This is a genomic window from Mesorhizobium sp. B2-3-5 (assembly GCF_006442395.1).
Classification (GTDB): Bacteria; Pseudomonadota; Alphaproteobacteria; order Rhizobiales; family Rhizobiaceae; genus Mesorhizobium.
Genome location: NZ_VFVX01000025.1, coordinates 1 through 55164 on the forward strand (window position 1 = coordinate 1; position 55164 = coordinate 55164).

Consider the following 55164-nt stretch of genomic DNA (forward strand, 5'->3'; position numbering starts at 1 on the left):
CAGCGCCAGCAGGCCGCGTGTGACGTAGAGATAGCCGCCCGGCAGCGCGAAGGCGTTGACGTTGGGCGAATTGAGGATGGTGATCCGATAGGTCTGGGTCGGGTTCGCCGACACCACGGTCAGATTGCCGACGACCTTGGCAACCATGCGCTCGAGCTTGGGATCGGAATATTCGCCGCCATAGGTCGCCAGGATGCGCGGATGCTGTGCCTTGGCCAGTTCGGCAAGCCTGTTGTTGGCGGCGACATTGTCGACCGTGATCGGCTTGTCGGACGGTTGGAACCCGGATTCCTGGACTTCCGGAGGCGTGAACATCTGGCAGCTTGCCAGGGCCACGGCAAAGCCGACCAGCGCCAGAAAGCGCGCCAGCGGATTCCTTCTTGGTCTGTCAACGCCGATCGCCAGAACAGCTTCCTTTCAGGTCCCGGCGCATGACCACGAAAATCGGCGGCGATCTTCGGAACGTGTCATGCGCAAAAAAACTGCTACAGCATCCGTCACGCGTCCCTCGAGGCGCGCGGCGGATGCTGTAGGCAAATCACGGCGTGTGCCGGACCAGTAGGGCGGACCTAGCCACACTACTTTGACCATGGCAAGCAAGCGCCCCATCGCCTGAAGCCGGTTTGACCGTAAATTATGTCCGCTTCCGGGCAATATCTCGTGATACGGCATCCCCAGCCCCCGAACCGATATAGCGTCGGAATGCGTCCGGACCAGCCCCGGCAAAGAAATCGTCCGCCTTGCCGGTCGCCGCAACGGCGCCATTGTCCAGAAACACCACATTCTGGCCGATGCGCCGGGCATCCTGCGGCTGGTGCGTCACGAACAGCACCGTCATCCCACGTTCAGCATGAACCCCGGCAACCAGGTCGAGCATGTCGTCGCGCAAGGCCGGCCCGAGCGAAGCGAACGGTTCGTCGAGCAGCAGCACCGGGCGATCGCGCACCAGCACGCGCGCCAACGCAACGCGCTGCCGTTCGCCACCGGAAAGTTCGCGCGGCAACCGCTTCTCCTTGCCGGCAAGGCCGGTGCGCAGAAGCGCCTCCGCGATATCAGTGCGGTCGGCCTCGGTCAGGCGCAGCGACGGCGAGCGGCCGAGCCCGACATTCTGCTCGACCGGGAGATGAGCAAAGAGATTGTTCTCCTGGAACACCATCGACACCGGCCGGGCCGAAGGCGGCTGGACGCTGACATCCGCCCCGCCGATCAGCACCCGGCCGGACCGCGGTGTCTCGAACCCGGCGATCAGGTTGAGCAGCGTCGACTTTCCCGAGCCGCTCGGTCCCATGATGGCGGTGATCTTTGTCGCGGCGAAATCAACATCGAAGACGAGCGGCGCTTCGCCATAGCTGAACGATACGTTGTCCAGCCGCACCGAAGCGCCTCGTTCAAGCCTGCTGGCCGCTCCGTCAGGCATCCCGGTTCTTCTCCCTGCCCATCCAGTGGGCCGCCATGACCAGAGTCAGGCAGACGAGGCCGAGCAGCAGCGCCAAGCCTGCGGCATCCTCGGTACGATAGCTGCCCATGCGCGCCAGGAGAAGGTAGGGCAAGGTCTGCACGGAATCACTGCCGAACAGCGCGATGACCCCGAGATCGCCGAGCGACAGCGCCATGGCGAAGGCAAAGGCGGTGGCGAGCGGACGCCGCAGCGATGGCCAGTCGATCAGCCTTAGCCTGGTCCAGCCGGAAATCCCGAGTTGCGCGCAGAGCCGTTCGTGACGTTCGCTCCCCGCATCATAGGCAGGGCGGACGGCGCGCAGCGCGAAAGGCATCGCCATCACCGCATTGACGGTGACCACCATGACCGGGGCGATGGCAAAGACATCGCCGGCATGGCGCAGCAGCAGGAACCAGCCAGCGCCGATGACGATCGGCGGCACGACGAGGACAAACCCGGCGCCGGTATCGGTGGCATGCTCGAGCACTGTTCTTGGACCGGCGCGGCGGTTCAGCGCCAGCGCCCGGCGCGCCATGGTCAGGGCCAGCGACAGCACCACCGAAAGCAACGCCGACAGGCAGGCCAGCACGGCGCTGGTCAGCGTCGCCTGCCGGACAGTGGCCTCGCCGGCCAGCCGGCCGAGATCGGCACCCAGCCCGGCTGCGACGGTCGCGGCCATCGGTCCGACGACGAACACCAGCGCCAGCACGATGAGCGCCGCATTAAGCCAGGCCTCGGTGGCCTTGACGGAGAAATAGCGGCGCGGCGCGACCGGCAGGTTGGTGTCGCCGACGACATTGGCACCAAGGCGCGTGAGTGCCAGCACGACGATGAAAGTCAAGGCAATCTGCAGCAATGTCAGCGCGACGGCTCGCGCGGGATCGAAGTCGAAGCGCAGCGCCTGATAGATGCCGACCTCCAGCGTCGTCGCGGCCGGTCCGCCGCCGAGCGTCAGCACGATGGTGAAGGATGTGATGCAGAGCATGAAGACCAGCCCGGCGACGCCGGGCAAGGCGGCGCGCAGCGCCGGCCATTCGATCAGCCGGAACGCTGGCCGCGCACCCATGCCGAGCTGGCTCGCCAGCCGCCACTGGTCGGCCTGTATGGTCTGCAGCGCCTCGAGGAACAGCCGCACGCCGAGCGGCAGATTGAAGAAGACATGGGCGACCAGAATGCCTGATAGCCCGTAGATGCCCGGCCAGCCCTGGCCGCCGATCGCGCTGAACAGACCGGCGAAATAGCCGGCGCGGCCGTAGAGCGCCAGGATGCCGAGTGCCGCGACAATCGCCGGCAGCGCCAACGGCACGGCGAAGAGCTGCAGGATGAAGGCGCGGCCGAAAAAGCGTGGATGCCGCGACAGGGCACGCGCCACGAACAGTGCCGGGACAACAGAAAGCAGCGTCGACAGGGCCGCCTGCCACAGGGTGAAGCGCACGACGCGCAGCAGATAGGGATCGAAGGCTGCCCAGGCGCCTGAAAGGTCGCCGGCGCCTTCGACGAGCAGCCCGGCAAACGCGCCCCCGATCAAAAGGGCGATTGCCGTAAGCGCGATGACGCCGGCGGTGACGCGGGGATCAGTGGGATGACGCGCATGCATGTCGCGCTACCCGAAACTGAGACGGACATTGAGCGAAGCAAATGCCTGGCTAAGGCGGAGTTCCCGCCCACCCCCCTCAGGCGGGGGAGATGGCCGGCAGGCCAGAGGGGGGCGGCTTGGCACAGACATCCACGAAGCTTGAGTCTTACTTGCTCATCACCGCCAGCCATTCATCCACCCAGGCCTTGCGGTTGGCCGCAACCTCTTCGGGGCTGAACAGCAAGGTCTTGGTCGGCTTGACCAGCTTGTCGAAAGCCGGGTTGAGCGGCTTGTCGGTCTTGCCGGCCGGGAACATCCAGTTGGTCTCCGGGATGGCGTCCTGGAATTTGGGGCCGGTCATGAAGGCCATGAACTTTTGCGCCAGCGGGTTCTTGGCTCCCGTCGTGGTGATGCCGGCGACCTCGATCTGCAGATATTCACCCTCCTCGAAGGAGGCCGCCTGGTAGCGCTCGGTATTCTCGGCGACCATGTGGTAGGCCGGCGAGGTGGTGTAGGACAGCACCATCGGCGCCTCGCCCTTGGTGAACAGGCCATAGGCCTCGCTCCAGCCCGGCGTCACGGTCAGCACCTTCGCCTTGAGCTTGGCCCAGGCTTCCGGCGCCTTGTCGCCATAGACCGACTTCACCCACAACAGCAGGCCGAGACCGGGCGTCGAGGTGCGCGGATCCTGGATGACGATCTTGTCGTCGGCACTGCCTTCGACCAATTCCTTCAGGCTCTTGGGCGGCGTCTTGAGCTTCTGCGTGTCGTAGACGACGGCGAAATAGCCGTAGTCGAACGGGACAAAAGTATCGTCGCTCCAGCCGCCAGGCACATTGATACCGGTCACCGCGCCATGCGGCGCGAACAGACCCGAAGCCTTGGCATCGGCGGTGAGATTGGTGTCGAGGCCGAGCACGATATCGGCCTTGGTCGATGCTCCTTCGAGCTTGACGCGGTTGAGCAGGGCGACGCCGTCGGCGACCGAGACGAATTCGACATCGCAGCCGCATTCGGCCTCGAATTCCTTCTTCACCACCGGGCCAGGGCCCCAGTCGGCGGTGAAACTTTCATAGGTGTAGACGGTGAGCTTGTCCTTGGCCAAGGCCGGGCCGGACAGCACCACGACCATTGCTGAGACAAGAGCATATAAAAGCGTGCGCATCGGCGCCTCCTTCGTTTGAATTGAAAGGAATTGAGGCGTCGGACTGTCCGAAACGTCTAATCCCTCCGCCGGTACAAACCGGATCAGGTTCAGCGGGTTGGCGAGACTGCCTCTCAGCCGGTCCGCGAACATCGCAGCCGGCACCCCGTTAGAGCGTTTCGACACATAGGCCCGGCCGGCGAACCGCGCAAGTGGGAGTTTGCCGCCTTCCGTTTCCCGTGCCGGGCTGGTAAGGGCGACAGGATATGAGCACATTCACCATCCTGCTTGGCGGCGATCTCATCCGCACGCCCCGGCTCGACCGCCAGGTCGAAGGTTCGCGCGTCATCGCCGCCGACGCCGGCATCGGCCATGCACGGATGCTGGGCCTTGTGCCGGAACTGTGGGTGGGTGATTTCGATTCGGTTCCGGCCGACCTGCCCGCCGACCTCGCCGCGGTCCGCCGCCAGACCTTCCCGGCGGAAAAGGACAAGACCGACGGCGAACTGGCGATCGCGGCGGCACTGGAGCGCGGGGCAACCCGGCTTGTGCTGGCCGGCGCCTTCGGCGGCAAACGCGCCGATCACGCCTTCCTGCATCTGGCGCTGGGCCTGCGCCTGGCCGAGACGGGAACGGATGTGCTTTTGACCAGCGGCGCCCAGGAAGGCATTCCCTTGCTGAACGCAACGGCTGGTTTCGACTATGCCGACGGCACGCTGTTTTCGATCCTTGGCTTTTCCGAACTGGCCGGCCTGACCGTGACCGGCGCCAAATGGCCGCTCGACGAGGTCGAAGTGGCCTTCGGTTCGTCACTGACCATCTCCAACGAGGTCAAGCTCAACAAGACCGGGGGCCACCTCGAAATCGCGCTCGGCCATGGCCGAGCGCTGCTGCTCGCCCATCCCTATCCCTTGCCCGAAAGCTGACATGGCCCCGCCTCTTCTCAATCTCGACGGGATAAAACTGACCTTCGGCGGCACGCCGCTGCTCGACGGCGCCGCCTTGACCGCTTCGGCCGGCGACAAGATCGCGCTGGTCGGCCGCAACGGGTCCGGCAAGTCGACGCTGCTCAAGATCGCCGCCGGCCTCATCGAGCCGCAGGACGGCGAGGTGTTCCGCCAGCCTTCGGCGACCATCCGCTATCTGCCGCAGATGCCCGACATGGAGGGTTTTGCCACCGTGCGGGCCTATGTCGAGGCCGGGCTCGGGCCCGCCGACGATCCCTACCGCGCCAGCTATCTGATGGAACATCTCGGCCTGTCGGGCGAGGAGCGGCCGGGCGACCTGTCCGGCGGCGAGGCCAGACGCGCCGCCCTTGCCCGCGTCATGGCGCCAGAACCCGACATTCTGCTGCTTGATGAGCCGACCAACCATCTCGATTTGTCTGTCATCGAATGGCTGGAAGAGGAACTCGTCCGCACCTCTTCGGCGCTCATCGTCATTTCGCACGACCGCCGCTTTCTCGAACGCGTGTCGCGCGCCACCGTCTGGCTCGACCGTGGCCAGACCCGCCGGCTGGACAAGGGCTTTGGCCATTTCGAGGAATGGCGCGACCTGGTGCTGGAAGAGGAAGAGCGCGAGCAGCACAAGCTCGGCCGCCAGATCGTGCGCGAGGAACACTGGCTGCGCTATGGCGTGACGGCGCGGCGCAAGCGCAACATGCGCCGGCTGGGCGAGTTGCAGACCATGCGCCAGCGTTTTCGCGGCCATCGCGGCGCCGAAGGCACCGCGACCATGGTGGCGAGCGACGCCGCCGAATCCGGCAAGCTGGTGATCGAGGCTAAGAACATCGAGAAGAGTTTCGGCGATCTCACCGTGGTCAAGGGGTTCTCCACCCGCATCCAGCGCGGCGACCGCGTCGGTCTTGTCGGACCGAATGGCGCCGGCAAGACGACGCTTCTGAAGATGCTGACCGGCGAATTGGCGCCGGATGCGGGCTCGGTACGGCTCGGCACCAATCTGGAAATCGCCACGCTCGACCAGAAGCGCGAGGCGGTCGACCCGCAGGAGACGCTGGCGCAATATCTCACCGACGGACGCGGCGAAAACCTGGTCATCAACGGCGAACAGCGCCATGTCGTCTCCTACATGAAGGATTTCCTGTTCAAGCCGGAGCAGGCGCGCACCCCGGTGCGCGAGCTTTCCGGCGGCGAACGCGCGCGGCTGATCCTGGCGCGTGTGCTGGCCCGGCCGGCGAACCTGCTGGTGCTCGATGAGCCGACCAACGATCTCGACATGGAAACGCTGGAACTGCTGCAGGAACTGGTCGCCGGTTTTGCCGGCACCGTCATCCTCGTCAGCCACGACCGCGATTTCCTCGACCGCACCGTCACCAGCATCATCGCGCCGGATAGCGGCGGCCGCTGGGTCGAATATGCCGGCGGTTATTCCGACATGCTGGCGCAGCGCGGCGGCACCAGGCTCGACGACCGCAAGGCGAGGGCTAAGGCCGAGCCCGGCGATGCGCCGGCACCGGGCAAGAGCGAGCCGGCAACGCCAAAGGGACCGGCGAAGAAACTGTCGTTCAAACAGAAATTCGCGCTCGACTCCTTGCCCAAGAAGATCGAGGCCGTGACCGCATCGATCTCGCGGCTGGAGAACAACATCGCCGATCCGGCCTATTACGAACGCGATCCGGCCTCGTTCCAGAAGACCATCGCCGCCCTCGACAAGGAGCGTGCGACGCTCGCCGCGCTCGAGGAAGAATGGCTGGAACTGGAGATGCTGCGCGAGGAGATGGAGGGCTAGGCCACCTGCGACCTGGCCCTTGATTATTGCTTCCGCACGAGAGTGCGCATACATTATGCGCATGTTGCGGAGGTTATTATGCGCAAGATTGCTTTGAATGCTATCCGTCAGCCAGCAAACCTGTCGATCGACTCCAACCTCATGAGGGAAGCCAAGGGGCTTGACGTGAATGTCTCGCGCGCCGCGGAAGCTGGCATCGCGGAAGCGGTGGCGGCCGAAAAAACGCGGCTGTGGAAGCTCGAGAACCGCGCCACGATTGATGCGTGGAACGATTACGTCGAAAAGAACGGCATTCCGTTGGAAGAATATCGGCAGTTCTGATGGCGCGCCATGATGTCTTTGCCGGTCGCATCGAAGGCAGCTATTTGCTGGACGTCCAATCCGATCTGCTCGACAACTTCAAGACGCGGGCGGTCGTCCCGCTTCTCCCGGTCGCGACGGTGCCGCCACCGATGCGAAAACTTCATCCGATTTTCGAGATCAATGGCCGAAAGCTGGTAATGGCGACTCACCTGATCGCCACCGTTCCAGCGAGCGAACTGGGTGAAAGTCGGATGAACCTGGCAAAGCACCACGACGACATCATCGCCGCGCTCGACATGCTATTTCAGGGTTTCTGAACGAAGGCGACTATTACGGATCCCGGCCCTCTCAACCCGCCGTCTTGGCCTGCCAGGCCTTGATCGCCTCGTCGAACACCTTCTCGCCGGGAATGCCCTTTTCCATGGTCAGCAGCGCCCGCCGTCCGGTCTTGTAGACCACCGGCACGTCGATCCAGTCCTGGCCGCGCAGCAAGGTCATGTTGGCGTCCTCGTCGGCCTTGGTGTCGTTGAGCGCGACGAGGAAGAAGCCGTCGGCGATCTTGGCCGGGATTCCGATCAGCGGACTGCCGGCATCCTGCTCCGAACTCTTCATGGCGACGCGCAATATGTTGTCGACGCCACCGCCTTCGAAGCCGTCGGGCGTCAGGAAGATCATCTCGATGATGTGACTGGCCGGCAGCGTCCGGTCGGTGTTGCGGCGGATGGTCATACGCAACTGGATATCCTTGCCCGGGATGGTCGCCTCGGCGCGGATCGCCGGCTCGGGCGGCAGGTCGCCGCCGGGCGATTCCTGCACCAGCGACCAGACGATGCTGCCGGGTTCGGCCGAACCCTGCGCGGTGCTGGTGCGCTCCTCATAGAAGATCGCCTTCTGGCCCACCGGCACCGAGGCTTGCGTCGGAGCGGGAGCGGCAGCAGGCGCCGCTGGTGTCGCGCCCGCCGGTGCCGGCGGCGTGGCGGCGGCATTGGCCGGGGCCGCGGGTGCGGTTCCGTTGGCAGGAGGTGTTGCGGGCGCCGTGCCGCCGGCGGGTGGAGTGGCGGCAGGTGCCGCCGCCGCGGGCGCGCTGGCGGCCGGCGGCGGACTGGCCGGTGGCGGTGTTGCCGGCGGCGGTGTTGCCGGCGCGGTCGTCGCCAGGGGCGGCGTCGTCAGCGCGGCGACGGATTCACCCTCGCCTACGCCGCTTTGTCCTCCGGCCGGGCCGGGGTCGGTTTCGCCGCCTCCAGGCGTCAATCGTTGCGTGAATTTCGTCCCTTCGGCGCCTGTCGCGGGCGCCGGTGGCGGCGCGACGTCGGTCGCCGGCTTGGCCGGCGCCGGTTTGGCCGGCGCCGGTTTCACCGGTTCGACCTTGGCAACAACCTTGCTGCCGCCCAGGCCCAGCATCTTGCCGAAGGCGTCCTTGTTCAGCCAGATGCCATAGCCACCGCCGGCAATGACCAGCAACGCGACGACGGCGGCGATCAGCCCGCCATAGCTGCGCTTGCGCTCGGCCGGGCGCGGACGCTGGAAGGTGTCAGCCTCCGCCGGTTCCTCGTCGTTTGGGAAGACATCGGCGTGCTCGTCGTCCTGGTCCGCGTCCATGCCAGACAGGGCATGGTCGGCAAGGTGGTTCGGGTCGGCAAGGTTCGGGGCTGCTGGCTGCGCCGGTAGGGGCTTTTGCCAGCTTGGCTCGGCCTGGGCGGCGGGCGGTGGCGCGGGCCGCTCGGGCGGTGGCGCGGGGCGATAAGGCTCCGGCCTGGCGGCGGGCGGCGCCGGCCGGGCGGGCTCCGCCTTCACCGGCTGGCGCGTGTGACTCGACTGGTTCTTGTTGCGGTCGATGGACGAGAAGATGTTTTCCAGCTCGGCCAGCGGGTCCGTTTCCGGCACGCTTTTGGCATAGTCGCGCTCTACGCTCGCAATGGCGTCTTCCAGGGAGCGTTTCTGCCTGGCTATCGCCTCGGCGGCCAGCGGCGGCGAATATTCCGCAAGCTTCTTCACCAGCATGGCACGCACGCTTTCGTAAATGCGCGTACGCTTTTCAGGCGTCTCGTCGCCGTGCTTGTCGAGCGCCTTTTTCAGAACAGCAACGAAATCTGCCATGCTTCAGTCGACCTGTATTTTTGCTTCCGCGCCGACCCCCGCAAATCAGCCGCGATGCCCGGAAAGGCTTCAGAAACTAGTCTTGAAACGGGTCGGTCACAAGTATCGTGTCGTCCCGTTCCGGGCTGGTGGAGAGGAGCGCGACCGGCGCGCCGATCAACTCCTCGATATAACGGACATACTTGACGGCCTGGGCCGGCAGATCGTTCCAGCTGCGCGCGCCGGCGGTGGTGCCTTTCCACCCCTCCAGCGTCTCGTAGACCGGTTCGACGCGGGCCTGCGCGCCCTGGCTGGCCGGCAGGTAGTCGATCATCTCGCCATCGAGCCTGTAGCCGGTGCAGACCTTGATCTCGTCCAGCCCGTCGAGCACGTCGAGCTTGGTCAGCGCAATGCCTTTGATGCCGTTGACGGCGACGGCCTGGCGCACCAGCACCGCGTCGAACCAGCCGCAACGGCGCTTGCGCCCGGTGACGACGCCGAATTCGTGACCGCGCGTGCCGAGGAACTCGCCGATCTCGTTCTTCTGTTCGGTTGGGAACGGACCTTCGCCAACGCGCGTCGTGTAGGCCTTGGTGATGCCGAGCACATAGCCGATGGCGCTAGGCCCGACGCCGGAGCCGGCGGCCGCCTGCCCGGCCACCGTGTTGGACGAGGTGACGAAGGGATAGGTGCCGTGGTCGATATCGAGCAGCGTGCCTTGCGCACCCTCGAACAGGATGCGCTCGCCGGCGCGGCGCTTGTCATCCAGCACTTTCCAGACACGGTCCATATAGGGCAGGATCTCGTCGGCGACCGACGTCAATTCACTCATGATCGCCTCATGCGTGACTTCGGCATGGCCAAGCCCGCGGCGCAGCGCATTGTGGTGCGTCAGCAACCTGTCGACCTTCAGGGGCAGTGTTTCCAAATCCGCCAGATCCATCACCCGAACCGCGCGCCGGCCCACCTTGTCTTCATAGGCGGGCCCGATACCGCGGCGGGTCGTGCCAATCTTCGTCCCGGAATTTGAGGCGGCGTCCTCGCGGAATCCATCCAGCTCCCGGTGCAGCGACAGGATAAGCGCTGTGTTTTCGGCTATTTTCAGGCGATCGGGCGTCACTTCGACGCCCTGTGCCTTGAGCTTGGCGACTTCGGCCACGAAAGCGTGCGGATCGAAGACCACGCCATTGCCGATGATGGACAGCTTGCCCTGCCGCACGACACCGGACGGCAACAGTGACAGCTTGTAGACCTTGCCGTCGACGACCAACGTGTGGCCGGCATTGTGGCCGCCCTGGAAACGCACCACGACGTCGGCACGCTCCGACAGCCAGTCGACGATCTTGCCCTTGCCTTCGTCGCCCCATTGCGAGCCGACGACCACCACATTGGCCATGTTTCTTTTCCCTTGAGACGCCGCCGAGCGGCTTGGATATGGTTCGAAACGACAGGCCTCTATAGCGTCAAGACCTCGCGAGCGCGACCTTTCTTTGCCGCCGAAAATGCCCTGAGGCACAACAATTTTCGGCTTTGACATCATTTACTTGGGCTGAAGGGGGCAATAGGCCGGCAAACACCGCGGCGCATTCGCAGCGGCCGGAATCCCGCCATGCATCGAAGCGCCTATATATTCCTGCTGCTCACCACCTTGCTGTGGGGCGGCAATTCGGTGGCCGGCAAGCTGGCGGTCGATCATGTCTCGCCGATGACGCTGGTCTTCCTGCGCTGGGTGCTGGCGGTCGCGATCCTGCTGCCGATCGGCTGGCGCACGATCCAGGAGGACTGGCCGGTGGTGTGCCGGCACTGGTTCGTCCTGGCGGCACTGGGCGCCAGCGGCTTCACTCTGTTCAACACCATCTTCTACACGGCGCTCAATTACACGACGGCGATCAATGTCTCGATCGAACAGGCGGCGATGCCGATCCTGATCATGACGGCCAATTTCATCTTCTTCCGCCTGCGCGTAAGCTGGGCGCAGATTGCCGGCGTCGTGGTGACCATCGCCGGCGTGATCCTGACCGCCTGCCACGGCGACCCGCGTCGGCTGCTGACGCTGGAGCTCAATTTCGGCGATGCGATCATGCTGATCGCGGTTATCCTTTACAGCGGCTATTCGGTGGGGCTGCGGCTGAAGCCGGTGATGCGTTGGCAGAGCCTGATGCTGTCCCTGTCGGCCGCGGCGCTGATCACCTCGCTGCCCTTCTTCCTGTGGGAAATAGCCGCCGGCAGGGTCATCGTGCCCGACGCGCGCGGCTGGACAGTCATCGTCTACACCGCGATCGGCGCCTCGGTCGTCTCGCAGATCCTCTACATCAGGGGCAACGAGCTGATCGGCGCCAACCGCGCCGGCCTGTTCATCAACCTGGTGCCGATCTTCGGCACGCTGCTTTCGGTGCTGATCGTAGGGGAGACGTTCCAGCTCTATCAGGCACTGGCGCTCGTGCTCGTGCTGGGCGGCATCGCGCTTGCCGAATATAGCGGGCGAAGGACGGCGATGCCGGCCCGCCGGTGAGGTGCTACCGCAGCAATTCCTTGCGCACCGCCGCAATATCGTCGGATGAGACCGCCGGAGCGGAATTGCCCCAGCTGCCGCGCACGTAGGTCAGCACGTCGGCGATTTCCTGGTCCTTCAGGCGCCATGCGAGCGAAGGCATGGCAGGTGTCGTCGGCGCGCCGGCCGTATAGACAGCCTGGCTGCCGGCGAGAACCACCCGGGCAAGCGTTTCGGCATTGCCTTGCGCCACGATCGAGTTGCCGATGAGCGGCGGGAACAGAGCTCCGGCCCCGGCACCATCGCCACCATGGCAGGCCGAACAATTGTCATGGTAGATCGCTTCGCCCGCGGCCATCCGTGCCTCGTCCGGCTTTGGCGCTTGCGCATTGCCGGTATCCGAGCCCAGGCTCTTGAGATAGACGGCAACAGCCTTGAGGTCCGGATCCGTCATTTTCGAGGTCGAGTTTTCGACGGCCTCGGCCATCGGACCGGACGCGATCGAACGCGCGTTGACGCCGGTCTTGAGGTAGGCAACCACATCCTCCTGCGACCATTTTCCAAGGCCGGATTGAGCATTGTTGGTGATGTCGGGCGCGAACCAGCCCTGCAGCGACGCTCCTTGCAGGAAAACACTGTCCTGGTCCGCTCCGAGGAAGGATTTGGGCGTATGGCAGGTGCCGCAGTGTCCTGCCCCCTGCACGATATAGGCGCCGCGATTCCATTCCGCCGACTTGGAGGGATCCGGCGTGAAAGTGCTTTCGGTGAAGTTGAGGAGATTCCAGCCCCACATCGCCAGCCGGATATTGAGGGGGAACGGCAGCTGATTGGCTTCGACCTTGTTCGGCACCGGGTCGACCGTGGTGAGGTAGGCCCAGAGGTCGGAAATGTCCTGCTCGTTCATCTTGGTATAGGCGGGGTATGGCATGGCGGGATAGAGCCGCACGCCATTGTGGCCGATGCCGGTCTTCATCATATTGCGGAAATCGCTCTCCGACCAATTGCCGATGCCCGTCTCGTGGTGGGGCGTGATGTTGGGCGGCACGAGAGCACCAAACGGCGTTTCGAGCGGCAGGCCGCCGGCCAGGGGCTTTCCGCCCGGCCTTGTATGACAGCCGGCGCAATCGCCGAGCACGGCCTGGTACTGGCCACGTATGATCTGGTCCGCCTGGTCGGCGGCGATTGCCGGAGCGATCGCCAGGAGCGCTGCACCGGCGGCGAGGATGGCGGTGAGCGTTCTCATGCCCGCACCAGCGGTGCGCCGGGATTGCGCAGATACTGGTTGCGGATGGCGTCTGCGGCACGGAAGGCAAGCGCGCCGACCGTTCCCGTCGGGTTCTTGCCGGCGTTCTGCGGGAAGGCCGACGCGCCGATGACGAAGACGTTCGGCACATCCCAGCTTTGCAGGAAGGTGTTGACCGCGCTTCTCTTCGGGTCGGTTCCCATGATGGCGCCGCCGGTATTGTGGGTGCTCTGATAGGGGACGCTGTCCCAGCCCTTCTTGCGGCGGCCGACGCTGTATTGCTTGCCGCCGAATGCCTTGGCGATGTCCTCCATCCGGTCGCATACGTAATTCGACATCCGGATGTCGTTGTCGGGGAAATCGAACGTCATGCGCATCAGCGGCCGGCCGAAGCGATCCTTGTAGGTCGGGTCGAGATCGAGATAGTTGGTGCGCGTGGCGTAGCTGCTGCCCTGCGAGGAATAGCCGAGCGTGCTCTTATAGCCCTCGACGGTCGCCTTCTTCCAGGCACTGCCCCATTTCGGCGTGCCGGGCAGCGTCGGCCTGGTGCCGATCGGGCGCCCGTTGGTGGGGATGCAGTTGATTCCCGCGCCGCCGACGAAATCCAGCGCACCGTGATCGAAAGCGTCGCCGTTGAAGTCGTCGATCGTCTGGCCGAGCGCGCCGGCAGCGATGAACGGATTGAAGTTCTTGTCGTCGAAGAACACCTGCACGCCGGCATTGGTCTGGTAGCAGTAATTGCGGCCGACCGTCCCCTCGCCGGTATTGGGATCATAGATCCTGCCGATGCCGGAGAGCATCATCAGGCGGGCATTGTGCAGCCCATAGGCGCACAGAAGCACGAGATCGGCCGGCTGGAAGAATTCCTGCCCCGACGTGTCGACATAGGTCACGCCACGCGCCGACTTGCCGCCGGCGGCGAGATCGACATGCAGCACTTCGCTGTCGGTCCGGACCTCGAAATTGGCCTTCTTCATCAGGACGGGGAGGATGGTGGTCTGGGCGCTCGATTTGGAATAGTTGGCACAGCCGAAACGCTCGCAGAAACCGCAATAGGTGCACTGCCCCATGGTGATGCCGAGCGGATTGACATAAGCGCGCGACATGTTGGCGGACGGCGTCGGGAACGGGTGCAGCCCCATCGACCGGCCGACATTGGCGAACAGGGTCGGCGCGTAGGTCATCTCCATCGGTGGGTTCGGATAGTCCCGCGCCCTTGGATCCTCGAACGGATTACCGCCCTCCTGCAGTTTGCCCTTGATGTTGCCGGCCTTGCCCGAAATCCCCGCCAGATATTCGAACTGGTCGTAGTAGGGCTCCATCTCGGCACCGGTCACGCCCCAGTCCTCGACCTGGAGATCCGCGATCCTGGCCGCGCCATACTGTTTGGTCAGATTGGTTTTCGTCTGGAAGTCCGAATCCCAGAACCGCCAGGTGTGCCCGTTCCAGTGCACGCCGGCGCCGCCGACCCCGTTGCCGGGCAGGAAGGAGCCGAAATCGCGCATTGGCAGCGCCGTCTGCGAAGGGTCGTTGCGCATGGTCATGGTTTCGACGGCGGGCTGCAGGAACAGGTCGCGCCGGATGCTGTAGCGCAATTCGTCCTGCGCATAGCCGATGTTGAAATCGGTTGCCGTGTCGCGCCACGGACCGCGCTCTATGGCCAGCACGTCGAGGCCCTGGTCCGTCAATTCGTGCGCGAGGATGGCTCCGGTCCAGCCGAGGCCGACGATCACGACATCCTTACGGGGCAGTATCGTCGTCATGGTCAGCTCCTCTTGCCCAGCCATTCCGGGCTGCCTTCGATGGAAACGGGCGGCCGCGGATAGGGCTGATTGTGCTTGCTGATATGGTCCCGGTAATCATAGCGCGCGCCGGGGAAGCCGAGCATGCGCCACGACACCATGTCCTTGTTGCCGCCATAGACCGGATCGGCAAAGAACCCTTCCATCGTGTTCTGCAGAAGAAGTCCGAAGAAACCGGGCCCCTTGACGCCATTGGGCAGTTCGACCTTACCCGCCTCCATGGCCGTCAGGAACGCATCCTGATCGGCCGGCTGCAGTTCGGCGAATGTCTTGCCGTCGCGTTGCTTCAGGAAGGCATCGATGGCGGCGAGGCCGACGCGGTAGCGCTGGGCGGGATTGGCCTCACCCTGATATCCCTGCGTGGGCAATGCGGGCAGGAATGGCCCTTGCGTATAAAGCCGGCTCGAGGTTCCGAACGCGCCCATCAACTGCCTGTCGATATAGACGGCGCAGCCCGCCTCCTTGCCGCCCTTGCTGAGATCGTCGGCGGGGATGATGCGGTCGACGATGGTTTCGACAAGAGCCGCTTCCTGCGGTGTGAAAAATTGCCAGCCGCCAGCGACCACCTGCATCGGCGGATCCGACGACAGGGGTGCCCAAGGCAGGGAGCCGGAGAAAGAGCGGGCAAGGCTTGCCGAAGTCGCCGTGACCGTAAACATCGCGACTGATGACAGGAAAAGGCGCCGATTCAGCCTGACAGTATTGCGATGATCCATCCAAGGCACCTTGACAGCAACGAGCGCGCGCCGGAGGTTGCGCGTCAAATCATGACCAAAACCGTTAAGTTCAAGCCATACGGGTCGATTGATGACAGCCTGCGGAAAGAAATCCGCATCGTCAAGCAGATCACAAAATCGTTAGATTAGGCCAGGCCTTATGCTTATCGGCGCCGGCTAATGTATCAGCAAGTTGAAAAGTAATCCTTGGACCAAGCGCCAAGCTCGCACGGTCAATCACGGTCCGGGAAGGGCCGAACTGTGCAGGAATCGGGTAAGGCAGCGTCCGCCGCGGGATGCGGTCCGCCGGCTGAATCGAGGCCAAACGAAACGTCCCGCGTGCTGCCGGCACGCGGGACGTTTCGTGCGCCTGGTTGCGACGGTACGGGGCCTAAACCGCGCTCACGTCGAACTGCAGCCGTTTGGCCGAGTCGATCGACTTGTGCGCCCGCACCTGCTCCAGCACTTTTTCCGGGAACGGCGCGTCGAGATAGAGCAGCGCGATGGCGTCGCCGCCCGGGCGGTTGCGGCCAAGCTGGAAGTTGGCGATGTTGACGCCGTTCTCACCGCACACCGTGCCAAGCAGGCCGATGATGCCGGGCGCATCGGCATTGGTCGTGTAGAGCATATGCTGGCCGACCTCGGCGTCGAGGTTGATGCCCTTGATCTGGATGAAGCGCGGCTTGCCGTCCGAGAAGCAGGTGCCGGCGATCGAGCGCGTCATGTGCTCGGTCTTGACGGTGAGCTTGATGTAGCCGTCGAAGACGCCCGACTTGTCGCGCTTGACCTCGGCGACGATGATGCCGCGCTCCTTCACCATGATCGGCGCCGACACCATGTTGACGTCGGCGACCTGCGGCCGGATCAGGCCGGCGAGTGCGGCACTGATCAGGGCGCGTGTGTTCATCGTCGCGGTCGAGCCGTCGAACAGGATCTCAACCTCCTTGATCGGATCTTCCGTGACCTGGCCAACAAAGGCGCCGAGCACTTCGGCCAGCTTGACGAACGGCTTCAGCCGCGGCGCTTCTTCCGCCGTGATCGACGGCATGTTGATGGCATTGGAGACCGCGCCCTTGATCAGGTAGTCGGCCATCTGTTCGGCAACCTGCAGCGCGACATTTTCCTGCGCTTCCGCCGTCGAGGCACCGAGATGCGGTGTCGCCACCACATTGTCCATGCCGAACAGGGCGTTCTGCTCTGCCGGTTCGACCTCGAACACGTCGATGCCGGCGCCCGCCACCTTGCCGCTCTTCAGCGCCGCGACAAGGTCGGCCTCGACGACCAGCCCGCCGCGTGCGCAGTTGATGATGCGCACGCCGTTCTTCATCTTGGCGATGGCGGCGGCATCGATGATGTTGCGCGTCTTGTCGGTCAGCGGCGTGTGCAGAGTGATGAAATCGGCGCGGGCGAAGAGCTCGTCGAGCTCGACCTTCTCGACGCCGAGCTCCTCGGCGCGGCTGTCCGACAGGAACGGATCGAAGGCGACGACGTGCATCTTCAGTCCGACACCGCGCGTCGCGACGATCGAGCCGATATTGCCGCAGCCGATGACGCCCAGCGTCTTGCCGGTGATCTCGACGCCCATGAAGCGGTTCTTCTCCCATTTGCCGGCATGGGTCGAGGCGTTGGCCTCCGGAATCTGGCGCGCCAGCGCGAAGATCATCGCGACCGCATGCTCGGCCGTCGTGATCGAATTGCCGAAGGGCGTGTTCATCACGATGATACCCTTGCGGCTCGCCGCCGGGATATCGACATTGTCGACGCCGATGCCGGCGCGGCCGATGACCTTGAGGTTGGGCGCGGCATTGATCAGCTTTTCCGTGACCTTGGTCGCCGAGCGGATGGCGAGGCCGTCATACCGGCCGATCACTTCGAGCAGCTTTTCCTTGTCTTTGCCGAGATCGGGCAGATAGTCGACCTCGACGCCGCGATCCTTGAAGATCTGCACGGCGGTGGGAGAAAGTTTGTCGGAAACGAGAACACGGGGCGCCATGGCGGCCTCCTTGAAAATGGGATTGATCCGAGGAATGGGCGGCCCGCGGGCCGCCACGGAAATCTCAGGCAGCCGCTTTCAGCGACGCCTTCTGCGCGGCAAAGGCCCAGTCGAGCCAGGGCAGCAACGCTTCGAGATCGGCAGTCTCGATCGTCGCGCCACACCAGATGCGAAGGCCGGGAGGCGCGTCGCGATAGGAGCCGATGTCGTAGGCAACGCCTTCCTTGTCGAGCACCGAGGCGAGAGCCTTGGCGAACGCCGCCTGCCCGTCCGCGTCAAGTGCTGCGACTTGCCGGTCGGTGAAGGACAGGCATACGGACGTGTTCGATCGCGTCGCGGGCTCGACGGCGAGATGGCCGAGCCATGCGGATTTATCGACGAAACCGTCGAGAACCGCGGCATTGGCGTCCGCCCTGGCGATCAGCGCATCCAGACCGCCGATCGACTTCGCCCAGCTCAGTGCATCGAGATAGTCCTCGACGCACAGCATTGACGGCGTGTTGATGGTCTCGCCCTTGAAGATACCTTCGATCAGCTTCCCGCCCGAGGTCAGGCGGAAGATTTTCGGCAGCGGCCAAGCCGGCTTGTAGGTTTCCAGCCGCGCGACTGCGCGCGGACTGAGGATCAGCATGCCATGCGCGCCCTCGCCGCCCAGCACCTTCTGCCAGGAGAAGGTGACGACATCGAGCTTCTCGAAATCGAGCCTCTGCGCGAAAGCCGCCGAGGTGGCGTCGCAGATGGTCAGCCCCTTGCGATCGGCCGGAATGAAATCACCGTTCGGCACGCGCACGCCCGATGTGGTGCCGTTCCAGGTGAAGACCACGTCGCGGTCGAAATCGATCTTGGACAGGTCCGGCAATTCGCCGTAGCCAGCTTCGATCCTGCGCACATCGGCGAGTTTCAGCTGCTTGACCACGTCGGTGACCCAGCCGGAGCCAAAACTCTCCCAGGCGACCATGTCGACGCCGCGCTCGCCGAGCAGCGACCACAGCGCCATCTCGACCGCGCCGGTGTCCGACGCCGGCACGATGCCGATGCGGTAGCCGGCAGGAACCTGGAGGATTTCCCGTGTCAGCTCGATCGCTTGTTCGAGCTTGGTCTTGCCGATCCTGGCACGGTGGGAACGCCCGAGCGCGGCGTTTTCAAGTGCCTCGACCGACCAGCCGGGGCGTTTTGCGCAAGGACCTGAGGAAAAATTGGGATTTGCCGGACGGAGTCCGGGCTTCGTGGGAGTCGTCATCGTGGTCTATCCTTCCAGATAGTGGCCCCTCGTTGGGGAGGGGTGGCCCACTCGCCGCATTACCGGAAGGCCGGGAAAAGCGCAAGCCCTGCCGCATCTTGCCATGCAGGTTCGTGCTCCATCTTGCAGAACGAAGTCGGAACCGGCGCCGAGAAGTGGCACAAATCTGACACAGGCAGTTCGGCGTTTGTTCGTGCGGACAGTGACATCGCGATAGGCGGCACAACGGCCTGTTGCCACCAGTCGAGCGCGGCGATCGAGATCGCGACGGTCTGGTATCGGGCTAACAACAGCATCAGCGCGCCCCAGTTGACGTAGTGACAGCCTCGCGGGCCACCAGCACCACCATTGCTCTCAACGACATCGAAACCAAGGTGAGCGGCTGCGTGATGCTATCGGCGTTTGCGAGCCGACAATCACCGGCTGGACCGAAAACTACACTGGCGCCGACACCGTCATTGAAGACGCCGGTACGAACGGTTCACCGGCAATCACCGCATCGTGGCCTGCCACTTCGAGACGGCAGGAGCAACTACTACCGACGACCTCACTCTCAGCCCCATATCGGCGGGGCTTTGAGCTTCGACCGGGCCAACGCCGCGCCCCAGGCGCAAGTCCAGATATTTGTGTGCGCACATAAGGCGGCGGGAGCCGCGACGTTCGGCGCTCCAACTGCTTGGGCTTTAGAGGAGCACACCCAGCGCCGGTTGCAGGAAGATGTGACAGCCGACGGAGGCGACCTCTGCGGCCATAAATCCGAACCGCCAGAAAAGCCAGGCCCAGATCACGCCTGGCACGATATACCGCAGAGCTTCGTAGGAGAGCGTCACCGGTGTTATCGGGTCTGGCGAGAGCGCCGTGACGTTCAAGCCGATATTGAGCGCTTGGGTGGCGACCATGACGGCCAGGATCACGGTCGGCGCCAGACCTTGCGGCCTGGCCATCAACAGCAGGCAAAGGGCCATCGAGAAGACGAACAATCGGTAGATCACATTCTCATTGAACGCCCGAAGCATGAAGTAGGCGAGGCGAGCGGCAAGCGGTGTCTGTTCAAAGAACTGAACGTATGAGGCCGGAAGCGAGCTCCGAAACAGGTAGCAATCGATGGCAACCACATAGCCGGCGACGAGAACAGCCGCGATTGCTCCAATCAACACCGAGCCGATCTGCCCCGTCAGCAGCCTGAGGCCGGCGCTGTTTGCAGCCCACGCTCCAGCCAGCACCAGCACCGCGATAAGGATTGCTCGTAGGACAGGCGATCCGAACGTCGCCGCGGTGAACATCACGTCGAACGGCGCGATGATTGCAATGACCGCGCTGACAAACAGGATGATGGCAAGGGGGGTGATCCACATCAGCGGCGCGATCAATTTCTGAGACCGATCAAACCACGCCTGGATGAAGGATCTGGCCGATATCGACGGTTGGCAGTTGATCGTGGTGACCCGGGCTCTTGATAGCTAAGCCGACGCCGACACAGGCAGCGAGGATGGCAAAGGTCGCCAGCGCAATGCCGAGCCTGGGGCTCCTTTGTGATGCCTTCACGGCCTCGGTGAGATCGTCAAAAATGGTTTCCATAAGCGAATGCTAATCGAGGACCGGCCAATAACCAGTTAACGTTTCCAACGGCCATGGCTCATGGGACGTGAAGTTCTCTAGCGACGGCATCACCTACGGGTCAACGGTCGCCTCGATCACGCTCGGCGCTGCCGCGGACCGCGGCGGGGATCCGCCGTCAAAGTCCTGGTGCGCCCGGAGCCTACCAGAGGTCGTAGCGCAGCCCAAGCTTGACCTGGTGATTGCTGATCCCCTTGTGAACGGGAAAGGAGGTCAGGCTTGCTGCCGTCACATATTCGGCGCTGGGGGCGGAGAAGTACTGATAGCCCAGGTCGACGGAAACGTTCTTGGTCACCTGATAGGCAAGGCCGGCATTCAGCGTATAGGCGAAGGAGTATTGGGTCTTGTCGTCGCGTTGGACGAAATCGTCGGTGGGGTCGCCATTGTTGGTGAAATAGCTCGCCGAGAGCTTGCGCGTGCTGCGCACGACGCCGACACCGGCGCCGAGGTAAGGAGTTATCCCGACATAGGTGCCAAGATCGACATAGCCGTTGAGCATGCCCGTGAAGGCGTAATTCTTCAGGGACGCCGAAGCGACGGTCGAAGTTGCCGGCGGCGTTACGATCGCGGTATCGTCATAGCCGACGCCGATCTTGTTGCCGGGCAGGTAGCCGAAATTGAGATCGGCGCGCAGATAATCGGTGAAGTGATAGCCGAAGCCGATGCTGGCAAAGACCGGATCTTCCTTGTCGTCGAAGCTGGCAGGCGTAAAGGCGAAATCCTCGTTCTTGAAGCTCTTCTGCGCCAGATACGAAACATCGCCGCGCAGATACCAGCCCGAGCCGACTTCGACAGGCACGTAATCAGGCGCCTGGTCGACATAGATGGGCGGATCGTAGTCGGCGGCGAGTGCCGGTGTCAGTGGCAAAAGGCCGAGTCCGGCAAACGCCAGCACGATACGCGATGTGAGTGTCATGGTCCCGACTCCCGGATTTGGCGCCTGCGATCACGGCGGCCGCCATCGTTTCAGGGAGCATTGTTAACCATAGTGGTTAAGTCACGGTTAAGGCTAACAGAGCGTTAGCGATTTGATTTCGAACGGAAACTCATCTTCAAGCCACCTGGCGAAAGACCGCCCGAACGAAAACCGCCCGGCTGAGCCGGGCGGTTCGTAACCATCAGAGCTGGAAAGTCTTACTTGGTGTAGACCGGCTCGGGTTCGGGCTGGTAGGCCACAACAGGTGCGGCGCACCCATTGTTGCCGCCGAACTGATAGCGCAAGCCACCGCGCACTTCATGTGTGTTGATGCCCCGGTCAAAGCCAGGGCCCGAGCTGGTCACGTCCCACTCGAACATGCGGCCCCCCTGGATATGCGAGAAGCGATAGCCCGCATCGAGGATGATTTTATCGGTCAGGCAGTAGGAAGCGCCGGCCATCAGCGCATAGGCGAAGCGCCAGTTCGATGCTCCGGGATTATGCTCGGTGGTGTTCGGGTCGTAGACATCATCCCACTTGACGCGCGCGCCGCCGATGCCGGCGCCGACATAGGGCGTGATGCCGTGCCAGGTGCCGATATCGACATAGGCGTTGGCAAGCAGCAGCAAGGCGCTCATCTTCGACACTTCGGTTGAAGTCCCGTTGATATCCGAGGTACCGCCGTTGAAGTTCGACTTGAACCAGTAGTCGGCGGTCAGGTCCGTGCGGAAATGATCGTTGATCTTGTAGCCGACGCCGCCGCCGAGCGAGAAACCGCCCTTGAGCCTGCCATAGTCGAAACTCTTGCTGCCCGGCGTGACCGAACAGTTACAGGGGTCGACGGTGTAAGTCATGTAGTCGATGCCGCGCACATCGGACTTGTGATAATCGAGGTCGCCACGGATATACCAGCCGCCGACATCGACCGGCTGCTCGTAGACCGGCGGCGGGGCCTCTTCGACCACCGGTTCTGGAAGGTCGGCCGCGAACACCGGCCAGGCCAGGCCCGCGAACAGCGCGGCAAACAAGGCCTTTCTTGCTGTATTGAACATGCTTGTCACCCCTGGGAACCTCGGAGCGCGATCGCGCCCGAATAAGATTGGCTTTCAGGCGTGGATAATGAATTGCAAAGGTTAAAAGCCGTTTAACCCTGTCGATTAACCACGAATCTCTACAACCCGTGGATCCGATGACCATTTCGGGAACTGGATGCAGCCATCGAAAAAGCCCGCCGGGAGGGCGGGCTTAGATGCAAACCAGGGGGGGCTTGACGTCCTGCCGGGGTCCGGGGATCAGGCGGCGCTGCGGGTCTCGGAGATGACCTCGACGATGTCGTTGACGACGGCTTCGACCAGTTGCGGATCGTCTCCCTCAGCCATGACACGGATCAGCGGCTCGGTGCCGGACGGGCGGATGACCAGCCGCCCGGCCTTGCCGAGACGGTGGCGTGCATCCTCGATGACGGCCTTGACCGGGGCTTCCTCGAGTGGCTTGCCGCCGGCGATGCGGACATTCTTCAGGATCTGCGGCACCGGCTCGAACTTCTTCGACAGTTCGCTGACGGGCCGGCCCTGCCGCTTGATGCAGGCCAGCACCTGCAACGCCGACACCAGGCCGTCACCTGTGGTGGAGAAATCCGACAGCACGATGTGGCCCGACTGTTCGCCCCCGACATTGAGCCCATGCGCGCGCATATGCTCCACCACATAGCGGTCGCCGACCTTGGTTCGATGCAATTGCAGCTTCATGTCGCCGAGGAAGCGTTCGAGGCCGAGATTGGACATGACGGTCGAGACAACGCCGCCGCCGGCAAGCCGCCCGCTCTGGTGCCAGGACTCCGCGATCAGCGCCATGATCTGGTCGCCATCGACGATGACGCCATTTTCATCGACGATGACGACCCGGTCGGCATCGCCGTCGAGCGCAATGCCGATGTCGGCGCGCACTTCATGCACTTTCTTCTGCAAGCCGGCCGGATGGGTCGAACCGCATTCCTTGTTGATGTTGAAGCCGTTGGGCTCGACATTGATGGCCACGACCTCGGCGCCGAGTTCCCACAGTGCCTCGGGCGCGACTTTGTAAGCCGCTCCATTGGCGCAATCGACGACGATCCTGAGGCCAGAAAGCGACATCGAGCGCGGCAAGGTGCGCTTGGCGAATTCGATATAGCGGTCATGCACGCCGTCGACGCGCTTGGCGCGGCCAAGCCCGTCCGAATCGGCGAGTGCCAGTTCGATATCCTTGTCGAGCATGCTCTCGATGCGTTCTTCGATCTCGTCTGAGAGCTTGTAGCCATCGGGGCCGAACAGCTTGATGCCATTGTCGTAATAGGGATTGTGCGAAGCCGATATCATGACGCCGATGTCGGCGCGCAGCGACCGCACCAGCATGGCGACGGCGGGCGTCGGAATCGGGCCGAGCAGGAACACATCCATGCCGGCGGCGCAAAGCCCGGCCACCATTGCATTCTCGATCATGTAGCCGGAAAGCCTGGTGTCCTTACCCAGAACGACACGATGGCGATGGCTGCCGCGCTGGAATGAAAGGCCGGCGGCCATGCCGACCCGCATGGCGACTTCCGCGGTCATCGGAAACTTGTTGGCGCGCCCGCGAATGCCGTCCGTGCCGAAGTAATTTCCTGCCATGCTAGTCGGTATCCCCGATTGTTCTTATCCGGCACGTCATGCCACAATTGGCTCCCGCGCCATGATCACATTGTGTGATTATATGTTACGAATCCTTAGAAAATCATTGTTGTGCACCGCACACAACATGGCTGCAACGTAGCATGACGGCTCTCAGACACCGCAATGTACCAGTTTTGCGAGCCATCCGGCGCATATGCACGCGGAAAACCTTGTTTCGGACCGGTAAGGAACAATGATTTCATCACCTTATCGGGAAAACCGGCTTCCGCCGATATATACCTCACTTGGCATCTGGCGCAACCGACCGTTGAGCGCTATTGATTTGCTGGGACGTATTAATGGGCTGCAGCAACGGAGAAACGCTATGCTCATCCACCGACTTGCCACTCTGACCGGCCTTGCCGTTGTGACGTTGTTTCTGGCCGCGCCAGCCAACGCGCTGACGATGGCCGAGTGCAGCACTAAGTATAACGCCGCCAAGGATGCGGGGACACTTGCCGGACAGACATGGAACCAGTTCCGCAAGGCACAATGCGGCACCGATGCCGCGGCGACGGCGACCACCAAGCCGGCTGACACCAAGGCAGCAGACACGAAGACCACTAAGGCTGCCGCCGCAGCTGCCGACAGCACGGCCAAGGGCCTGACCGCCAAGGAATGCAGCACCAAGTACCAGGCGGCCAAGGCGGCCGGCACGCTGAACGGCATGAAGTGGAACGACTTCCGCAAGGCCGAATGCGGCGCCGGCGCATCCGCCGCCGCTGACACCACCAAACCGGCGACCACCAAGGCCGCGACCACCACCACACCGGCCGCCACAGGCAAGGGTCTGAGCATGGCCGAGTGCAGCACCAAGTACCAGGCGGCCAAGACGGCGAACACGCTGAAGGGCATGAAGTGGAACGACTTCCGCAAGAGCGAATGCGGCGCCAGCGCTTCCGAAGACGATACCGCGCCGGCTCCGAGCGAGGCGACCTACACCAACGAACCGGCAAAGCCGACTGTCGCAGCGCCGAAAGGCGTGACTTTCCCGACCGCCATCTCGCCGAAATTCGCCACCGAGACGCCGGCCAAGGGACGCATGCACACTTGCCTTGAGCAGTACTATGCCAACAAGGACGCCAAGACACTTGGCGGCCTGAAGTGGATCCAGAAGGGCGGTGGCTTCTACAGCCTGTGCAATGCCAAGCTGAAGAGCTGATCGCCTAATTGTTCGAAGAGGGAAGGCCCGTGCACCGTGACGTGCGCGGGCCTTTTTTGTTGCTCGCGAAGATGCCGCAGCCCCTGCTCGCATCGGCATCTGGCGGGAGGGACCGGCATCATCAACGCACTTCCCTCCGCCAGAGTAACTCGCAAAGATTCCGATTGAACATATAAGGAACAAACAGTATACAAAAAGACATCGGACTCGTTAGCAACCGGGAGGGTTTATGTCCAGTTTGAAGTTGGCGATATTGGGTGTGACGGCGTTGATCGCGTGGGGCGCCGCCCCTGCAAGCGCACTGACTATGAAGGAATGCGGAGAAACCTATAGAGCAGCGAAGGAAGGCGGCACTCTGGACGGCATGGACTGGGCCGCTTTCCGCAAGGAGAAATGTGCGACGCCCGCTGCGGACAGTGTCAGCGCGGATATGGTCAAGACCGAGCCGCAGCCGAAAAAGGAAACCAGCGCGGCGGTCGCCCCCACGGTAGCGCCGGCGGGCGTGACATTCCCGACCACCCTCGCCGCGGAGTTCAAGACCGAAAAACCCGCGAAGGCACGGATGAAGACCTGCCTGCAGGGTTACCACGGCAACAAGGACGCAGGTACGCTGAACGGCCTTCGCTGGATCCAGAAGGGTGGCGGCTATTACAGCCTCTGCAATGCGCGGCTGAAAGCTGAGTCATAAAGATCGAACACGGCGGATATGGCTATTCACCATTCGCCCGCAGACAACGAGTAGTCATCCTCGGGCTTATTCCACTGCTGTCCAGCTAAGCGGATTGGACAGCAGTGGGTCAAGTCCGAGGATGATGCTCCTACGTACGTCCGGTACCTAGCCTTGCGGCTGCGGCTCCATGCCGCCTTCGGGCTCGGGACCCTTCTTGCGGCGGCCACCGGATTTCGGCACGGCCGAACCACGGCTGGGCGGCGTGTCGTCGCCAAGGTCGCGCGCGGGCTTCTGGCCGGCGATCAGCTGCTTGATCTCGTCGCCCGACAGGGTCTCGTGTTCGAGCAGGCCTTGCGCCAGCGCGATCCATTCCTTCTTCTTCCTGGTCAGCACCGCCTTGGCCGTCGAATAGGCATCGTCGATCAGCCGGCGCACTTCGGCGTCGATGATCTGCGCGGTCTCTTCCGAGATGTTCTGCGTGCGCGCCACCGAATGGCCGAGGAACACCTCCTCCTGGTTGTCGCCATAGGCGACATGGCCGAGCTTGTCGGAGAAGCCCCAGCGCGTGACCATGGCGCGCGCCAGCTTGGTCGCCTGCTCGATGTCGGAGGAAGCGCCGGACGTGATGTTCTCCTTGCCGAACTTGAACTCCTCCGCCACCCGGCCACCCATCATGATGGCGAGACGCGAGATCATGTACTTGTAGCTCATCGAATAGCGGTCGCCTTCCGGCAACTGCATGACCATGCCGAGAGCGCGGCCGCGCGGAATGATGGTCGCCTTGTGCAGCGGATCGGCCGACGGCACGTTGAGCGCCAGGATGGCGTGGCCGGCCTCGTGATAGGCGGTCAGCTCCTTCTCGGCCTGGGTCATGGCCGAAGAGCGGCGCTCGGCGCCCATCATGATCTTGTCCTTGGCGTCCTCGAACTCGGCCATGGTGACGAGGCGCTTGTTGCGCCGCGCCGCCATCAGCGCCGATTCGTTGACGAGGTTCATCAGATCGGCGCCGGAGAAGCCGGGCGTACCGCGGGCAACGACCTTGAGGTCGACATTGGGCGCCAGCGGCACGTTGCGCACGTGAACCTTGAGGATCTTCTCGCGGCCGACGATATCGGGGTTCGGCACCACGACCTGGCGATCGAAACGGCCCGGACGCAGCAGCGCCGGATCGAGCACGTCGGGACGGTTGGTGGCGGCGATCAGGATGATGCTTTCGTTGGATTCGAAGCCGTCCATCTCGACGAGCAGTTGGTTCAGCGTCTGCTCGCGCTCGTCATTGCCGCCGCCGAGACCGGCGCCACGATGGCGTCCGACCGCGTCGATCTCGTCGATGAAGATGATGCAGGGCGCATTCTTCTTGGCCTGGTCGAACATGTCGCGCACGCGGCTCGCGCCGACGCCGACGAACATCTCGACGAAATCCGAACCCGAAATGGTGAAGAACGGCACGTTGGCTTCGCCGGCGACAGAGCGGGCGAGCAGCGTCTTGCCGGTGCCGGGAGGGCCGACCAGCAGCACGCCGCGCGGAATCTTGCCGCCGAGGCGCTGGAACTTCTGCGGATCGCGCAGGAACTCGACGATCTCTTCCAGGTCTTCCTTGGCCTCATCGACGCCGGCGACGTCCTGGAAGGTGACTCGGCCATGCGCCTCGGTCAGAAGCTTGGCCTTCGACTTGCCAAAACCCATGGCGCGGCCGGATCCGGACTGCATCTGGCGCATGAAGAATATCCAGACGCCGAGGATGAGGATCATCGGCAGCCAGGAGATCAGATAGCCGAACAGCGAATTGGAGCCGTCGGCTTCAGGGCGCGCATTGATGGTGACGTTCTTGTCCTGCAGCCGCGAGACCAGGGAGGGATCGCCGGGCGAATAGGTCTGGAAGCCGCTGGAATTGTCGGTGTAGGTGCCGGTGATGCGGGCGCCCGCAATGGTCACCGTCTTGACCCGGCCTGCCGCGACATCCTGCAGGAACTGCGAATAAGGCACATCGCTCGAAGCCCCGCGCGTCTGCGGCGTCTGGAACAGATTGAACAGGGCGATGAGCAGGACCGCTATGATCGCCCAGAGCGCGAGGTTGCGATAATTCGGATTCATCAATTGTCCCGTTGGCGTCCGCGGGCGGACACGCGTCATGAGAGGAAACTTGGGCTTAACATAGGGAGAGCACTTCCCCTTGCCAAGCATAACAGCACGTGTGGGTTAAGCTTTCGCCCATGATCGGCCGGCAGTATGGCCGGCGAATGGCGGCGCTGGAACCGGTGGCGCGCCGACCAACAAGGCCGCGGCCCGCGCCGGCGCCAGATCGAAAGACGGCAGGAAGCGCGCAAAGGGAGCAACGACCGGCCGCGCCTCAAACCCCGGCGATACCGACCAGTCCGGCGCCGAATCAGGATTCTCAAGGGCTTGCCGCGTTGCGGGCTCGGCCGCCAACGCCGCGCGTATCAGGCTTTGCGGCGTCTCGCCTTCGCCGGTCGCCAGCCGCTTCGCCGCCGCTGCCCCAAGCGGCGCGATCAACAATGCGCCGTTGCCGTCGTTCAATGTGATCTGGCGACGCCCATCCCAGACGGCGGCGTCGAGGACGGCGGCCGCCGGCGGCAAGCCGCGCATCTCACGGCGCAGGAAGATGCCGGCACGCCCGAAATCGACCACCGTCCGCGACAATGTGGCGCAAAGAAATCCGGCCTTTAGCCGGCCGAACAACGCCTCGCCGCGGGCCTTGTCCGGCAGATAGGCAACCCCGCCCGACGTCGCCAGGAGAATGCGCAAGGCGTAGACGGCCGCGCGGTCCTCGTCGGCGCGCAGCAGAGCCGGATCGAGTCTGATGAGCCCCGTTGCTGGCTGGCGGGCAAAGCGAAGGATGACTTCGGCAGCGGCCAGGCCAAGCTGCGTGCGGTCCAAGGCCGCCCGTGCCGCCAGTGCCAGGGCGCCATCCACGCGCTGCGCGCCGGCATCCCCCTCAAGTGCCGCGCGCAGACGCGGCCGCTCGTAGGTCTTGTCGGCATTGGTCGGATCGTCGGCCCAGCCGACATTCTGGCGCCTGAGGAAGTCGCGAAGCGCCGCGCGCCGCGTGCCTAGAAGCGGTCGCACGATCCATTCGCGCCAGTCGTGAAGGGTGGCCGGCGCCATGCCGGCAAGGCCACGGCCCTCCTCGCGGCCCGCTCCCTTGTCACGGCCCACGCCCTCTTCGCGGGTTTCCCGCATCAGCACTGTCTCGGCCTGGTCGTCAGCGGTATGGCCAGTCACGATCAGGCCCATGCCTTCCCCTCGCGCCGCCCCCGCCAGCAGCCGGTAACGCGCTTCCCGCGCCGCGGCGGGCAGACCGGTGGATGGCTTGCGCCCGGACCAGACCAGGGTGCGGTGGGCGATGCCGCGTTCCGCGCAAAGCTTGGCCACGGCTTGCGCCTCGGCTGCCGAACCCTGCCGCAGGCCATGGTCGACCGTCACCGCAAGCAGCCTGGCGGACGGCGCGGTTCGGTCGAGATACTGTTTGAGGAGGAGGAGCAGGGCGGTCGAGTCGCTGCCGCCGGATACGGCCGCAACGGCGCCGCTGGTAAAATCGATATGCGAAAGAAGTCTTGTCGAAAGATCAGGCTCGGGATCGAGCATCAGCAGGCAGCCAGGGCCTTTTCCTGCTTGACGCGTTCCTTGAGCGCATTCGAGATATCGGGGTAGCGCTTGCCGACTTCGCTGAAGGTGGCGCAGGCAACATCGTGCTGCTTGAGGCCGACCAGCGACACGCCGAGCTTCAACAGCATGTCGGGAGCCTTCTTGGCCTTGGGATAGTCCTTGCTGGCGGCGAGGAAGACCTCGGCGGCGTCACGGTATTTCTGCTGGCCGAGCAGGGATTCACCCAGCCAGTAATGCGCGTCCGCCGTCTTGGCGTCCTTGGGGAAGCGAGAGATATGGTCGCGGAACCCCTGTTCGGCGGTGCTGTAGTCGCCTGACAGGATGAACTGGTAGGAATTGCGGTAAAGCTCTTCCGGGTCTTTTGTCGAAGGCAGCGCGGCGACCACCGTGCCGTTGGGCTTTCCGGCCTTGGCCGGAGCGTTGGTGGCCGGAGCACTGGTGGCCGCAGCGGTATCCTGCGCCGGCACGGTCGCCTGGGTGCTGCCGCCGGCATCGACCACATTGCCGTTCTTGTCGACCGTGATGGTGCCGAAATTCTTTTCCGGCGCGCCCTTTCCGGGGATCACCTTGCCGGGGTCGCCATCGGAGGATTCGACGATGACGTCTTCGACGCTTTGGCCGCCGGACGACGGACTGGCGGCCCGGTTGCCGGTATCGGCCGGCGCCTGCGTGGCCGGTGCCTCGGCCACCCTGTTGTCGCCGCCGGCGGGTGCCGCCTGCGACTTCTTCTGTCCGGCCGGTTGCCCGCCTTGCGCGCCGCCTTCGAGCTGCTGGAAGCGGAACTCGTTGTCTTCCTGCTGCTTGCGGATCTGCTCCTGCATCTGCAGAATCTGGAAATTGAGCTCTTCGATCTTGCCGTTCATCTGGCGCAGTTGGTCCTCGAGCCCGGTCGCGCTCGCGCCGTTCGACTGTTGCGCGAGCTGAACCTGGTCCTGCTGCTTCTTCTCGCCGAAGAGGCTGGGCAGTTCGATGCTGGGCAGATGGAAGGAAAAGCCGCTGTCGGTCGATTGCGCTTTGCCATCAGCCCCCAGGCCGCTAGCCAGGGCGGTGACGCCTGATAGGAGTAGCGCCGCAAGCGTGCCGCTCAGAACCGATCTCAAATGCATGTGCCTCTCGCGTATGTCGTTAGTCTGTTCGCGCCTTCCAATCAGGGTGGGACCAGCCAAGCGCCCTCGGCTCATAGCAGGGCGCGAGACTTCGGCCAAATTTTGTTTCCGCTGCCCATATGTGAAAAAGGCGGCCTCACGGCCGCCTTTCCCAAACCGGTGTTGTATTTTTGCCGATCAGGAGCCGGCGCCGCTGAGCGTGGTGACCGCGCGGCGGTTCTGCGACCAGCAGGAGATGTCGTCGCACACCGCGACCGGGCGTTCCTTGCCGTAGGAAATCGTCTTCAGGCGGCTGGCGGAAACGCCCTTGGAAACCAGGAAGTCGCGGGCGGCGGCGGCGCGGCGGGCACCGAGCGCCAGATTGTATTCGCGCGTGCCGCGTTCGTCGGCGTGGCCTTCGACGACGATGGCATACTGCTTGTACTTGTTCAGCCACTGCGCCTGGCGGGCGAGCGTCGTCTGCGCGTCGGCGCGGATCGAGGACGAGTCCGTATCGAAGAAGATGCGGTCGCCGATGTTGACGGTGAAGTCCTGCGCCGAACCTGGCGTTGCCGCGCCGGCGCCGTTGAGGCCGAGATCAGCCGCGCTGTTGGGCGTCTTCTTCGAGGCGCAACCGGCGATGGCAAGCATGGCCACGAGCGCGATCATGACGGGATTTCTGGTCAGTGCTGCGATACGGCCCATGCCGCCTCTCCTTCGCATTCGAGTGATTTCGTTGATCACCCAGTAACCACGTTTGGGTTAACCGGCATTCAAGAAACACGGTTAAAATTTGGTTTAGGCCGCCGTCCGCGACCGTTACGCCCAACGCTGAACCAGGGGCGACATTGCGCGCGGACCCTAGGCGGAAATGCGGCCAAAACGCGACCAAGACGTGAAAAAGGGGAATTGAGGAGTTGGGGAATTGGAGAAATGAAGGGGCAGGCGAGAGAATTCACTTCAGTCTCTCTTTCAAGTTGACCAGCATTCCATAATATGGGCGTGGGATCGCAGCCATTTGTCGAACTGCTCTTGCATGATGTACTCAAGGTCGAGCGCGTAGGCGATCCACGTCTCTACTTCGCTGCACGAACCCATGGCCACCGAGATAACCCGCGCGAATTCAGCCTTAGAATGGCTCTGTCGGCGAATCCCTCGGCCAGATTAGCGCAAATGGCCTTGCTCGAGCGTCGCATCTGATCGGCCAGTGCGCATTGCTGCATTTTCGGGAAAGCGAGCGTGGCTTTGTGCAGCTCAAGAGAAACCGCATAAGCTCGTTTGCAGACCTCTAAATCCTTTGCTCGCTTAACGTAGTCCCCTGCCTTCTCCATCTCTTCAATTCTTCAATTCTGTATTTCCTCAATTCCCCAGTTCCTCATTTCCCCTCTTATTCCAGCAGCGGCGACCAGGCCGGATCGGACGCGAAGTTCGAGGTCGGGATCGGCTGCTCGTTGCGGCCGGTGAGATCGACCGAAACCAGCTTCGGGCCGCCATTGGAGTCGCGGAAGAACATCAGCACGCGCCCGTTCGGCGCCCAGGTCGGCCCTTCCTGTTGGAAGCCGGAGGACAGGATGCGTTCGCCCGAACCGTCGGTCTTCATGACGCCGATCTGGAATTCGCCGCCGGTCTGCTTGGTGAAGGCGATGAGGTCGCCGCGCGGCGACCACACCGGCGTCGAATAGACGCCGTCGCCGAAGGAGATGCGGGTCTGGCCCGAGCCGTCGGCGCCCATCACATAGATCTGTGCGCGGCCGCCACGGTCGGAGGTGAACACCACCTTGCTGCCATCAGGCGAATAGGACGGCGAGGTGTCGATGGCCGTCGAATTGGTCAGCCTTGTCGTCGAGCGGCTGCGCAGATCCATGGCGAAGATGTTGGAATTGCCGTCGTCGCGCAGCAGGCTCATGATCACCTTCTGGCCGTCGGGCGAGAAGCGCGGCGCGAACGTCATGCCGGGGAAGTTGCCGACCAGTTCGCGCTGCCCGGTCTCGATCTGCAGGAGATAGACCCGTGGCTGGCCGCTTTCATAGGACATGTAGGTGATTTCCTGCCGGTTCGGCGAGAAGCGCGGCGTCAGCACGATCGACCGGCCGTCCGAGAGGTAGCGCACATTGGCGCCGTCCTGATCCATGATGGCAAGACGCTTCTTGCGTGCGTTCTTGGCGCCGGACTCGTCGATGAAGACGACACGGGTATCGAAATAGCCCTTCTCGCCGGTCAGCCGCTCATAGATGGCGTCGGCGATGATGTGGGCGACGCGCCGCTGATTGGCATCATTGGCGAAGAACTGCTCGCCGGCCATCTGCTGGCCGGCGAAAGTGTCCCATAGCCGATACTGGGCGCGGATGCGGCCATCGGCCTCCTTGCTGACGCTGCCGGTGACCAGCGCCTGCGCGTTGATCACCTTCCAGTCGTCGAAGCGGGGCGCCGCGTCCGGGTTGGAAATCTTTTCGATGAAGGCGCTCTTGTCGATCGGTGCGAACAGGCCCGAGCGCTTCAGGTCAGCGGTGACGATCTGGGAAATCTGGGCGCCAAGCGCATCGCCGCCCTGGAAATCCGTGACGGCGATCGGCAGCGGCTCGACATTGCCCTTGTTGACATTAAGCTCGACGAGCGCCCATGCCGGCATGGGAACGACAGCCGTCATGCCCAGCGCCATCGCTGCAATCGTCAGGAGCGGCTTGAGGAAAGATCTCATATCTTCTCGCTTCTCTTCTTTGACTGTGTGGACGCCGGGCCTAGAGGCCGAGCATTTCCCTTGGGTCGAAGGTGACCCTGATGTCTGACCAGATGTCTTGTTTGCCCGCGGGCACCTGCAGGCCGGCCATGTCGCATTTCTGAACCGCGCGTACCGCGCTTTCGTCGAACTGCCGGTTGCCGCTCGATTTCTCGACGGCAGGACGGCCGTTGAGCTTGCCGGAGGTGTCCAGATTGAAACGGACGATCACGACGAAATTCTCCGAACCTTCCAGCCCGGCCGGCAAAGTCCAGCAGCCACCCAGCTGACTTTCCAAAGCGCCCTGCTCCGACTTCGACAGCTTCTGACCCTGATCCTTGTCGCCGCCGAGCGAGGCCTGCTGGGTCGAGCGCTTGGCGCCGCCGCCGGAGGGCTTCTGCTTGTCCAGCAGTGCCGAGATTTCATTGGCGTTGAACTGCTTGTCGTCGGACTTCGGCTTGGATGACGCTTCCTTGACCGGCTTTTCGGCATCCTTGCGTTCTGGCGCCTTGGCGCTTTCGGCCTGGGCCGGCTGCGGTTGCGGCTTTGGCCGCGCCTGCGGCGCGGGCGCGGAGTCCGGAAGCTGGGCGTCGTCGGGCTGGTCCTTGGCGATCGCCTGGGCGACGGCATCGGGCTTGACCGCGGGCGTCGGCTCGATGGCCGCGGTCTTGTCCGGCGGCGGCGTCGGGGTCGGCTCCTTGGCCGGCGTCGGCTTGGGCTCCGTCTGCTTGACGGGCTCGGGCTTCACCTCTTCCTTGGGCTGCGGCGCCGGCGCCACTTCCGTAGCCGGTATCGGCTTGGGCTTCTCCTGTGGCTTCGGCACGTCCTCCGGCTTCGGCTTTTCGGTCGGAGTCGGGGCGGGCGGCGGAGCCGAGGTCATGTCGACGGGCTTCGGCTTGGCTTCGGGCGTTATCGGCTTGTCGGTATCGACGCTGTTTTCGCCGACCTTCTGCGCATTCGGCACGATGTCCGGACGCTGCGTCGGCAGCGGCGCCGGCTTTTCATGCATCACGGCCTTCTTGTCGCCCTGCAAGGTCTGCGCGATGGCCTCCATCGGCACGATATCGACCGCGACGGACTCGACGTCCGCCGACGGAAGTGCCGCTGGTGCCGACAGCGTGAACAGGCCGAAGGCCAGCACCGCGGCATGCAAGATTACCGATGTGGTGAGGCCGGTCCTCATCGCGCGTCTATTGGTCCTGTTCCTGCAATGAAACCAGGCCCATGTTCTTGTAGCCGGCCGCATTGATGCGGGCCATGACCTTCATGGCGGTGCCATAGTCCGTCGACTTGTCGCCGCGGATGAATATGCGCTCATCATAGCCGGTCTTGGAGATCGCCTGCAGCTTGGCCACCAGGTCGTCCATCGGGATTTCGGTATTCTGAAGGTAGATCTTGCCCGCGGCATCGATCGAGACGGTGATCGGCTGCGTGTCGGCATTCATCGCCTTGGCCTGCGTGTCCGGCAGGTCGACCGGTACACCGACCGTCAGCATCGGCGCCGCGACCATGAAGATGATCAGCAGCACCAGCATGACGTCGACCATCGGCGTGACGTTGATCTCCGACATCAGCCCATGGTGACGGCCGCGCCGCCGGTGGCCGCGCCCGCCGCGCCCTGCCATGCCTACGGACATACCCATCTTTGTGCTCCTCAGGCCTTCGGCGCGACTTTTTCATCGATTTGGCGCGAGAGTATGGCGGAGAACTCGTCGGAGAACCCTTCCATGCGCACCGCGAGCTTGCTCGCATCCGATGACAGCTTGTTGTAGGCGATGACGGCCGGGATGGCGGCGAGCAGGCCGATGGCCGTCGCCAGCAGCGCCTCGGCGATACCGGGCGCGACCACCGCGAGGCTGGTGTTCTTGGAACCGGCGATCGCCTGGAACGAGGTCATGATGCCGATGACCGTGCCGAACAGGCCGATGAACGGGGCGGCCGAGCCGGTGGTGGCGAGGAAGCCAAGGCGCCCCTCGAGCTTCTCCATCTCGCGGGTCAGCGCCAGATCCATCGCCTTGTCGATGCGGGTCTGCAGGCCGAGCGGCGACTTGGCGCCTTTCTCGAAGCTCTTTTTCCATTCGCGCATCGCCGCGACGAAAATGGCGCCCATGCCTGACGTCTTGCGGTCGGCGAGCGTGCGGTAGAGCTCTTCCAGCGATTGCCCCGACCAGAAGATCTGCTCGAAACGGTTCAGCGCCAGCCGCATGCGGCCATAGGCAACCAGCTTGTCGACGATGATCGCCCAGGTCCAGACCGAGGCGCAGAGCAGCCCGATCATGACCAGCTTGACCACCCAGCTGGCCTGCATGAACAGCGCCCAAATCGACAATTGCGCGCCCGGTTCGGCGAGTGCGATATTTTCCATCGTAACGTCCTTAAGATTTTCCGGGCGAAGCTGCCGGCTGGCCCCTGGCATCCTTGTGGTCGGTTCGCACGAAGCTACCGGACACCCCAAACCGTGCCTTTCCCGGCCTTTTCGGGGCAAATATTGGTGAAAGGAAGGCGCTGGATAGCGCCAATCTTCACCACTCTCTTCATGAACCGTTATGGTTAAGGATGGGTTAGTGCATAAGGCGCGGCGCATTGCCGCGCCCAGGGGCAAGGCACTGGCGGTTTTCCGCCGGCCTATCCGCCTGTTCAGCTGTCGGAAACCGCCTTGGGCATGAAGGCCGCGACCCATTCCCGGGGAAAGCGTCTCGGGCGGCCGTTCTCGCCGATGATCGCCGCCTCGACCTTGGCCTCGACCAGCACCTCGTCGCCGCGTTTGAGTTGCTGCGCCATGAAGATGCGCGCGCCGGAAATGGCCTCCATGCGGGTGTCGACGGTCAAGATGTCGTCGATGCGGGCTGGGATGCGGAAATCGATCTCCATGCGGCGCACCACCCACACGATCTTCTCGCCATGCTTGCCGTCGGCAAGTTCCGTGTGATGCACGCCGGTGAGCCTGAGATAATCGGAGCGGCCACGCTCGAGGAATTCGAGATAGCGTGCGTGGTAGACGACACCGGAGAAATCGGTGTCGGCGTAGTAGACCCGCGCCATCAGCCGGTGGCCGAATGCCGTCAGCGTGCCGGAAAGGCCGGCCAGCAGCGTCGCCGATTCACCATGATCGCCCATTGCGCTTCCTTTTCGGTCGCGGCAAGGCACCTGTTCCGCGCGCGATATGGCATCGGATGGCACTGTTGAGGGCGATGATCAAGACTTTGATAACCGCACTGCTCGTGCTGCTGGCCTTGGCCTCGCCGAACCACGCGGCGACCTTCTCGAGAAGCGCGGCCTCCATCTCGACCTGTGGGTTGCCCGGCCCGGCGAGGGCCAGTGGGGCGACGCCAGTTCCATTCCGTCCTTGGCATCAGCCACCTCTAATTGTATCTTCATCCAGGCAACACATTCGTTCAAGGCTGACGTCTTGACGTGATGGCACGGTAGGCTTTCGGATCGACGCTTTCCCAATAGTCCAGAGCCGTCGTGTTCAAGAGGAGGTGCCCGTCATGGCTGTAGCGCTGTGGATGGCCGTCTCGCTTAACGGGATGGCCGCGCGCGAGGATCAATCAGAAGACTTCCTGTCGAAGACCGATTGGGAGATGTTTCTCGAGCTCGCTGGCGCCTGTGATGGCATCATTTGGGGCCGCGTAACACATCAGCTTTTCGAACAATCCGTACGCCGTCAGTTTGCGGAACTGCCATTGGTGGTCGTGACGCGGGATAGCACGTTCGCGACCCAGCCGGGTTCGATCCGCGCATCGTCGCCGCAGGAGGCGGTTGCGTTTCTCATGCGGTCCGGGTCGAACAGGATTTTGCTCGCTGGTGGTTCGCAGCTTAACGCCGCATTCGCTCAGGAGGGGCTAATCGACGAAGTGATCTTGGCAATCGAACCTGTTGTCATTGCGAAAGGGATTCCGATGGTGGCGCCGAACGCATCCGATCTTCGTTTAAGTCTCCTGGGAGTAGACGACAGGCGTAGTCCAACGCTGCGCCTGCACTACCGTGTCTTAAAAAGCTGATTCGATATCGTCCGTTTCATCTTGCCAAAGCATGAATGGCGTTATGACTGGGGGAAGTCTCATCGATACGAGTTGAGGGAGCGATCTGGGTCTGACAGGCGCCAGTCTAAAACGCGTCGGTGGGAACGGATTCATGCGATGCGCTTTAGATTTTTTTTTATGCATGTCGTTTTCCCAAAACCGAGGTCACTTTCGGGCGACATGCATTGAGGAACATCAACCGAGGTCGATCTGCAGGATTTCCGGCCGCACGCCGAAACGAACCGGGATGATGCTGAAGCCGAGCCCGCCCGAGACGATCAGGTTACGGTCGTTCTCGACGACATGGCCGTAGGCATAGCGGTTGCCGAAATCCGACGGCACGACAGGCGAATAGCCGAACAACCGCACCTGCCCGCCATGGGTATGACCCGACAGGGTCAGCGAAACCCGCCAAGGAACGGTCGGAAAAATATCCGGCTCGTGGGCGAGCAGGATGATCGGAGAACTATCCGCGACCTTGGCCAGCGTGCCGTCGAGATCGTCGAGCCCCTTGAACCCGTCGCCCTTCTTGGCGGGCAGCAGCGCCAGCTGGTCGGCGAGACCTGCGATCCAGACACCATGCCCATCCTTCTCCAGCCGCACGACGTCGTTCTCCAGCACCGGGATGCCGACCTTCTCCAGGGCCTTGCGCGCGATCGTCGGGCCGGCCCCGGCGCGCTGCGCGAAGCCATCGCTCCACCAGTCGTGATTGCCGAGGATCGACAGCACGCCGAGCGGCGCCTTCAGACCCGACAGCGCGCCCGCCCATTGCGAGGGCGTCACCGGTCCCGTCACCAGCGGCATACCGGCGATATAGTCGCCAAGCAGCACGATCAGATCCGGCTGCAACGCATTCGCATCGTCGACGAGCGAGGCAATTCGTTCCTGGGTCATCCAGGGCCGGCAGGCATGGATGTCGGCGAGCGCGACGATCCGCAGCTTCAGCCCCGCCGGCCAGTGCGGCGGCGTCAGCGCATAGCGCTTCACATGGGTCAGCAGCATCGGCTCGATACCGACCGCATAGGCGCCGAGCGCGGCGGCGGTCAGGAACGACCCTCCTATGAAGCGCAGGAACCCGCGTCTGGTTATCATTCGAACGCTCCGGCACTTGAATCGCAGCGGCATGCCGCAAGGCAGCGCCGATAAAATCCACGATTGCGCCGGCAAATCGACAAAGGCGAGTAGATTTTGCGCAGGACGTTCACGGATGCTTGATCGCATGCCCGAATATCCGCGCCGGAGCGGCTATTCTTCCTGGAACAGGTTGATCTGCTGCTGTGCCAGGTCCTTCGGCGCGTCGAGACCGAGATGCCGCCAGGCATTGGCCGTCAGCATGCGTCCGCGCGGCGTGCGCTGGATGAAGCCCTGCTGGATCAGGTAGGGCTCGATGATGTCCTCGATGGCATCGCGCGGCTCGGACAGGCCGGCGGCGATCGTCTCGATGCCGACCGGCCCGCCGCCGAAATTGCGCGCAATCATGGAGAGATAACGGCGGTCGAGCGCATCGAGGCCAAGCGCATCGACCTCGAGCCGTGTCAGCGCCTCGTCGGCGATCAGGCGGTCGACATGGCCGTCGCCGGCGACCGAAGCGAAATCGCGCACGCGGCGCAACAGCCGTCCGGCGATACGCGGCGTGCCGCGCGCGCGCCGCGCGATCTCGAGCGCGCCGTCGTCGCCGAGCGGCATCTGCAGGATGCGGGCGCCGCGCCGCACGATCTGCTCCAGTTCCTCGACCGTGTAGAAGTTGAGCCGCACCGGAATGCCGAAACGGTCGCGCAGTGGATTGGTGAGCAGCCCAAGCCGCGTGGTGGCGGCGACCAGGGTGAAGCGCGCGAGGTCGATCTTGACCGAACGCGCCGCGGGTCCCTCGCCGATGATCAGGTCGAGCTGGAAATCCTCCATCGCCGGATAGAGGATTTCCTCCACCGCCGGGTTCAACCGGTGGATCTCATCGATGAACAGCACGTCGCCTTCCTCGAGATTGGTCAGCAGCGCGGCGAGATCGCCGGCCTTGGCGATCACCGGGCCGGAGGTCGAGCGGAAATTGACGCCGAGTTCGCGCGCCATGATCTGCGCCAGCGTCGTCTTGCCGAGACCCGGCGGCCCGACGAACAGCACATGGTCGAGCGCCTCCTTGCGGCCCTTGGCGGCCTCGATGAACACTTTGAGGTTGGCCCGTACCGCGGCCTGGCCGACAAAGTCGTCGAGCGTCTGCGGGCGCAGCGTCTGGTCGGCATCCTCGCCGCGTTTTTCCGGAGCGATCAGGCGGGGGGTAAGGCTCATCCCAGCAGTTCCATGCTCGCGATGGATCCTGCAGCCCGCTGATCGAACGTGACCGTGTGAGAACAGCCCAGATTCCGGTTGTGCTCGGCGATCAGCGCATCTGCAAAGTCCACCTGGGGCATGTTGGATCTTTCGAGTGCGACCACGATGGCATCGAAATCCTCAAAAACCAGTGTCCTGGTCTTTAGCAGCCTTTGGATTGCCGTCAGAACTTGCTCTTTGGGCAGCTTGTAGCGTGAAATCAACGACAAGTTGAACTCGACAAGGACGATCAGGCTGACAAAACCCGGATTGTCTTCACTGAGACCGTTGCCGAAAACGAGAGCTTTCGCCCTTTGCTCAGCGTCATCGTTCAGCACCATTCGCAGCAAAACGTTGGTATCGACACCTATCGATGTCACGCGCCCTCATTCCCGCCCTTCGGCTCATCTCCAACAACGTGCCGTCCGACGGCCTCGCGCACCGCGGCATCGATTTCTTCGAGCGATGCCGGGCCACCTGGCGGATCCCCCAGGAATCCGGCGAGGTCGGCAAAGTCGAGATTGCGCGGCGTTCCGATCAGATAGCCGTCCACGACCGTCCAAGCGATCATGTCACCCGTCTTGAGCGACAGAGCGTCACGGACATCTTTTGGAATGGTAAGCTGGCCTTTCGATGTCAGGCTTGCATACGCGCCCATTTTCTTACTTTCTGAGAAATTACTTACCAAATACATTCTAGCTGGAATTTGCCTTTCAAGCAATCACCGCGCCAGTTCCTTCAGCCCGAAGCGGATCAGCTTGGATGCGTCCGCACCCTCGCCCGCCGTCTTCAGCGCCGCCGACACCGCATTGGCTGCGATGTCACGGGAATAGCCGAGATTGACCAGCGCGGAGACCGCATCGGTGATCGGCGCTGGCGCCACGCCTTCGCCGAGTTCCTGCTTCAGGCCGATCGTGCCCGATGCCGCGCCTGCAAAAGCGGGCGCCTTAGTCTTCAATTCGGTGACGATGCGCTCCGCCACCTTCTTGCCAACGCCGGGCGCGCGACTGACCATGGCGATGTCGCGCAGGGCGATCGCATTGGCGAGATCGGCAGGTGTCAGCGTCGACAGGATGGCAAGCGCCACCTTGGCGCCAACGCCCTGCACATTGTTCATCAGGAGCCGGAACCACTCGCGCTCCAGCGCCGACTGGAAACCGTAAAGCCGGATCATGTCTTCGCGCACATAGGTCTCGATGAACAGCACCACCGCTTCGCCGGGCGGAGGCAGCGTGGCCAGCGTGCGCGCCGAACAATAGGCGACATAGCCGACCCCATGGACGTCGACGATGCAATGGTCTTCGTCGATCTCGTCCAGCGTACCCTTGAGCTTGCCGATCATTCGCCATGGCCTCTCATGATGCCAATGCCGCCATCCGATAGGCAACGCTTTGCCGGTGATGCGCATGGCAGATGGCGATGGCCAGCGCGTCGGCGGCATGTTCGGTGTCGAAGGTCGCTTTCGGCAGCAGCACCTTGACCATCATGTGGATCTGCTTCTTGTCGCCATGGCCGACGCCGATGACAGCCTTCTTCACCGCATTGGGCGCATATTCGGCGACGACAAGGCCGGCCCGTGCCGGCACCAGCATGGCGATGCCGCGCGCCTGGCCGAGCTTCAGAGTCGCCACGGCGTCCTTGTTGACGAAGGTCTGTTCGACCGCCGCCTCGTGCGGCATGGCCTGATGCAGGATCTCGGCGAGCCCATCATGCAGTTGGCAGAGCCGCGTCGCCAGCGCCGCCTTGTCCTCGGAGCGCACCGTGCCGGAAGCGACGAAGCGCAACGAATTGCCGAGGCTCTCGACGATGCCCCAGCCGGTGCGCCTGAGCCCCGGATCGATACCCATGATGCGAATCGCGTCCCCCATCCGACCAATCTACCCCTTGGGCGGACAGCGATGCCAGCGAAATGTGAACAAACCGGAAACAATGGCCTTGCCGGGCCAGAGAATGTCTTGAGGTCGACCTAGTTGCGGGCGAAGGCGGTGTTGAGCAGGCTGATCTGATCCGAAACCGGATTGGGCCGGCGAGCCATTGGCTGCATGTCGATCACGGCGCCCGCGCCATAGATTTCATCATCCATGCGGCGCACCAGCGCCTGCAGGCGCAGCGACCGGTTGACGAGGTCGAGGAAATCATTCGGCAATTCGGCCCAGCCGGCTGCTTCGTCATGAGCGGAAGCCGTGTCGAGGCGCACCTTGGACTTTTCCGAAGCGACCTGGTCGCGGGTCATCTCGCCGGAATTGGCCGCGCGCTGCAAAAGCAGCCACGAGGCAACCTGCATCAGCCTGGTGGTCAGCCGCATCGATTCGGCGGCGTAGAGCGTGGCAGCCAGCCGAGACAGTTTCTTGGCCTCGGCGCGACCCTTGCCGTCGAGATATTCCGCCGCCTGTTCGACCAGCCCCATGCCTTCCTGGTAGAGCGGTTTGAAGGAGTGCGAAAAAACCCGGCGCTCCGCCAGCTTCACGGTTTTCGCGCTGCCCTTCGAAGGCTCGTTCATTGATACGCCCCTGCACTTGCAACCGGCCAATACGGCTCACTGCCGATACACCCGGGACCCTATATGACTGAAGCTTGAAAATGCGCTTCACCGGGGGTGAAGGCAAGCACATGTTTAACAGAAGGTTAATGACGATCGGCCGCCCGGGATGCCGCCGGACGGCGGACAAAAAAAGAGCCGCGGATAAGGCGGCTCTCAGGAGTTTAACAGGGAGGCGTCAAACAAAGTGGCTCCAACCACTCGGTAAGAATCCAGATCACTGGATGCACATAGTAAACGCCTGTAAAGCTTAATGAACCCTTAATGGCACTGATGTTTTTTGAGCGGACGCCCGGATCCTGTGCCGTAACAGCACATTTCCAAGGTTCCGCCAGGCACCGGTCAGGCCTTCTTCCAGACCACCGGCAAGGCGATGAAGGCAAACAGCAGCATGCCCGCATAGAAGCCGATCGAGGCGATTCCCAGCAGCGGCTCGATTGCCGGATTGCCGGCAAGCAGGATATAGAGGCCGATCATCAGTCCGATGCCGCTGATCGCGGTCAGCCAGAAATGGACGATGGCGATCGTCTTTTGCCCGGCTGCCGGAAACAGATGATAGAAGAAGGCGAATACCGCCGACATCAGCCAGCCGGCCACCATCACGTGAGCGTGGGTCGGCATCTGGCCATGGTCCTCGCTGATCGCCATGTGGATGCCGAGCGCCATGCCGCACAGCGCGTAGATGACGGCCAGCGTGAAGAAATTCCGTGCTACCCCTTGCATTTAGTCCCCGAATTGCGTTTTCCCGAGCTGGGAATGAGTTGATCGTCAGGCGACTTCTGTCGCCACCGGGCTCCCGGTGTCGGCGCACTAGCATCGGCATTGTTTCTGGACGATGTCGCGCCTACCCCTCCCGATACTTTTCACACTAACAGAAAGCCGGGCGGCATGTTCGCCCTATCGGCGCTTCTTGCGTTGCCGAAGCTGAAACAGAGCCGGTTTTTTCACGACATCGTTCCGAAACAGGCGCGGCGCTAAACGCTTGGCCATCGGGGCGGACGGGCGCGGTGGCGCGCGGCGCCCTTTACCATTGCATCTGCACCTGGGAGAAAAATCATGGACTGGTATTCCATTATCAAATTGCTGCACATTGTTTCGGCGACCCTGTGGGTCGGGGGCGGCTTCACGCTGATGGTGCTGGCGACGCTGGCGGATCGGGCGGGAAACATCCAGGGAACGCTACAGGCGATGCGCGCCACGGGCGAGTTGGGCAACCGCTTCTTCGCGCCGATGTCGATGCTGACGCTGGCCTTCGGATTGACCATGTGCGGGTTCTGGGTCGGCTTCTCCGAACTGTGGATCCTGATCGGCCTTGCCGGCTACGCCACGACTTTCTGCATCGGCATGTTCGTCTTCAAACCGACAGCCGGCCGCATGGCCGCGATGATCGCCAGGGATGGCGTCACGCCGGCAGCACTTGCCCATGGCCAGCGCATCCTGCGCGCCGCGCGCTTCGATTATGCGGTGATGCTGGTCATCGTTACCGATATGGTGCTGAAGCCGACCTTGCACGATGTCGCCATCCTGGCTGCCATGGTGCTGGTCCTTGCCGGGGGTGCCGCGCTGGCGCTTGGCCGGCCACGGCGCATGGTGCCCAGCGCCGCCTGACCCTGTTCAAAGAAGGCCGGCGATCCCATCCCACAAAAGCTTCAGTGCCACGACGGCCACGGTCGCGTAGGTGAAGGGGTAGAAGATCTCCGGCCGCATGCGCCGCACCAGCCAGGCACCTGCGATGGTCGACAGCGGCGCCAGCGGCATCAGGACGGCCGACGCTGTCAGATTGGCGGTGTCGAACTGGCCGAGCGCGAAATAGGGTATGAGCTTCAGCGCATTGGTGGCGGCAAAGAAGAGCGCGGCGGTGCCCGACAGGACCTTGGGGTCGAGCCGGATCGGCAAGGCATAGACCTGGAAGGGCGGGCCGCCGACATGGGCGACGAAACTGGTGAAGCCGGCGACCGCCCCCCATAGAGCGGCGGCCACCCGGTTGGGTTCGGCCGCATGGTCGGCGCCATGGCGAAACTGCAAATAAAGCCAGCGCAGCACGAAGATGATGGCGACGGCACCGACGATGAGCCGCACCGCCTCCTCGGTGACAAGTGCCGCCGTCAGCCAGCCGAAGCCGATGCCGATGACGGCGCCAGGCATCATGTCGACCAGCATCTTGCGGTCATAGACGCCCCACCATGTCCAGACCGAGACGATGTCCATCAGGCACAGGATCGGCAGCAGGATCGCTGCCGCCTGCACCGGCGGTATGGTCAATGCCATCAAGGGCACGCCGACGAAACCGACAGCGCCGCCGAAGCCGCCCTTGGACAGGCCGACCAGAATGACCGCCGGAATGGCGGCCGCGTAGAACCAAGGATCGAGAAGCAGGCCTGACATGGGAGGGACTGGTCTGGAGGGAGAGCGCGTCAACGCCTGAATAGCCGGAAATTTTGAGCCGGGCGACCGCAAATGCAAGTGGCGGCGCGCCGGACCGGTGCCTTATGTTTCCGACTATCCTATCGGCGAGCCGACACCAGCAGGAACATCGGCCGCTCCAGCTCTTCCATCAACTCCGGCCTTGCCGCGATCTGCGCGTCCGTCGGACGGAATTCCTCGACATGCGCGATCGTGAATCCGGCCCGGATCAGCGTGTTGAGCGTGGTGCCGATGGTACGATGGTGTTTCACGACGCCCTTGGCCAGCCAGTCGGTGTTGCGAGGGCCCTCGACCAGATACCGGTCGACAGGCCACGTCTTGCGACCTTCGGCATCGATCGACCAACCGGGATTGGTCGGAGCCATGAAGATCGGGTGTTCGGTCGAAAAGACGAAATGGCCGCCGGGCGACAGGGCCTGATGCACCGTGCTGAACAGGCGTGCAACGTCCTCGACATAGTGCAGGGCAAGCGAGCTGTAGGCCAGATCGAAGCCGTCTTGCGGCAGGCTGAGTTGGTCGAGGTCGGCCCTCGCATAGGTGATGCCGACATCCGGGCCGGCCACCCTCGCCCGGGCCAGCATCTTTTCCGACAGGTCCAGCCCCAGGACCTCCTTGGCTCCATGCTCGTGCGCCCAGCGGCAGAACCAGCCGAAGCCGCAGCCGAGGTCGACGACCCGCAAGCCGCCGACGTCAGGCAGCATCGCGCGCAGCGCCGGCCACTCGGCGGCGCCGTCCAGGCCTTCGACCGACCGGCCAAGCTGGCTGTAACCCGCGAAGAAATCCGGCTGATCGTAGATATTCTGCGCCATGTCTCCCTCGTTCTTCAGACAATCACCTGGTGGACCTGTCGCCCATTTCCACCATGGCCGTGCGGAGTCAAGACCGCGAGGCCGATGCCACCTTAGGCGGCGGCGCCGCCGGATCGGCCGTGCCTTGATGATGGCGGTGCTGGTCTCGGCCTTATCGGCGACACGATCGAGAATGCCGTCGAGGTCGCCGGTCGAGCGCACGAACAGCCGCGCGACCCTGTGGAGCTTCGAAACCGTCCACCTCGATCCCGGGGCCAGTCAGGTAAGGCGCTATGCCGGCTGCCCGGCGGACCAAAGATCGCGATCCTGACTGTCCGCCTGTTCAAAGCGGGCAGTTTGCTCTATGCCGCAATCCAACCATCTTCGCCCGGCATAGGCGAAACCCGGGATCGAAGAACCATGAATGACGCAACGCCCCCAAATCGCTGCCGCATCGTGCTGATCGCGCCGCCCGGCGTGGCGGCCGCGCGCATTGCAGCCGCATTCGAGGGCGGCGACGTCGCCTCGCTGATCCTGCCCGAAAATGGCATGGACGAAGCCTCCTTCCAGGCCCTTGCCGAACGGGTAGTGCCGGCGGCACAGGCCGCGGGCGTGGCCGTAATCATCGCCGGCGATACCCGCATCGCCGGCCGTGTCCAGGCCGACGGCATCCATGTCGAGGTCTCCAAGGCCGAACTCGCCGAGACGATCGGACATTTCCAGGCGAAGATGATGGTCGGCGCCGGCGGCGCCAAGACGCGCGACGACGCGCTCGAGCTCGGCGAAGCCAGGCCCGACTACATCTTCTTCGGCCGCTTCGGCTACGACAACAAGCCGGAGCCGCATCCGCGCAACCTGTCACTGGGTGAGTGGTGGGCGCAAATGATCCAGATCCCCTGCATCGTCATGGCCGGGTCCGATCTTGCGTCGGTCGCGACCGTGGCCGCCACCGGCGCCGAGTTCGTCGCTTTGTCGAGCGCGGTGTTCGCCGAAGGCGTCGATCCGCAAGCGGCGATCGCCGAAGCCAATGCGCTGCTCGACGAAACCGCGCCGCGCTTCGAGGATTGATGTGGCCCAGGCAAGGCTTTCCCTTCAGGCCCTGCTTGCGGCGGTCATGATCCAGGCCGCCGCCGCCGAAACGATTCCCTTGCCGCAGCCCAAGCCCGATACCGGCGCACACACCGACAAGCCGATCGAAAAGCAGCTGCCGCAGCCCGCCACCACGGCGGAGCCCGCGCCGCTGCCCTCGGCCGACAGCATCAATCCCGACCGTTTCGGGGCGAAGCCCGCGGACGCGGCCTATGGCGCCTTCCAGCGCGGGCTCTACAAGACCGCTTACAATCTGGCGCTGACGCGGGCACAGAACGGCGATCCGGCGGCACAGACGCTGGTGGCCGAGATCCTGTCGCGGGGCCTGGGTGTCCCGCTCAACGCGGCCGAAGCCGCGAAATGGTATGCGCGCGCCGCCGAGCAGGGCGTGCCGGAATCGCAGTTCCAATATGCGCTGATGCTGCTCGACGGCCGCTACGTCAAGAAGGACACGAAGGCGGCCTATGCGCTGATGCAGGCGGCCGCCGAAGCCGGCAACCAGCTGGCGCAGTTCAATTTCGCGCAGATGCTGGTGCAGCAGGATCCCGGCGATGCTGGCTTGACCAAGGCGGTCTCTTACTATGAACGCGCCGCCGCGACCGGCCTCGCCGATGCCCAATACGCCATGTCCCAGGTCTATGCCAACGGCGTCGGCGGCAAGCCGCGCGACGACGCCCAGGCAAGGCGCCTGCTGGCGCAGGCCGCGCGGCAGAACTACGATACCGCGCAGATCGATCTCGCCGCCTGGATGATCGAGGGCCGCGGCGGCCCACGCGACCTGAAGTCCGCCTTTGGCTGGACCAAGCAGGCGGCAGAGGGCGGCAATGTCGCCGCTCAGAACCGCCTGGCGAAACTCTACATGCAAGGCATCGGCACCGATCCTGACCTGGTGCTGGCCGGCGCCTGGTACATCGTCGCCCGCCGCGCCGGCCTCATCGATCCCGAGATGGACGATTTCCTGCAAGGCTTGGACGACGACCAGACCAAGCAGGCGCTGCAGAAGGCAAATCGCCTGCCCTGACGGCCCATGCAGCGCACGGCGCCGGCTCCCTGCCCGCCCGCTCCCTTGCCTCTTCGGGTGTTTTGTGGTCTTGGGAGCCCGAAATCGCTTTTCCCAGCGACCCATCCCATACCAACGGTCTGGCCGTTGGTAGCATCCCGGATCATCCCATCATGGCCAAGATCAATGGCAACGAAATCCGTCCCGGCTACGTCATCGAGCACGATGGCGGGCTCTGGGTGGCGGTCAGGACCAACACCGTCAAGCCCGGCAAGGGCGGCGCCTACAACCAGGTCGAGCTGAAGAACCTCATCAACGGCACCAAGCTCAACGAGCGCTTCCGCTCAGCCGAGACGGTCGAGCAGATCCGGCTTGATCTCAAGGATTTTTCCTTCCTCTACGAGCAGGACGACGCGCTGGTGTTCATGGACACCCAAAGCTACGAACAGCTCGAACTGAACAAGGACTTCGTCGGCGACCGCGCCGCGTTCCTGCAGGACGGCATGATGGTGACGGTGCAGCTCTACGAGGAGAGGCCGATCGGCATTTCGCTTCCCGACTATGTAACGCTGACCATCACCGAAGCCGATCCCGTGGTGAAGGGCCAGACGGCGGCATCTTCCTATAAGCCGGCGGTGCTGGAAAACGGCATCCGCGTGCTGGTGCCGCCTTTCATCGGCGCCGGCGAGCGCATCATCGTCGACACCAACGAAATCACTTACGTGCGCCGCGCCGACTGATGCATGTCGCCCAAAAGTGGCCCCGGTTTTGGGTCACCGACATGCATCAGGACAAAGTTTAAAGCGCGGCAGCAGGAAGAAACTCTATGGCACGCTCAGCCCTACTCAACGTCATGGTCCAGGCCGCAATGAAAGCCGGTCGCTCGCTGTCGCGCGACTTCGGCGAAGTCCAGAACCTGCAGGTCTCGATGAAGGGTCCGGGCGACTATGTCAGCCAGGCCGACCGTAAGGCCGAGGACATCGTTTTCGCCGAATTGTCGAAGGCACGCCCGGGCTATGGCTTCCTGATGGAAGAGCGCGGCACGGTCGCCGGCGAAGACAGCCAGCACCGCTGGATCGTCGATCCGCTCGACGGCACCACCAATTTCCTGCATGGCATTCCGCTTTTCGCCGTCTCGATCGCACTGGAACGCCAGGGCCAGATCGTTGCCGGCGTCATCTACAATCCGGCCATGGACGAGCTCTATACGACCGAACGCGGCGGCGGCGCCTTCCTGAATGACCGCCGCCTGCGCGTCGCCGGCCGCGCCAAGCTGGTCGACGCCGTCATCGGCTGTGGCGTGCCGCATCTGGGGCGCGGCCAGCACGGCAATTTCCTGATTGAATTGCGGCACGTCATGGCCGAGGTCTCCGGTGTTAGGCGCCTTGGTTCGGCATCGCTCGATCTCGCCTATGTCGCCGCCGGCCGCATGGACGGCTTCTGGGAAACCGGCCTGTCGGCCTGGGATATCGCCGCCGGCCTGCTGCTGATCCGCGAGGCGGGCGGCTTCGTCTCCGACATGGATGGCGGGCAGGACATGCTGGACAACGGTTCGGTCGTCGCCGGCAACGAGATCATCCAGCGCGCGCTGCTGAAGACGGTGAAAAAGCCGCTGCCGCCGCGTTGAAGCGCCGCAGTCGCAAAACCGCAAACAAAGCTTGAAATACTGTCCGGCGGTTTCCCAGATACGGGATGACGCAGGACATGAGATGACCAACACACCGCCGCAACCCGATATTCCGTTCATCGGACGCTGGCACTATTCGCGCGCCGAGATGATCGCCGACGGCATTGTCCACGCTGTCGGCATCGTTCTGGCGATCGCGGCCGGCTCGGCACTGCTGGCGCTGGCGGCGTCTCGGGTCGGGCCGGGCGAATACATCGCCGCCGCCTTCTATGTCGTTTCGCTGCTCACCGTTCTGTCGGTGTCGCTGACCTACAATCTGTGGCCGGTGTCCTCACCGGTCAAATGGGTCCTGCGGCGCTTCGATCACGCCGCGATATATCTTCTGATCGCCGCCACCTACACGCCTTTTCTGGCCCAGCTCGGTGGCTCGCCGCTGGCCAGCGGGATGATCGCGCTGGTCTGGATCGCGGCTGCGGCAGGCATCGCCATAAAGGTGTTTTTCCCCGGCCGCTTCGACCGGCTGGCGATCGGCTTCTATCTCGCCATCGGCTGGAGCGGCATCATCCTGGTCAAGCCACTGGTCGAAACGCTGCCGGCCACGTCGATCGTGCTCATCGCCGCCGGCGGCGTCGTCTATTCCTGCGGTGTCATTTTCTTCGCCTGGAAGGGGTTACGCTTCCACAACGCGTTGTGGCATGGCTTCGTCGTCACCGGCGCCGGCCTGCATCTGGCGGCCATGGTCGACTGTCTGGTCATCAACCGCCTTTGATCCTGGAGACCGAATTCGGTTCCCGAGCTGCAAACTTGCGCCAAGGCAATATTGCCAAGCGCCATTCAATTTGGTCACAATTCCGTTTAGAGTCGCCAACTACGTGATCGGCGGCAGCGGCATCGGAAACGGGGCACGGATGGCTTTTCTCAGATCCTTCGGCATGGGCAGGCGCTCCGACGTACTGATCTACGATCCGCATAAACTGTCGAGTCCGCAGGTTTTCCTGCTGACCATGGTCATCTTCCTTGCCATCGTAGCCTTCATCGTCGCCATCCTGACGCGGCAGGTCTCGACGGCTTTCGTCACCAATCCCGGACTCAACGGCCTGATCATCGGCGTGCTGGTGGTCGGTATCCTGCTCGCCTTCGCCCAGGTCGGGCGGCTGTTTCGCGAGGTGCGCTGGGTCAACTCCTTCCGTGCCGGCTCGGAGACGACCGAACCGGTGCTGCTGGCACCGATGAAAGCGATGATCGGCCGCTCCGCGACCATGGCCTTCTCGACCTCTTCGATGCGCACCATGCTCGATTCGATCGCAACGCGCCTCGACGAAAGCCGCGACACCTCGCGCTATCTGGTCGGCCTGCTGGTGTTCCTCGGCCTGCTCGGCACCTTCTGGGGCCTGTTGAACACGATCGGGTCGATCCGCGAGACCATCGAATCGCTCGATCCCGGCACCGGAGACGCGGCCGCGGTGCTCGAATCCCTCAAGCAGGGGCTGTCGGCGCCGCTGGCCGGCATGGGCACGGCCTTCTCGTCCTCGCTGTTCGGCCTGTCCGGCTCGCTCGTGCTCGGCTTCCTGGACCTGCAGGCGGGCCGCGCCCAGACCCGCTTCTACACCGAGCTTGAGAACTGGCTGTCCTCGGTCACCGATCTGTCGTCCGACATCGTCGTCTCCGATCCTGCCAAGGCCGAACCTTCCGATGAAATCCGTCTGTTGTCGGAGCGGCTGCGCAGCCTGCAGGAGAATGGCGGCGGCTCCAACCCACGCGTCGCCACCGCCATGGCGAATCTCGCCGACGGCATTTCCGGCCTAGTCAAGAACATGCGCTCCGAGCAGCAGATCATGCGCGACTGGGTCGAGGCCCAGTCAGACGAGCAGAAGGCGATGCGCAACACGCTGGAAAAGATCGCCGATGCCCTGAAGAAGCCCGGGGTGCACTGACATGGCGCTCGCCAGGGGCAGGCGTACGGACCGCCGCATCGACTACTGGCCGGGCTTTGTCGACGCGCTGTCGACGCTGCTTCTGGCGATCATGTTCCTGCTCACCGTTTTCGTACTGGCGCAGTTCCTGCTCGGCCGCGAGATTTCCGGCAAGGACGCCGTGCTTAACCGCCTCAACTCACAGATCAACGAACTGACGCAGCTCCTGGCGCTGGAGCGCTCGACGACGCAGGACAAGGAGGATTCGCTGGCCAACCTGCAGGCGTCGCTTTCGGCGGCGCAGGCGGAAAAGAGCCGGCTCGAGCAGCTTTTGGCACAAGGCGCGGGAGCCGGCGACGCGGCCAACCAGCGCGCGGTCGCCCTGTCGGGCGAACTCGACAGCCAGCGCCAGATCAGTCAGCAGGCGCTGAGCCAGGTCGAGATCCTCAACCAGCAGATCGCCGCGCTCCGCAAGCAGATCGGAGCGCTGGAAGATGCGCTCAACGTCTCCGAGACCCGCGACCGCGATTCCAACACCAAGATCGCCGATCTCGGCCGCCGCCTGAACGTGGCACTGGCGCAGCGTGTTCAGGAACTGAACCGCTACCGCTCCGATTTCTTCGGGCGCCTGCGTGAAATCCTCGCCGACCGCGAAAATATCCGTATCGTCGGCGACCGCTTTGTCTTCCAGTCCGAGGTGCTGTTTCCGACCGGCTCCGAAGTGATCAACGACGCCGGCAAGGTCGAGATGAAGAAACTCGCCGACGCCATCATCGAGCTGCAGAAGGAAATCCCGCCCGAGATCAACTGGGTGCTGCGTGTCGACGGCCATACCGACAACAAGCCGCTCTCGGGTACCGGCCGCTACCGCGACAACTGGGAGCTGTCGACGGCGCGTTCGACCTCGGTGGTCAAGTTCCTGATCGAGAACGGCGTGCCGGCCAACCGGCTGGTCGCCGCCGGCTTCGGTGAATTCCAGCCACTTGACCCCGCCAATACCGACGAGGCGCGCAACAAGAACCGCCGTATTGAACTGAAGCTCACCGAACGGTGACTACTCATCACTTAAAGGTCACGCGAACTTGTTCGTCGGCTCAACTCTAGCGCGCACATTGAACCCGGCAAGGGCTGAAAAGATTATCTTTTTTTAATTACACTTCGCACCGGAGCGCTCCTAGCTTGCCGTGCAGGGCCGAGAACCGCCGGCGATGCCTCCCATCGCGACGCGACGGAACCGGACGGCCCGCGTCCGGAACGCGGAGCGGCAAGACCGCTCCCTTCCCACTTAAAAGGAGGCGCCGTCATGCGCTCTTCAGCATCTCTCAAGATTGCAACCCTCGCCGCGATTCTCATCGCCGCCCCGCTGGCGAGCGCCTATGCCGCAGGCCATCACAAGGGCGCGCTCGACGCGACCGATCCGACCGACATGACCGGCCCGCGCATCGAAGGCCTTATCGGACAGGTACAAGGTGTGCACCAGGGCATTGTGGACGCCAGGGACGCCAACAACATCACCCCTGCCGTTGCGGAACGCCTGGAAATGCGCACCGCCCGCATCAGCCAGGCGGCCGAGAGGATAGCCGCATCGGATCATGGCAGGATACCGGCGGCCCAATACCATGACCTGCTGCGCCGTCTCGACAATGTCGACCAGAGGCTGAGGGCCGATACCGGCAGCGGCTTCATGATCGGCGACCGCGCCGACGGCGGGAACTATCCGAACGGCTGAGGAATTCCCTGTCTGCAAAGGTCCAAGAGGAAGGGATCACCTGGCGCCTTCGGGACCCCAATCCCGCGGGCGTCTTTTTCCTCACCAGCCGAGCCAGACCGCGATCAGGGCGGCCACCGCCGGCACGGTCTGGATAAACAGGATCTTGCGGCCGACCGTTGCGGCGCCGTAGAGGCCTGCGATGGCCACGCACAGCAGAAAGAAAACCTTGATCTGAAAGCCGGCGGCGCCGAGGTAGAGCCCCCAGATCAGACCGGCGGCGAGAAATCCGTTGTAGAGGCCCTGATTGGCGGCAAGCACCTTCGAGGCATTGGCGAAGTCCGGCGTCAGGCGGAATGTCTTATGCCCGCGCGGTGTGTCCCAGAGCACCATTTCGAGATAAACGATGTAGACATGGATCAAGGCCACCAGCCCGACCAGTATGTTGCCGATCATATGCTTCCCCTTCCCGCGTTGCCGGCAGCATTCCATGCACGGCATAGCTTGCGCAAGGTGCACCCGCCTGACGGCATCTGAGGGTTGCCAACGCATTTGCGTTGGTGTCTTTTCGCGCCGTCCTCAACCATGGAAGCCGTCATGTCCTTTCACAAACTCGACGACCTCGGCCACAAGCTCGAAGCGCTGGAGCACGCGCTGGCGATCCTCGGCGCCGACGAAGCGACCCACATGGCCGTCGGCGGTGGTGAGAAGCGTGCCGAGGCGATGGCGGCACTTGCCGGCATGTACCACACCAGGGCGACCGCGCCGGAAATATCGGACTGGATCGCCGCGGCCGAAAGCGAGGCGCTCGACGACGAACAGCGCGCGGCGCTCGCCGAATTGCGGCGGCAGTACACCAACCTGACCTGCCTGCCGGTCGAATTCGTCGAACGCCTCACGACCGCGCGGATGCGCTGCGAGCAGCTGTGGCGCGACCTGCGCGCCAAGAACGACTGGGCAGGCTTCCAGCCGGCGCTCGAGGGCGTGGTGACACTGGTGCGCGAAGAGGCCGCCCTGCGCTCCGACGTGCTCGGCCTCGCTCCCTACGACGCCCTGATGGAGCAATACGACCCCGGCAACCGCACCGCCGACATCACCCCCGTCTTCGCCGACCTGAAAGCCTTCCTCAAAGGGTTCGTGCCGGAGGCGCTGGCGATACAGGAAGCGCGGCTGCGCAAGCATCCGCTGAAGCCGCTTTCGGGCACCTATGCGATCGACCGGCAGCGCGAACTCGGCCTTGCGATGATGGCGGCGGTCGGTTTCGACCTGACGCACGGGTCGTTGTCTGTGTCACACCATCCCTTCTGTGGCGGCGTGCCGAGCGACGTGCGCATCACCACCCGCTACAAGACATCGGATTTCCTGTCGGCTCTGATGGGCGTGCTGCACGAGACCGGTCATGCGCTCTACGAACAGAACCTGCCGAAGGCATGGTCGCACTGGCCACTCGGCAAGGCCCGCGGCATGGCCGTGCATGAAAGCCAGAGCCTGTTCGTCGAAAAGCAGATCGGTCGCAATCCTGCCTTCTGGCGCTGGGCGCTGCCGGTGGTGGAAAAGCATCTCGGCGAGGCCTGGTCGCTCGACGATCTCCTGCCGCATGTGCATCGCGTCGAGCGCGGTCTGATCCGTGTCGACGCCGACGAGGTGACATATCCCTTGCATGTCATCCTGCGCTACGAGCTTGAGCAGGAGCTGGTCTCGGGCAGGCTGGAGGTTGCCGAGCTGCCCGAAGCCTGGGACGCCAAGATGCGCGACTATCTCGGCCTCTCCACCATCGACAATCCCGCCGATGGGCCGATGCAGGACGTCCATTGGCCGGGTGCCGCCTTCGGCTACTTCCCCTCCTACACGCTGGGCGCGATGATGGCGGCGCAGCAATGGGCCGCGCTGAGGCGGGAGCATCCTTACGCCGACGACGACCTTGCGAAGGGGAATTTCGCGGCCATCAACGACTGGCGCCGCAGGAAGATTTGGTCGCAGGGGTCGCGCTGGTCGACGCCGGACCTGCTCGAACGCGCCACCGGCGAAAGCCTCAACGCCGTGTATTTCGTCAATCATCTGAAGCAGCGCTACGGCGGATAAAATCCGCCGTCGTGCCGTCCCGATCGCGCTGGCCCGCGGCGGCTGCCGTCGAACAGGAATGCAATGAGGCATCCACCGCCGGGCGACAGCCTTGCGGGATCGCCTCTACTTTTCTATCACTGGTGGTATCCGACAGTGTCATGCGAGACTTGCGGATCATGCGGGCTGGGGTGCTTTCCGGTGACATCTTCTGCGATCACACGGCTTTTCGTCTTGATTGCCTTCGCGATTTTCTGCGCGCCGGCCATGGCCGACACCGAAATCCACAAGGGCACCCCAGGCGCCTGGATCGACCGGATCGAGCTTCCCAAGGCGGACCCGCGTTTCGATAGCCAGATCAAGAACGGCATCTCCAATCTTGTGTCGGAATACCAGATCCGGCAGCGGCCTGACGGCATCGAAGCGTTCGACCATT

At 63.5% G+C, this 55164-nt stretch carries 58 protein-coding genes and 1 riboswitch (1 of these 59 only partly in view); of the genes, 19 read left to right on the forward strand and 39 right to left on the reverse strand.

Going from position 1 to position 55164, the window contains the following annotated elements:
• The 4 genes from FJ958_RS23180 to thiB all read right to left on the reverse strand — a co-directional run.
• A partial coding sequence (locus FJ958_RS23180) for a M48 family metalloprotease (RefSeq protein WP_246679715.1) occupies nt 1–315 on the reverse strand: 315 nt, incomplete at its 3' end.
• 319 nt (nt 316–634) lie between these two features.
• Nucleotides 635–1417: a thiamine ABC transporter ATP-binding protein gene (gene thiQ, locus FJ958_RS23185; RefSeq protein ID WP_140745800.1), complete on the reverse strand. Its 783-nt coding sequence runs from the start codon at nt 1415–1417 to the stop codon at nt 635–637.
• Nucleotides 1410–3035 carry a thiamine/thiamine pyrophosphate ABC transporter permease gene (thiP, locus tag FJ958_RS23190; RefSeq protein WP_140745802.1) on the reverse strand — a complete coding sequence of 542 codons (1626 nt, stop codon included), beginning with the start codon at nt 3033–3035 and terminating at the stop codon, nt 1410–1412. The genes thiQ and thiP overlap by 8 nt, the downstream gene beginning before the upstream one ends.
• A gap of 145 nt (nt 3036–3180) precedes the next feature.
• A complete protein-coding gene (thiB, locus tag FJ958_RS23195; RefSeq protein WP_140745804.1) occupies nt 3181–4179 on the reverse strand; it encodes a thiamine ABC transporter substrate binding subunit in 999 nt (332 codons plus the stop codon).
• 43 nt (nt 4180–4222) lie between these two features.
• A riboswitch (TPP riboswitch) is annotated at nt 4223–4337 on the reverse strand.
• A gap of 87 nt (nt 4338–4424) precedes the next feature.
• Here thiB and FJ958_RS23200 point away from each other — a divergent pair.
• The 4 genes from FJ958_RS23200 (at nt 4425) to FJ958_RS23215 (ending at nt 7526) form a co-directional block, all read left to right on the forward strand.
• On the forward strand, nt 4425–5084 hold the full coding sequence (locus FJ958_RS23200) for a thiamine diphosphokinase (RefSeq protein ID WP_140745806.1): 660 nt from the start codon (nt 4425–4427) through the stop codon (nt 5082–5084).
• 1 nt (nt 5085) lies between these two features.
• Complete coding sequence (locus FJ958_RS23205; protein WP_140745808.1) at nt 5086–6906, forward strand: ABC-F family ATP-binding cassette domain-containing protein; 1821 nt, start codon at nt 5086–5088, stop codon at nt 6904–6906.
• A 78-nt stretch (nt 6907–6984) separates the two neighbouring features.
• Nucleotides 6985–7227, forward strand: a complete 243-nt coding sequence (locus FJ958_RS23210; RefSeq protein ID WP_140745809.1) for a type II toxin-antitoxin system CcdA family antitoxin — start codon at nt 6985–6987, stop codon at nt 7225–7227.
• Nucleotides 7227–7526 (forward strand): CcdB family protein, encoded by a 300-nt coding sequence (locus FJ958_RS23215; RefSeq protein ID WP_140745811.1) that lies wholly within the window; start codon nt 7227–7229, stop codon nt 7524–7526. The genes FJ958_RS23210 and FJ958_RS23215 overlap by 1 nt, the downstream gene beginning before the upstream one ends.
• A gap of 31 nt (nt 7527–7557) precedes the next feature.
• On the opposite strand, the gene FJ958_RS23220 is transcribed toward FJ958_RS23215, so the two are convergent.
• The gene (locus tag FJ958_RS23220) at nt 7558–9306 is read right to left on the reverse strand and encodes a hypothetical protein (protein ID WP_140745813.1); all 1749 of its coding nucleotides are present in this window, start codon (nt 9304–9306) and stop codon (nt 7558–7560) included.
• A gap of 76 nt (nt 9307–9382) precedes the next feature.
• The gene (locus FJ958_RS23225; RefSeq protein WP_140608267.1) at nt 9383–10681 is read right to left on the reverse strand and encodes an adenylosuccinate synthase; all 1299 of its coding nucleotides are present in this window, start codon (nt 10679–10681) and stop codon (nt 9383–9385) included.
• Between the two features lie 213 nt (nt 10682–10894).
• Between FJ958_RS23225 and FJ958_RS23230 the strand changes: the two genes are divergently transcribed.
• On the forward strand, nt 10895–11797 hold the full coding sequence (locus FJ958_RS23230; protein ID WP_140745815.1) for a DMT family transporter: 903 nt from the start codon (nt 10895–10897) through the stop codon (nt 11795–11797).
• Nucleotides 11798–11801: 4 nt separating this feature from the next.
• Here the strand turns inward: FJ958_RS23230 and FJ958_RS23235 are convergent, their stop codons facing one another.
• The 11 genes from FJ958_RS23235 to glmM all read right to left on the reverse strand — a co-directional run bounded on the left by FJ958_RS23235 (nt 11802) and on the right by glmM (nt 23948).
• Nucleotides 11802–13019: a cytochrome c gene (locus FJ958_RS23235; protein WP_140745817.1), complete on the reverse strand. Its 1218-nt coding sequence runs from the start codon at nt 13017–13019 to the stop codon at nt 11802–11804.
• Nucleotides 13016–14782 carry a GMC family oxidoreductase gene (locus tag FJ958_RS23240; RefSeq protein ID WP_140745819.1) on the reverse strand — a complete coding sequence of 589 codons (1767 nt, stop codon included), beginning with the start codon at nt 14780–14782 and terminating at the stop codon, nt 13016–13018. Before FJ958_RS23240 ends, FJ958_RS23235 begins: the two co-directional genes overlap by 4 nt.
• 2 nt (nt 14783–14784) lie before the next feature.
• Nucleotides 14785–15393 carry a gluconate 2-dehydrogenase subunit 3 family protein gene (locus FJ958_RS23245; RefSeq protein WP_246679716.1) on the reverse strand — a complete coding sequence of 203 codons (609 nt, stop codon included), beginning with the start codon at nt 15391–15393 and terminating at the stop codon, nt 14785–14787.
• A gap of 535 nt (nt 15394–15928) precedes the next feature.
• Entirely contained in the window at nt 15929–17530 is a 1602-nt protein-coding gene (serA, locus tag FJ958_RS23250) for a phosphoglycerate dehydrogenase (RefSeq protein ID WP_140745821.1), read from the reverse strand.
• A gap of 64 nt (nt 17531–17594) precedes the next feature.
• Nucleotides 17595–18770, reverse strand: coding sequence for a phosphoserine transaminase (locus FJ958_RS23255; RefSeq protein ID WP_140745822.1), 1176 nt, complete (start codon nt 18768–18770; stop codon nt 17595–17597).
• A gap of 59 nt (nt 18771–18829) precedes the next feature.
• Nucleotides 18830–19066 carry a hypothetical protein gene (locus FJ958_RS23260; RefSeq protein ID WP_140745824.1) on the reverse strand — a complete coding sequence of 79 codons (237 nt, stop codon included), beginning with the start codon at nt 19064–19066 and terminating at the stop codon, nt 18830–18832.
• A 387-nt stretch (nt 19067–19453) separates the two neighbouring features.
• Nucleotides 19454–20140, reverse strand: coding sequence for a hypothetical protein (locus FJ958_RS23265; RefSeq protein ID WP_140745826.1), 687 nt, complete (start codon nt 20138–20140; stop codon nt 19454–19456).
• 13 nt (nt 20141–20153) lie between these two features.
• Nucleotides 20154–20348, reverse strand: a complete 195-nt coding sequence (locus tag FJ958_RS23270) for a hypothetical protein (protein ID WP_140745828.1) — start codon at nt 20346–20348, stop codon at nt 20154–20156.
• Nucleotides 20349–20529: 181 nt separating this feature from the next.
• Nucleotides 20530–21303 carry an outer membrane protein gene (locus tag FJ958_RS23275; RefSeq protein ID WP_140745830.1) on the reverse strand — a complete coding sequence of 258 codons (774 nt, stop codon included), beginning with the start codon at nt 21301–21303 and terminating at the stop codon, nt 20530–20532.
• A gap of 218 nt (nt 21304–21521) precedes the next feature.
• Complete coding sequence (locus FJ958_RS23280) at nt 21522–22355, reverse strand: outer membrane protein (protein WP_140745832.1); 834 nt, start codon at nt 22353–22355, stop codon at nt 21522–21524.
• Between the two features lie 240 nt (nt 22356–22595).
• A complete protein-coding gene (gene glmM, locus FJ958_RS23285) occupies nt 22596–23948 on the reverse strand; it encodes a phosphoglucosamine mutase (protein ID WP_140745834.1) in 1353 nt (450 codons plus the stop codon).
• A 367-nt stretch (nt 23949–24315) separates the two neighbouring features.
• Between glmM and FJ958_RS23290 the strand changes: the two genes are divergently transcribed.
• Both FJ958_RS23290 and FJ958_RS23295 read left to right on the forward strand, forming a co-directional pair.
• Nucleotides 24316–25152: a hypothetical protein gene (locus FJ958_RS23290; protein WP_140745836.1), complete on the forward strand. Its 837-nt coding sequence runs from the start codon at nt 24316–24318 to the stop codon at nt 25150–25152.
• 229 nt (nt 25153–25381) lie between these two features.
• The gene (locus tag FJ958_RS23295) at nt 25382–25840 is read left to right on the forward strand and encodes a hypothetical protein (protein WP_140745838.1); all 459 of its coding nucleotides are present in this window, start codon (nt 25382–25384) and stop codon (nt 25838–25840) included.
• A gap of 147 nt (nt 25841–25987) precedes the next feature.
• Here FJ958_RS23295 and ftsH read toward each other — a convergent pair whose 3' ends face one another.
• From ftsH to ybgC, 11 genes are all read right to left on the reverse strand, one after another.
• Entirely contained in the window at nt 25988–27916 is a 1929-nt protein-coding gene (gene ftsH / locus FJ958_RS23300; RefSeq protein WP_140745840.1) for an ATP-dependent zinc metalloprotease FtsH, read from the reverse strand.
• A 105-nt stretch (nt 27917–28021) separates the two neighbouring features.
• Nucleotides 28022–29428, reverse strand: coding sequence for a tRNA lysidine(34) synthetase TilS (gene tilS / locus FJ958_RS23305; RefSeq protein WP_140745842.1), 1407 nt, complete (start codon nt 29426–29428; stop codon nt 28022–28024).
• Complete coding sequence (gene ybgF / locus FJ958_RS23310) at nt 29428–30555, reverse strand: tol-pal system protein YbgF (protein ID WP_140745844.1); 1128 nt, start codon at nt 30553–30555, stop codon at nt 29428–29430. Before ybgF ends, tilS begins: the two co-directional genes overlap by 1 nt.
• A 177-nt stretch (nt 30556–30732) precedes the next feature.
• On the reverse strand, nt 30733–31239 hold the full coding sequence (gene pal, locus FJ958_RS23315) for a peptidoglycan-associated lipoprotein Pal (RefSeq protein ID WP_140745846.1): 507 nt from the start codon (nt 31237–31239) through the stop codon (nt 30733–30735).
• 267 nt (nt 31240–31506) lie between these two features.
• Nucleotides 31507–31632, reverse strand: coding sequence for a four helix bundle protein (locus FJ958_RS32565; protein WP_348642219.1), 126 nt, complete (start codon nt 31630–31632; stop codon nt 31507–31509).
• Entirely contained in the window at nt 31611–31865 is a 255-nt protein-coding gene (locus FJ958_RS23320) for a four helix bundle protein (protein WP_348642218.1), read from the reverse strand. The genes FJ958_RS32565 and FJ958_RS23320 overlap by 22 nt, the downstream gene beginning before the upstream one ends.
• 56 nt (nt 31866–31921) lie before the next feature.
• Nucleotides 31922–33193 carry a Tol-Pal system beta propeller repeat protein TolB gene (gene tolB / locus FJ958_RS23325; RefSeq protein ID WP_226890710.1) on the reverse strand — a complete coding sequence of 424 codons (1272 nt, stop codon included), beginning with the start codon at nt 33191–33193 and terminating at the stop codon, nt 31922–31924.
• A 79-nt stretch (nt 33194–33272) separates the two neighbouring features.
• Nucleotides 33273–34433: a TonB family protein gene (locus FJ958_RS23330; RefSeq protein WP_140694894.1), complete on the reverse strand. Its 1161-nt coding sequence runs from the start codon at nt 34431–34433 to the stop codon at nt 33273–33275.
• Nucleotides 34434–34440: 7 nt separating this feature from the next.
• On the reverse strand, nt 34441–34893 hold the full coding sequence (gene tolR / locus FJ958_RS23335) for a protein TolR (RefSeq protein ID WP_140608296.1): 453 nt from the start codon (nt 34891–34893) through the stop codon (nt 34441–34443).
• A gap of 11 nt (nt 34894–34904) precedes the next feature.
• The gene (gene tolQ / locus FJ958_RS23340) at nt 34905–35615 is read right to left on the reverse strand and encodes a protein TolQ (protein ID WP_140608298.1); all 711 of its coding nucleotides are present in this window, start codon (nt 35613–35615) and stop codon (nt 34905–34907) included.
• A 272-nt stretch (nt 35616–35887) separates the two neighbouring features.
• On the reverse strand, nt 35888–36367 hold the full coding sequence (ybgC, locus tag FJ958_RS23345; RefSeq protein ID WP_140745848.1) for a tol-pal system-associated acyl-CoA thioesterase: 480 nt from the start codon (nt 36365–36367) through the stop codon (nt 35888–35890).
• Nucleotides 36368–36741: 374 nt separating this feature from the next.
• Here ybgC and FJ958_RS23350 point away from each other — a divergent pair, with 374 nt between their 5' ends.
• Nucleotides 36742–37254 carry a dihydrofolate reductase family protein gene (locus FJ958_RS23350; RefSeq protein WP_140745850.1) on the forward strand — a complete coding sequence of 171 codons (513 nt, stop codon included), beginning with the start codon at nt 36742–36744 and terminating at the stop codon, nt 37252–37254.
• Nucleotides 37255–37470: 216 nt separating this feature from the next.
• On the opposite strand, the gene FJ958_RS23355 is transcribed toward FJ958_RS23350, so the two are convergent.
• The 8 genes from FJ958_RS23355 to FJ958_RS23390 form a co-directional block, all read right to left on the reverse strand.
• Complete coding sequence (locus tag FJ958_RS23355) at nt 37471–38367, reverse strand: metallophosphoesterase (protein WP_140745852.1); 897 nt, start codon at nt 38365–38367, stop codon at nt 37471–37473.
• 153 nt (nt 38368–38520) lie between these two features.
• Nucleotides 38521–39558 carry a Holliday junction branch migration DNA helicase RuvB gene (gene ruvB, locus FJ958_RS23360; RefSeq protein WP_140745854.1) on the reverse strand — a complete coding sequence of 346 codons (1038 nt, stop codon included), beginning with the start codon at nt 39556–39558 and terminating at the stop codon, nt 38521–38523.
• The gene (locus FJ958_RS23365) at nt 39555–39959 is read right to left on the reverse strand and encodes a type II toxin-antitoxin system VapC family toxin (RefSeq protein ID WP_140745856.1); all 405 of its coding nucleotides are present in this window, start codon (nt 39957–39959) and stop codon (nt 39555–39557) included. Before FJ958_RS23365 ends, ruvB begins: the two co-directional genes overlap by 4 nt.
• Nucleotides 39956–40273, reverse strand: coding sequence for an AbrB/MazE/SpoVT family DNA-binding domain-containing protein (locus FJ958_RS23370; protein WP_246679717.1), 318 nt, complete (start codon nt 40271–40273; stop codon nt 39956–39958). Before FJ958_RS23370 ends, FJ958_RS23365 begins: the two co-directional genes overlap by 4 nt.
• Nucleotides 40274–40300: 27 nt before the next feature.
• Nucleotides 40301–40921 (reverse strand): Holliday junction branch migration protein RuvA, encoded by a 621-nt coding sequence (gene ruvA / locus FJ958_RS23375; RefSeq protein WP_140745858.1) that lies wholly within the window; start codon nt 40919–40921, stop codon nt 40301–40303.
• Between the two features lie 13 nt (nt 40922–40934).
• Nucleotides 40935–41447 carry a crossover junction endodeoxyribonuclease RuvC gene (gene ruvC, locus FJ958_RS23380; protein ID WP_140745860.1) on the reverse strand — a complete coding sequence of 171 codons (513 nt, stop codon included), beginning with the start codon at nt 41445–41447 and terminating at the stop codon, nt 40935–40937.
• Nucleotides 41448–41545: 98 nt separating this feature from the next.
• Nucleotides 41546–42079, reverse strand: coding sequence for a DUF1465 family protein (locus tag FJ958_RS23385; protein WP_140745862.1), 534 nt, complete (start codon nt 42077–42079; stop codon nt 41546–41548).
• Between the two features lie 381 nt (nt 42080–42460).
• Nucleotides 42461–42841, reverse strand: coding sequence for a hypothetical protein (locus tag FJ958_RS23390; RefSeq protein WP_140745864.1), 381 nt, complete (start codon nt 42839–42841; stop codon nt 42461–42463).
• Nucleotides 42842–43174: 333 nt separating this feature from the next.
• On the opposite strand from FJ958_RS23390, the gene FJ958_RS23395 reads away from it, so the two are divergent.
• Complete coding sequence (locus FJ958_RS23395) at nt 43175–43726, forward strand: DUF2269 family protein (protein ID WP_140745866.1); 552 nt, start codon at nt 43175–43177, stop codon at nt 43724–43726.
• Nucleotides 43727–43732: 6 nt separating this feature from the next.
• On the opposite strand, the gene FJ958_RS23400 is transcribed toward FJ958_RS23395, so the two are convergent.
• Nucleotides 43733–44503, reverse strand: coding sequence for a sulfite exporter TauE/SafE family protein (locus FJ958_RS23400; protein WP_140745868.1), 771 nt, complete (start codon nt 44501–44503; stop codon nt 43733–43735).
• 119 nt (nt 44504–44622) lie between these two features.
• Nucleotides 44623–45351 carry a class I SAM-dependent methyltransferase gene (locus tag FJ958_RS23405; RefSeq protein WP_140745870.1) on the reverse strand — a complete coding sequence of 243 codons (729 nt, stop codon included), beginning with the start codon at nt 45349–45351 and terminating at the stop codon, nt 44623–44625.
• Between the two features lie 399 nt (nt 45352–45750).
• Between FJ958_RS23405 and FJ958_RS23415 the strand changes: the two genes are divergently transcribed.
• From FJ958_RS23415 to FJ958_RS23450, 8 genes are all read left to right on the forward strand, one after another.
• Nucleotides 45751–46398 carry a thiamine phosphate synthase gene (locus FJ958_RS23415; protein ID WP_140745872.1) on the forward strand — a complete coding sequence of 216 codons (648 nt, stop codon included), beginning with the start codon at nt 45751–45753 and terminating at the stop codon, nt 46396–46398.
• A 1-nt stretch (nt 46399) separates the two neighbouring features.
• On the forward strand, nt 46400–47440 hold the full coding sequence (locus FJ958_RS23420; RefSeq protein WP_140745873.1) for a tetratricopeptide repeat protein: 1041 nt from the start codon (nt 46400–46402) through the stop codon (nt 47438–47440).
• A 152-nt stretch (nt 47441–47592) separates the two neighbouring features.
• On the forward strand, nt 47593–48159 hold the full coding sequence (efp, locus tag FJ958_RS23425; RefSeq protein WP_019861758.1) for an elongation factor P: 567 nt from the start codon (nt 47593–47595) through the stop codon (nt 48157–48159).
• A gap of 86 nt (nt 48160–48245) precedes the next feature.
• On the forward strand, nt 48246–49046 hold the full coding sequence (locus tag FJ958_RS23430; protein ID WP_140608328.1) for an inositol monophosphatase family protein: 801 nt from the start codon (nt 48246–48248) through the stop codon (nt 49044–49046).
• An 82-nt stretch (nt 49047–49128) separates the two neighbouring features.
• Nucleotides 49129–49815, forward strand: a complete 687-nt coding sequence (locus tag FJ958_RS23435; protein WP_140745875.1) for a hemolysin III family protein — start codon at nt 49129–49131, stop codon at nt 49813–49815.
• 139 nt (nt 49816–49954) lie between these two features.
• Nucleotides 49955–50980 carry a MotA/TolQ/ExbB proton channel family protein gene (locus FJ958_RS23440; protein WP_140745877.1) on the forward strand — a complete coding sequence of 342 codons (1026 nt, stop codon included), beginning with the start codon at nt 49955–49957 and terminating at the stop codon, nt 50978–50980.
• A 1-nt stretch (nt 50981) separates the two neighbouring features.
• Nucleotides 50982–52013 carry a peptidoglycan -binding protein gene (locus FJ958_RS23445; protein ID WP_140608334.1) on the forward strand — a complete coding sequence of 344 codons (1032 nt, stop codon included), beginning with the start codon at nt 50982–50984 and terminating at the stop codon, nt 52011–52013.
• Between the two features lie 249 nt (nt 52014–52262).
• Nucleotides 52263–52688: a hypothetical protein gene (locus FJ958_RS23450; RefSeq protein WP_140745879.1), complete on the forward strand. Its 426-nt coding sequence runs from the start codon at nt 52263–52265 to the stop codon at nt 52686–52688.
• 81 nt (nt 52689–52769) lie between these two features.
• On the opposite strand, the gene FJ958_RS23455 is transcribed toward FJ958_RS23450, so the two are convergent.
• Complete coding sequence (locus FJ958_RS23455; RefSeq protein ID WP_140745881.1) at nt 52770–53123, reverse strand: DUF1304 domain-containing protein; 354 nt, start codon at nt 53121–53123, stop codon at nt 52770–52772.
• Between the two features lie 141 nt (nt 53124–53264).
• On the opposite strand from FJ958_RS23455, the gene FJ958_RS23460 reads away from it, so the two are divergent.
• Both FJ958_RS23460 and FJ958_RS23465 read left to right on the forward strand, forming a co-directional pair.
• Nucleotides 53265–54749, forward strand: a complete 1485-nt coding sequence (locus tag FJ958_RS23460; RefSeq protein WP_140745883.1) for a carboxypeptidase M32 — start codon at nt 53265–53267, stop codon at nt 54747–54749.
• A 246-nt stretch (nt 54750–54995) separates the two neighbouring features.
• Nucleotides 54996–55164 carry the start of a DUF3857 domain-containing protein gene (locus FJ958_RS23465; protein ID WP_181176489.1) on the forward strand. It continues 1736 nt past the right edge of the window, so only the first 169 of its 1905 coding nucleotides appear in the window; the start codon lies at nt 54996–54998; the stop codon falls past the right edge of the window.

What these genes read in the sequence shown, in the direction of transcription:
- thiQ (WP_140745800.1), bottom strand. Translation starts at nt 1,417, where the DNA reads ATGCCTGACGGAGCGGCCAGCAGGCTTGAACGAGGCGCTTCGGTGCGG.
- thiP (WP_140745802.1), bottom strand. Translation starts at nt 3,035, where the DNA reads ATGCATGCGCGTCATCCCACTGATCCCCGCGTCACCGCCGGCGTCATC.
- thiB (WP_140745804.1), bottom strand. Translation starts at nt 4,179, where the DNA reads ATGCGCACGCTTTTATATGCTCTTGTCTCAGCAATGGTCGTGGTGCTG.
- FJ958_RS23200 (WP_140745806.1), top strand. Translation starts at nt 4,425, where the DNA reads ATGAGCACATTCACCATCCTGCTTGGCGGCGATCTCATCCGCACGCCC.
- FJ958_RS23205 (WP_140745808.1), top strand. Translation starts at nt 5,086, where the DNA reads ATGGCCCCGCCTCTTCTCAATCTCGACGGGATAAAACTGACCTTCGGC.
- FJ958_RS23210 (WP_140745809.1), top strand. Translation starts at nt 6,985, where the DNA reads ATGCGCAAGATTGCTTTGAATGCTATCCGTCAGCCAGCAAACCTGTCG.
- FJ958_RS23215 (WP_140745811.1), top strand. Translation starts at nt 7,227, where the DNA reads ATGGCGCGCCATGATGTCTTTGCCGGTCGCATCGAAGGCAGCTATTTG.
- FJ958_RS23220 (WP_140745813.1), bottom strand. Translation starts at nt 9,306, where the DNA reads ATGGCAGATTTCGTTGCTGTTCTGAAAAAGGCGCTCGACAAGCACGGC.
- FJ958_RS23225 (WP_140608267.1), bottom strand. Translation starts at nt 10,681, where the DNA reads ATGGCCAATGTGGTGGTCGTCGGCTCGCAATGGGGCGACGAAGGCAAG.
- FJ958_RS23230 (WP_140745815.1), top strand. Translation starts at nt 10,895, where the DNA reads ATGCATCGAAGCGCCTATATATTCCTGCTGCTCACCACCTTGCTGTGG.
- FJ958_RS23235 (WP_140745817.1), bottom strand. Translation starts at nt 13,019, where the DNA reads ATGAGAACGCTCACCGCCATCCTCGCCGCCGGTGCAGCGCTCCTGGCG.
- FJ958_RS23240 (WP_140745819.1), bottom strand. Translation starts at nt 14,782, where the DNA reads ATGACGACGATACTGCCCCGTAAGGATGTCGTGATCGTCGGCCTCGGC.
- FJ958_RS23245 (WP_246679716.1), bottom strand. Translation starts at nt 15,393, where the DNA reads ATGCAGGTGGTCGCTGGCGGCTGGCAATTTTTCACACCGCAGGAAGCG.
- serA (WP_140745821.1), bottom strand. Translation starts at nt 17,530, where the DNA reads ATGGCGCCCCGTGTTCTCGTTTCCGACAAACTTTCTCCCACCGCCGTG.
- FJ958_RS23255 (WP_140745822.1), bottom strand. Translation starts at nt 18,770, where the DNA reads ATGACGACTCCCACGAAGCCCGGACTCCGTCCGGCAAATCCCAATTTT.
- FJ958_RS23260 (WP_140745824.1), bottom strand. Translation starts at nt 19,066, where the DNA reads ATGCTGTTGTTAGCCCGATACCAGACCGTCGCGATCTCGATCGCCGCG.
- FJ958_RS23270 (WP_140745828.1), bottom strand. Translation starts at nt 20,348, where the DNA reads ATGGAAACCATTTTTGACGATCTCACCGAGGCCGTGAAGGCATCACAA.
- FJ958_RS23275 (WP_140745830.1), bottom strand. Translation starts at nt 21,303, where the DNA reads ATGACACTCACATCGCGTATCGTGCTGGCGTTTGCCGGACTCGGCCTT.
- FJ958_RS23280 (WP_140745832.1), bottom strand. Translation starts at nt 22,355, where the DNA reads ATGTTCAATACAGCAAGAAAGGCCTTGTTTGCCGCGCTGTTCGCGGGC.
- glmM (WP_140745834.1), bottom strand. Translation starts at nt 23,948, where the DNA reads ATGGCAGGAAATTACTTCGGCACGGACGGCATTCGCGGGCGCGCCAAC.
- FJ958_RS23290 (WP_140745836.1), top strand. Translation starts at nt 24,316, where the DNA reads ATGCTCATCCACCGACTTGCCACTCTGACCGGCCTTGCCGTTGTGACG.
- FJ958_RS23295 (WP_140745838.1), top strand. Translation starts at nt 25,382, where the DNA reads ATGTCCAGTTTGAAGTTGGCGATATTGGGTGTGACGGCGTTGATCGCG.
- ftsH (WP_140745840.1), bottom strand. Translation starts at nt 27,916, where the DNA reads ATGAATCCGAATTATCGCAACCTCGCGCTCTGGGCGATCATAGCGGTC.
- tilS (WP_140745842.1), bottom strand. Translation starts at nt 29,428, where the DNA reads ATGCTCGATCCCGAGCCTGATCTTTCGACAAGACTTCTTTCGCATATC.
- ybgF (WP_140745844.1), bottom strand. Translation starts at nt 30,555, where the DNA reads ATGCATTTGAGATCGGTTCTGAGCGGCACGCTTGCGGCGCTACTCCTA.
- pal (WP_140745846.1), bottom strand. Translation starts at nt 31,239, where the DNA reads ATGGGCCGTATCGCAGCACTGACCAGAAATCCCGTCATGATCGCGCTC.
- FJ958_RS32565 (WP_348642219.1), bottom strand. Translation starts at nt 31,632, where the DNA reads ATGGGTTCGTGCAGCGAAGTAGAGACGTGGATCGCCTACGCGCTCGAC.
- FJ958_RS23320 (WP_348642218.1), bottom strand. Translation starts at nt 31,865, where the DNA reads ATGGAGAAGGCAGGGGACTACGTTAAGCGAGCAAAGGATTTAGAGGTC.
- tolB (WP_226890710.1), bottom strand. Translation starts at nt 33,193, where the DNA reads ATGGCGCTGGGCATGACGGCTGTCGTTCCCATGCCGGCATGGGCGCTC.
- FJ958_RS23330 (WP_140694894.1), bottom strand. Translation starts at nt 34,433, where the DNA reads ATGAGGACCGGCCTCACCACATCGGTAATCTTGCATGCCGCGGTGCTG.
- tolR (WP_140608296.1), bottom strand. Translation starts at nt 34,893, where the DNA reads ATGGGTATGTCCGTAGGCATGGCAGGGCGCGGCGGGCGCGGCCACCGG.
- tolQ (WP_140608298.1), bottom strand. Translation starts at nt 35,615, where the DNA reads ATGGAAAATATCGCACTCGCCGAACCGGGCGCGCAATTGTCGATTTGG.
- ybgC (WP_140745848.1), bottom strand. Translation starts at nt 36,367, where the DNA reads ATGGGCGATCATGGTGAATCGGCGACGCTGCTGGCCGGCCTTTCCGGC.
- FJ958_RS23350 (WP_140745850.1), top strand. Translation starts at nt 36,742, where the DNA reads ATGGCTGTAGCGCTGTGGATGGCCGTCTCGCTTAACGGGATGGCCGCG.
- FJ958_RS23355 (WP_140745852.1), bottom strand. Translation starts at nt 38,367, where the DNA reads ATGATAACCAGACGCGGGTTCCTGCGCTTCATAGGAGGGTCGTTCCTG.
- ruvB (WP_140745854.1), bottom strand. Translation starts at nt 39,558, where the DNA reads ATGAGCCTTACCCCCCGCCTGATCGCTCCGGAAAAACGCGGCGAGGAT.
- FJ958_RS23370 (WP_246679717.1), bottom strand. Translation starts at nt 40,273, where the DNA reads ATGTATTTGGTAAGTAATTTCTCAGAAAGTAAGAAAATGGGCGCGTAT.
- ruvA (WP_140745858.1), bottom strand. Translation starts at nt 40,921, where the DNA reads ATGATCGGCAAGCTCAAGGGTACGCTGGACGAGATCGACGAAGACCAT.
- ruvC (WP_140745860.1), bottom strand. Translation starts at nt 41,447, where the DNA reads ATGGGGGACGCGATTCGCATCATGGGTATCGATCCGGGGCTCAGGCGC.
- FJ958_RS23385 (WP_140745862.1), bottom strand. Translation starts at nt 42,079, where the DNA reads ATGAACGAGCCTTCGAAGGGCAGCGCGAAAACCGTGAAGCTGGCGGAG.
- FJ958_RS23390 (WP_140745864.1), bottom strand. Translation starts at nt 42,841, where the DNA reads ATGCAAGGGGTAGCACGGAATTTCTTCACGCTGGCCGTCATCTACGCG.
- FJ958_RS23395 (WP_140745866.1), top strand. Translation starts at nt 43,175, where the DNA reads ATGGACTGGTATTCCATTATCAAATTGCTGCACATTGTTTCGGCGACC.
- FJ958_RS23400 (WP_140745868.1), bottom strand. Translation starts at nt 44,503, where the DNA reads ATGTCAGGCCTGCTTCTCGATCCTTGGTTCTACGCGGCCGCCATTCCG.
- FJ958_RS23405 (WP_140745870.1), bottom strand. Translation starts at nt 45,351, where the DNA reads ATGGCGCAGAATATCTACGATCAGCCGGATTTCTTCGCGGGTTACAGC.
- FJ958_RS23415 (WP_140745872.1), top strand. Translation starts at nt 45,751, where the DNA reads ATGAATGACGCAACGCCCCCAAATCGCTGCCGCATCGTGCTGATCGCG.
- efp (WP_019861758.1), top strand. Translation starts at nt 47,593, where the DNA reads ATGGCCAAGATCAATGGCAACGAAATCCGTCCCGGCTACGTCATCGAG.
- FJ958_RS23430 (WP_140608328.1), top strand. Translation starts at nt 48,246, where the DNA reads ATGGCACGCTCAGCCCTACTCAACGTCATGGTCCAGGCCGCAATGAAA.
- FJ958_RS23435 (WP_140745875.1), top strand. Translation starts at nt 49,129, where the DNA reads ATGACCAACACACCGCCGCAACCCGATATTCCGTTCATCGGACGCTGG.
- FJ958_RS23440 (WP_140745877.1), top strand. Translation starts at nt 49,955, where the DNA reads ATGGCTTTTCTCAGATCCTTCGGCATGGGCAGGCGCTCCGACGTACTG.
- FJ958_RS23445 (WP_140608334.1), top strand. Translation starts at nt 50,982, where the DNA reads ATGGCGCTCGCCAGGGGCAGGCGTACGGACCGCCGCATCGACTACTGG.
- FJ958_RS23450 (WP_140745879.1), top strand. Translation starts at nt 52,263, where the DNA reads ATGCGCTCTTCAGCATCTCTCAAGATTGCAACCCTCGCCGCGATTCTC.
- FJ958_RS23455 (WP_140745881.1), bottom strand. Translation starts at nt 53,123, where the DNA reads ATGATCGGCAACATACTGGTCGGGCTGGTGGCCTTGATCCATGTCTAC.
- FJ958_RS23460 (WP_140745883.1), top strand. Translation starts at nt 53,265, where the DNA reads ATGTCCTTTCACAAACTCGACGACCTCGGCCACAAGCTCGAAGCGCTG.